General features: G+C 34.7%; 39 protein-coding genes and 1 riboswitch. Of the genes, 37 read left to right on the forward strand and 2 right to left on the reverse strand.

From position 1 onward, the window contains the following. Positions 1–73: 73 nt before the first annotated feature. The gene (locus WMO38_RS13605; RefSeq protein ID WP_349163052.1) at positions 74–1477 is read right to left on the reverse strand and encodes an alanine/glycine:cation symporter family protein; all 1404 of its coding nucleotides are present in this window, start codon (positions 1475–1477) and stop codon (positions 74–76) included. A gap of 128 nt (positions 1478–1605) precedes the next feature. Between WMO38_RS13605 and WMO38_RS13610 the strand changes: the two genes are divergently transcribed. From WMO38_RS13610 to WMO38_RS13685, 16 genes are all read left to right on the forward strand, one after another. Next, entirely contained in the window at positions 1606–2190 is a 585-nt protein-coding gene (locus WMO38_RS13610) for a phosphatase PAP2 family protein (RefSeq protein ID WP_021866529.1), read from the forward strand. 99 nt (positions 2191–2289) lie between these two features. Further along, complete coding sequence (locus tag WMO38_RS13615; protein WP_021866530.1) at positions 2290–2499, forward strand: hypothetical protein; 210 nt, start codon at positions 2290–2292, stop codon at positions 2497–2499. 13 nt (positions 2500–2512) lie between these two features. Further along, positions 2513–3373, forward strand: a complete 861-nt coding sequence (locus WMO38_RS13620) for a putative manganese transporter (protein ID WP_021866531.1) — start codon at positions 2513–2515, stop codon at positions 3371–3373. Between the two features lie 195 nt (positions 3374–3568). After that, positions 3569–4180, forward strand: coding sequence for a DUF4867 family protein (locus WMO38_RS13625; protein ID WP_349163053.1), 612 nt, complete (start codon positions 3569–3571; stop codon positions 4178–4180). Positions 4181–4210: 30 nt separating this feature from the next. Beyond that, positions 4211–5698 (forward strand): L-fucose/L-arabinose isomerase family protein, encoded by a 1488-nt coding sequence (locus WMO38_RS13630; protein WP_349163080.1) that lies wholly within the window; start codon positions 4211–4213, stop codon positions 5696–5698. A gap of 26 nt (positions 5699–5724) precedes the next feature. Continuing rightward, positions 5725–7200: a xylulokinase gene (xylB, locus tag WMO38_RS13635; protein WP_349163054.1), complete on the forward strand. Its 1476-nt coding sequence runs from the start codon at positions 5725–5727 to the stop codon at positions 7198–7200. A 51-nt stretch (positions 7201–7251) separates the two neighbouring features. Continuing rightward, complete coding sequence (gene fsa / locus WMO38_RS13640) at positions 7252–7905, forward strand: fructose-6-phosphate aldolase (protein WP_349163055.1); 654 nt, start codon at positions 7252–7254, stop codon at positions 7903–7905. Between the two features lie 2 nt (positions 7906–7907). Beyond that, a complete protein-coding gene (locus tag WMO38_RS13645) occupies positions 7908–9056 on the forward strand; it encodes an ROK family transcriptional regulator (protein ID WP_186836470.1) in 1149 nt (382 codons plus the stop codon). Positions 9057–9082: 26 nt separating this feature from the next. Then, a complete protein-coding gene (locus WMO38_RS13650) occupies positions 9083–10915 on the forward strand; it encodes a DUF2079 domain-containing protein (RefSeq protein WP_349163056.1) in 1833 nt (610 codons plus the stop codon). 84 nt (positions 10916–10999) lie between these two features. After that, positions 11000–12064, forward strand: a complete 1065-nt coding sequence (gene hisC, locus WMO38_RS13655) for a histidinol-phosphate transaminase (RefSeq protein ID WP_349163057.1) — start codon at positions 11000–11002, stop codon at positions 12062–12064. 2 nt (positions 12065–12066) lie between these two features. Beyond that, the gene (locus WMO38_RS13660; protein ID WP_021866539.1) at positions 12067–12726 is read left to right on the forward strand and encodes an epoxyqueuosine reductase QueH; all 660 of its coding nucleotides are present in this window, start codon (positions 12067–12069) and stop codon (positions 12724–12726) included. Positions 12727–12821: 95 nt separating this feature from the next. Next, complete coding sequence (locus tag WMO38_RS13665) at positions 12822–13484, forward strand: hypothetical protein (protein ID WP_349163058.1); 663 nt, start codon at positions 12822–12824, stop codon at positions 13482–13484. A gap of 17 nt (positions 13485–13501) precedes the next feature. Further along, positions 13502–14176, forward strand: a complete 675-nt coding sequence (locus WMO38_RS13670; RefSeq protein ID WP_349163059.1) for a hypothetical protein — start codon at positions 13502–13504, stop codon at positions 14174–14176. A gap of 85 nt (positions 14177–14261) precedes the next feature. Continuing rightward, a riboswitch (THF riboswitch) is annotated at positions 14262–14358 on the forward strand. 70 nt (positions 14359–14428) lie between these two features. Further along, positions 14429–15433: a folate family ECF transporter S component gene (locus WMO38_RS13675; RefSeq protein ID WP_349163060.1), complete on the forward strand. Its 1005-nt coding sequence runs from the start codon at positions 14429–14431 to the stop codon at positions 15431–15433. A gap of 14 nt (positions 15434–15447) precedes the next feature. Continuing rightward, positions 15448–15987: a phosphodiesterase gene (gene yfcE, locus WMO38_RS13680; protein WP_349163061.1), complete on the forward strand. Its 540-nt coding sequence runs from the start codon at positions 15448–15450 to the stop codon at positions 15985–15987. Positions 15988–16109: 122 nt separating this feature from the next. Next, positions 16110–16514, forward strand: coding sequence for a hypothetical protein (locus tag WMO38_RS13685; protein WP_349163062.1), 405 nt, complete (start codon positions 16110–16112; stop codon positions 16512–16514). Positions 16515–16532: 18 nt separating this feature from the next. Here the strand turns inward: WMO38_RS13685 and WMO38_RS13690 are convergent, their stop codons facing one another. Next, entirely contained in the window at positions 16533–17597 is a 1065-nt protein-coding gene (locus WMO38_RS13690; protein WP_021867203.1) for a glycosyltransferase family 2 protein, read from the reverse strand. Between the two features lie 123 nt (positions 17598–17720). On the opposite strand from WMO38_RS13690, the gene WMO38_RS13695 reads away from it, so the two are divergent. The 21 genes from WMO38_RS13695 (at position 17721) to WMO38_RS13795 (ending at position 43002) form a co-directional block, all read left to right on the forward strand. After that, a complete protein-coding gene (locus WMO38_RS13695) occupies positions 17721–18467 on the forward strand; it encodes a DUF8091 domain-containing protein (RefSeq protein ID WP_186836478.1) in 747 nt (248 codons plus the stop codon). Positions 18468–18483: 16 nt separating this feature from the next. After that, complete coding sequence (locus tag WMO38_RS13700) at positions 18484–19050, forward strand: HdeD family acid-resistance protein (RefSeq protein WP_349163063.1); 567 nt, start codon at positions 18484–18486, stop codon at positions 19048–19050. Between the two features lie 27 nt (positions 19051–19077). Next, the gene (locus WMO38_RS13705) at positions 19078–21552 is read left to right on the forward strand and encodes an ATP-dependent DNA helicase (RefSeq protein WP_349163064.1); all 2475 of its coding nucleotides are present in this window, start codon (positions 19078–19080) and stop codon (positions 21550–21552) included. A 95-nt stretch (positions 21553–21647) separates the two neighbouring features. Then, positions 21648–22610 (forward strand): hypothetical protein, encoded by a 963-nt coding sequence (locus tag WMO38_RS13710; protein ID WP_349163065.1) that lies wholly within the window; start codon positions 21648–21650, stop codon positions 22608–22610. A 15-nt stretch (positions 22611–22625) separates the two neighbouring features. Beyond that, positions 22626–24038, forward strand: a complete 1413-nt coding sequence (locus tag WMO38_RS13715; protein WP_349163066.1) for a flagellar assembly protein A — start codon at positions 22626–22628, stop codon at positions 24036–24038. Between the two features lie 40 nt (positions 24039–24078). Then, positions 24079–25020, forward strand: coding sequence for a M14 family metallopeptidase (locus tag WMO38_RS13720; protein ID WP_021867209.1), 942 nt, complete (start codon positions 24079–24081; stop codon positions 25018–25020). A gap of 3 nt (positions 25021–25023) precedes the next feature. Beyond that, positions 25024–25959, forward strand: a complete 936-nt coding sequence (locus WMO38_RS13725; protein WP_021867210.1) for a M14 family metallopeptidase — start codon at positions 25024–25026, stop codon at positions 25957–25959. A 128-nt stretch (positions 25960–26087) separates the two neighbouring features. Next, positions 26088–29840, forward strand: a complete 3753-nt coding sequence (locus WMO38_RS13730; RefSeq protein ID WP_349163067.1) for a phosphoribosylformylglycinamidine synthase — start codon at positions 26088–26090, stop codon at positions 29838–29840. 74 nt (positions 29841–29914) lie between these two features. Further along, a complete protein-coding gene (locus tag WMO38_RS13735) occupies positions 29915–30766 on the forward strand; it encodes a hypothetical protein (RefSeq protein ID WP_349163068.1) in 852 nt (283 codons plus the stop codon). A gap of 25 nt (positions 30767–30791) precedes the next feature. Continuing rightward, positions 30792–31817 carry an aldo/keto reductase gene (locus tag WMO38_RS13740; RefSeq protein WP_021867213.1) on the forward strand — a complete coding sequence of 342 codons (1026 nt, stop codon included), beginning with the start codon at positions 30792–30794 and terminating at the stop codon, positions 31815–31817. Between the two features lie 293 nt (positions 31818–32110). Next, on the forward strand, positions 32111–32806 hold the full coding sequence (locus WMO38_RS13745) for a LytR/AlgR family response regulator transcription factor (protein ID WP_349163069.1): 696 nt from the start codon (positions 32111–32113) through the stop codon (positions 32804–32806). Positions 32807–32923: 117 nt separating this feature from the next. Continuing rightward, positions 32924–33853, forward strand: coding sequence for a hypothetical protein (locus tag WMO38_RS13750; RefSeq protein WP_349163070.1), 930 nt, complete (start codon positions 32924–32926; stop codon positions 33851–33853). 16 nt (positions 33854–33869) lie between these two features. Next, positions 33870–35108: an ABC transporter permease gene (locus tag WMO38_RS13755; RefSeq protein WP_349163071.1), complete on the forward strand. Its 1239-nt coding sequence runs from the start codon at positions 33870–33872 to the stop codon at positions 35106–35108. Positions 35109–35116: 8 nt separating this feature from the next. Continuing rightward, positions 35117–36214, forward strand: coding sequence for an ABC transporter permease (locus WMO38_RS13760; protein ID WP_349163072.1), 1098 nt, complete (start codon positions 35117–35119; stop codon positions 36212–36214). A gap of 13 nt (positions 36215–36227) precedes the next feature. Then, a complete protein-coding gene (locus WMO38_RS13765) occupies positions 36228–36890 on the forward strand; it encodes an ABC transporter ATP-binding protein (RefSeq protein ID WP_349163073.1) in 663 nt (220 codons plus the stop codon). Further along, positions 36871–37914, forward strand: coding sequence for a hypothetical protein (locus WMO38_RS13770; protein WP_349163074.1), 1044 nt, complete (start codon positions 36871–36873; stop codon positions 37912–37914). The genes WMO38_RS13765 and WMO38_RS13770 overlap by 20 nt, the downstream gene beginning before the upstream one ends. Positions 37915–37964: 50 nt before the next feature. Continuing rightward, on the forward strand, positions 37965–39137 hold the full coding sequence (locus WMO38_RS13775) for a hypothetical protein (RefSeq protein ID WP_349163075.1): 1173 nt from the start codon (positions 37965–37967) through the stop codon (positions 39135–39137). Positions 39138–39151: 14 nt separating this feature from the next. Beyond that, positions 39152–40024 (forward strand): ABC transporter ATP-binding protein, encoded by an 873-nt coding sequence (locus WMO38_RS13780; RefSeq protein WP_349163076.1) that lies wholly within the window; start codon positions 39152–39154, stop codon positions 40022–40024. Between the two features lie 5 nt (positions 40025–40029). After that, positions 40030–41193, forward strand: a complete 1164-nt coding sequence (locus WMO38_RS13785) for a hypothetical protein (RefSeq protein ID WP_349163077.1) — start codon at positions 40030–40032, stop codon at positions 41191–41193. Then, positions 41190–42251: a hypothetical protein gene (locus WMO38_RS13790; protein WP_349163078.1), complete on the forward strand. Its 1062-nt coding sequence runs from the start codon at positions 41190–41192 to the stop codon at positions 42249–42251. Before WMO38_RS13785 ends, WMO38_RS13790 begins: the two co-directional genes overlap by 4 nt. Then, positions 42244–43002: a hypothetical protein gene (locus tag WMO38_RS13795; protein ID WP_349163079.1), complete on the forward strand. Its 759-nt coding sequence runs from the start codon at positions 42244–42246 to the stop codon at positions 43000–43002. The genes WMO38_RS13790 and WMO38_RS13795 overlap by 8 nt, the downstream gene beginning before the upstream one ends. Positions 43003–43184 lie beyond the last annotated feature (182 nt).

A 43184-nucleotide genomic window follows, 5' to 3' on the forward strand; every position in this document is an offset into this window, starting at 1 on the left:
AAGTCCGTGCTTGCACGAGACCTTGGCGACTGCCGCGATAACTTGAGAAACTCGCGGAGCGTGTTTCTCATAGTTATTTTTTCAGATTGTTAAGATATTTATTAGTCTCGGATACAACAACGCCATTTAATGCAATAAGTGCAATAAGGTTAGGTATAGCCATAAGACCATTGAATATATCTGCAATTGTCCATACAGCTGAAACAGTCATAAAAGGACCTATGAAAATACATAAGATATATAACCATTTGTAGGCTTTGATAACATTTTTCTTATCTCCGATAATATATTCGAGACAGCGTTCGCTGTAATAATTCCATCCAAGTATTGTTGTAAATGCAAAGAATACAAGACAGAGCATGAGTATGAATGAAGAGAACTGTGCCGGAAGAGGAAGTCCCATCTGGAACGCTCTTGTTGTAACAGAAACGCCTTCAAGACCGATATTCCATGAACCTGTTATAACAATTGTGAGTCCTGTCATTGTACAGATTACAATTGTGTCAATAAAAGTACCCATCATAGAGATAAGACCCTGCTGTGCAGGTGCATCAGCAACGGCAGCGGCAGCAGCAATAGGAGCACTACCAAGACCTGCTTCGTTAGAAAAGATACCTCTGGCAACACCCATCTGCATAGCCATCATCATAGAGCCTATAGCACCACCGCCGACAGCACGCAGACCAAATGCACTCTGGACAATAGTTGCAAGAGCATTGGGAATTTCCCTGAAATTGTATACAAGAATAGCAAGTGTAACAATAAAATATGTAACAGCCATAAAAGGAACTATAACCTGTGCAACAGATGAAATTCTTTTGAGACCGCCAATGAGTACAAGAGCGGCAAATATTGTAAGAAGTATGCCGGATATAATAAAAGACCATGAATATTCACGTCCAAACAGTGTTACCGTCCATTGGTTATTGGCATCGAAGAAATTATTTACAGCACTTGTAATACCGTTAATCTGTGTAAATGTACCGATACCAAGAAGACCAACGCCAACACCGAAAAATGCAAATAACTTGGCAAGCCATTTCCATTTTTTTCCCATTCCATGTTCAATATAGTAGAAAGGTCCTCCGAGAATATGTCCGTCCTTCTGGATGACACGGTATTTTACAGCAAGAAGACATTCCGAATATTTTGTTGCCGTACCTACAAGGGCGGCAATCCACATCCAGAATAAAGCACCGGGACCGCCTGCAACAAGAGCAGTTGCGACGCCAACAATATTACCTGTACCTATTGTAGCTGATAAAGCTGTGCAAAGTGAAGCAAAACCGGATACTTCGCCATCGCCTGATGCTTCATTTTTTACCATATGCTTAATGGCAAGTCCAAGCTTCGTAATTTGAAGTCCTTTCAGACGGATTGTAAGAAACAAACCAACAGAAATAATAAGAATAATAAGGGGAAGTCCCCAAACGAAACTATCAATCGTTTTAAGGATTGAATTAAAGCTTTCAAACATAAATAAGTCTCTCCGTTCAAAAATGATATTTTCTTAAAACTATAACACAAAAATGTTTTACTTGCAAAAAAAAATATTAGCAGATAAAATGTATAAGGCAGAATAAAAATTAAAGAGGAGTTTTTTAAATGGAATTACAGATTTTACATTGGTTTGAAAGCCTGCACAATCCGTTTCTCAATCCAATTATGTATGGCATAACAATGCTTGGCGAGAAAGGAATATTTCTTATACTGGTAGCACTGGCAGCTCTTACGGTTTTACCTAAAAAATATAGAAAAGTAGGACTTACAATGGCATTTGCACTTATAATATCGCTTATAATGTGCAATGGAGTTATGAAAAATGCATTTGCAAGGGTCAGACCTTTCAATGTAGATACATCATTTGAGAGTTTGTATAATATTTTTGCTACAATTGATGACTGGTCATTCCCTTCAGGTCACACATCAGCAGCTTTTGCGGCAGCACTTGCCATTTTCATGTGGTATAAAAAAGAAGGTGGATTTGCTATTGTTATAGCAGCACTTATAGCAATTTCAAGACTTTACCTTACAGTACACTATCCTACAGATGTTCTTGTCAGCCTTATACTGGGAAGCATTTATGGAATTATTTCATATTACATAGTTAAGTTTATTATGAAAAAATCAGAAAAGATGCGTAAAGTATTTGATGAAGGAGCACCTTATAAAACGTTATTTCAAAAATAATTAATGACAGGTTAAACTTTTTTGCAGATGATTTCGTATATAGCTATAGACAAATAATTAAAGAAATGTCAGATTTATTTTTCTAGGAGGTATTTATCTATGGTGGGAGGAATCGGACCGGTTAATGATGAGCTTATGGAACTTTTATATAACAAAGATAATTCTTATGAGAGTGGGCATGACATGACAAAAAAGCCATGCAGGAGTGGAAATATCAGTGTCATAGACAGTGAATATGTACCATTAAAAATTAAGGGCTCAAAATTTCCGGATATAAAAGGGTTTATTAAGAAATTCCTGAAAAAATAAAATGGAGATTTATATGTTAGATGTAATAATTGATACACTTATTGACAGTGTAAAACTGCTGCCGTTTTTGTTTTTTACATATCTGGCGATGGAATATATAGAGCATAAGACGACAGCAAAAACGAAGCGGATGATAAAGAATTCCGGCAAGGCAGGTCCTTTTGCAGGTGCCATCCTTGGTGCTGTGCCTCAGTGCGGTTTCTCGGCGGCTGCGTCCAATCTTTATGCCGGAAGAGTAATTACTCTTGGAACGCTGATAGCGATATATCTTTCGACATCAGATGAGATGCTGCCGGTGTTTTTATCTGAGAAAGTTCCGGCAAGCACAATACTTACAATTATTTTATGGAAAATAGTTATCGGAATGGCTGCCGGATTTATAATTGATTTTGTAATAAGAAAAGCAAAATCAAGAAATCAGGATGATATAACACAGAAAATCGGTCATGTATGTGACCATGACCATTGTCACTGTGAAAAGAGCATATTTGCGTCTTCATTAAGGCACACTCTTGTTATATTTGGATATATCCTTATTATATCATTTATCCTTAATACGATAATACATTTTGTAGGAGAGGAAACACTTGGCAGCTTTATGCTTGACAAGCCGGTTATCGGACCGATGGTATCAGCACTTGTTGGACTTATACCGAACTGTGCGTCATCTGTTGTTATAACACAGCTTTATATTGAAGGGCTTATGCCTCTTGGAACTGCTATGGCAGGACTGCTTGCCGGTTCGGGTGTCGGCATACTTGTGCTTTTTAAAGAAAATACAGATATAAAAGAAAATATAAAAATACTCGGTCTTTTATATGCTCTTGGTGTAGTATCAGGAATTATAATTGAACTTGTAATAAGACTGATTTAAGATATTACCGGAATAGCGTTTTGTGCGTTATTCCGGTTTTTTATGTTTTTTTGATAAAAATTTATATATTTTTGTTGATAAATGATGCGTGAAGTGATATTATGATAATAACTTTAGAAAACACATTTTATAAAAGTTGTTTTAATAAGCCGGAGCTGAGATTCATATAATAAGCCGGCGGGAATGGAGGCAAGCATGAAAATTCATAGTGTCTGTGACAAAGAATTTGCACAGTACGGAAGAGTTCTTGCAGAACTTGATACAAAAGAACTTATAAGTGCAATGGAAAAGACACCTGTGCCGGATGATGTTATATATGTTCCATCCGACAAAGAATTAGAGTCACTTAACGTGTATGATGTAATGTCAAAAGTGGTTTACGGTGATATGCCTGTTCAGATAGGATATTGTAACGGACATAACCAGAAGCTTAATGCAGTGGAATATCATAGAAGTTCTGAGATAAATGTAGCTGCTACTGATATGATTTTACTTTTGGGAAAACAGCAGGATATAAAGGAAGATTATACATATGATACGGCTGATATTGAGGCGTTTCTAGTACCTGCAGGTATGGCTGTTGAAGTTTATGCGACAACACTTCACTATGCACCATGCGGCGTGAATAATTTAGGTTTCAGGTGTGCTGTGGTTCTTCCGAAGGGAACAAATTACGATGTAAAAAGACAGAAGAATACAGGCGAGGACAGACTGCTTGCAGCAACAAATAAATGGCTTATAGCACACAAAGAAGCACATATAGACGGAGCATTTGAAGGACTTATCGGGGAAAATCCAGAAGTCTGAAAGAAAATATAACAAAGAATAGGAGAATTTATCATGAACAAACCAACAGTTAAAGTGGGAATTGTAGCAGTCAGCAGGGATTGTTTCCCGGAATCACTTTCAGTAACAAGAAGACAGAATCTCGTAAATGCATATAATGCTAAGTATAACGCAGATGAAATTTATGAATGTCCTGTATGTATCGTTGAGAGTGAGATACATATGATGCAGGCACTGGAGGATATCAAAAAAGCAGGATGTAATGCACTTTGTGTATATCTTGGAAACTTTGGTCCTGAGATTTCAGAGACTATGCTTGCACAGTATTTTGACGGTCCTAAGATGTTTGTTGCGGCAGCAGAAGAGACATCTGAGAATGGTGGACTTGTACAGGGCAGAGGAGATGCATACTGTGGTATGTTGAATGCAAGTTATAATTTAAAGCTTCGTAATGTAAAAGCATACATTCCTGAATATCCTGTAGGAACTGCAGAAGAATGTGCAGATATGATTCATGAATTCATACCTGTTGCAAAGGCAGTTTATGCACTTTCAAATCTCAAAATAATAAGCTTCGGACCTCGTCCTACTAATTTCCTTGCATGTAACGCTCCTATCAAGCAGCTTTATAATCTCGGAGTTGAAATTGAGGAAAATTCAGAACTTGACCTTTTTGAAGCATTTAATAAGCATGCGGGAGATGAAAGAATTACTGAAGTCGTAAAGCGCATGGAAAAAGAACTTGGAAACGGCAATAAGAAGCCTGAAATTTTACCTAAGCTTGCACAGTACGAGCTCACACTCCTCGACTGGGTAGAACAGCACAAAGGCTCAAGAAAGTTTGTTGCAATCGCAGGAAAATGCTGGCCTGCATTCCAGACACAGTTTGGTTTCGTTCCATGTTATGTAAATTCAAGACTTACAGCCATGGGAATTCCTGTATCATGTGAAGTTGATATTTACGGAGCGTTGAGTGAATTTATCGGTGCAGTTGTAAGTGATGACATAGTTACACTTCTTGATATTAATAATACAGTTCCTTCAGATATTTATGAGCAGGATATTAAGGGTAAGTTCCCATATACAATCAAAGATACATTTATGGGATTCCACTGCGGAAATACAGCAGCATGCAAACTTTCATTCTGTGAGATGAGAAATCAGATGATTATGGCACGTTCACTTCCTGAAGAAGTTACAAATGGTACACTTGAGGGAGATATTATTCCTGGTGATATCACATTTTTCAGACTTCAGAGCACATCAGATGCCAAGCTTACAGCATATGTGGCACAGGGTGAGGTACTTCCTGTTGCGACACGTTCATTCGGAGCAATCGGTATATTTGCAATTCCACAGATGGGCAGATTCTACAGACACTGGCTTATCGAAAAGAATTTCCCACATCATGGTGCTGTTGCATTCGGTCATTTCGGAAAGCAGCTTTATGAAGTATTTAAGTATCTCGGAGTAGAAGAAATAGGCTTTAACCAGCCGGCGGGAATGCTTTACAAGAGTGAAAATCCATTTGCAAATTAATTCTTGATTATAGATGGGAGACGCATATGTATTATATAGGTGTTGATTTGGGAACATCTGCCGTTAAATTGATTTTAATGGACAAAGAAGGTAATGTAGTTAAGACAGTTTCAAGAGAATATCCGCTTTATTTTCCTAAGCCGGGCTGGTCAGAACAGAATCCGTCAGACTGGTATGAAAATGCGGTTGAGGGAATAAAAGAGCTTACAGACGGAGTTGATGCGGCACAGGTTGCAGGCATCAGCTTCGGTGGACAGATGCATGGACTTGTAATTCTTGATAATGACAATGAAGTAATAAGACCGGCGATACTCTGGAATGATGGCAGAACAACAAAAGAATGTGAGTATCTTAACAATACTATAGGCAAAGATAAAATCGCAGAATATACAGCAAATATCGCATTTGCAGGATTTACAGCACCAAAGATTTTGTGGCTTAGGGAAAACGAGCCTGAAAATTTCAAGAAAATAAGCAAAATAATGCTTCCAAAAGATTATCTTGCATATAAGATGACAGGTGTGCATTGCACAGATGTTTCAGATGCTTCAGGAATGTTGCTCTTTGACGTAAAAAACAGATGCTGGTCCAAGGAAATGCTTGATATATGTGGCATAGATGAAAACTGCATGGCGAAAGTATTCGAGAGCTATGAATGTGTAGGAAATCTTACAAAAGAAGCTGCACAGTGCATGGGACTTACAGAAAATGTCAAAGTGATAGCAGGTGCAGGAGACAATGCGGCGGCAGCAGTCGGAACCGGAACAGTAGGCGACGGCAAATGTAATATTTCACTCGGAACAAGTGGCACAATATTTATTTCAAGTGATAAATTCGGTGTTGATGATAATAATGCCCTTCATTCATTTGACCATGCAGACGGACATTTTCATCTTATGGGCTGTATGCTCAGTGCAGCTTCATGTAATAAATGGTGGATGGATGAAATTATAAAAACAAAAGAGTATTCAGAAGAGCAGAAACCCGTTACAGATGATATGCTTGGAAATAACAGGGTATTTTTCCTGCCATATCTTATGGGAGAGCGTTCACCACACAATAATCCGGCGGCAAGAGCAACATTTACAGGAATGACAATGGATACGGACAGAACTGATATGACACAGGCAGTTCTTGAGGGTGTTGCATTTGCAATACGTGATTCGTTTGAAGTCGCTAAAAGTCTCGGAATAAATGTGACAGAGACAAAAATCTGCGGTGGTGGAGCAAAGAGTCCGCTCTGGCGTAAGATGATAGCTAATATTCTTAATATTAAGGTATCAGTTCCTGTCACAGAGGAAGGTCCGGCACTCGGTGCTGCAATGCTTGCGGCAGTGGGAACAGGTGCTTATAAAAATGTAGAAGAAGCAGCTTCGCATATTGTAAAAATCAAAGAAACAATAGAGCCTGATAAAGAGATTGCGGCAAGATATGAGAAAAAATATCAGCAGTTTAAAAAAATTTATCCGGCACTCAAATCAGTATTTGACGAATTCGATTAATGCATATAAAATATTATCAGATTGTATTTTTAAAAGGAAAGGTGGTTCTTTATGAAGTTTTTTATTGATACTGCAAACGTAGAAGATATTAAAAAAGCAAATGACATGGGAGTTATTTGCGGAGTTACAACAAATCCTTCACTTATTGCAAAAGAGGGAAGAGATTTTAATGAAGTAATCAAAGAAATCACATCAATAGTTGACGGACCAATAAGCGGTGAAGTTAAGGCAACTACTGAAGATGCCCAGGGCATGATTGCAGAAGGCAGACAGATTGCAGCAATACATCCAAACATGGTTGTAAAGATACCTATGACAGTTGAAGGATTAAAGGCTACAAAAGTTCTTTCATCAGAGGGAATAAAAGTAAATGTGACACTTATTTTTTCAGCAAATCAGGCACTTCTTGCAGCAAGAGCAGGTGCTGCATATGTATCACCTTTCCTTGGAAGACTAGATGATATTTCACAGCCGGGCATAGATCTTATACGCGATATTGTAGATATATTTGCCAACTATGATATTTCTACAGAAATAATATGTGCCAGCGTGAGAAATCCTATACATATTACAGATTGTGCACTTGCGGGTGCAGATATAGCAACTGTTCCATATAAGGTAATTGAGCAGATGGTTCATCATCCACTCACAGATGCAGGAATTGAAAAGTTTAAAAAAGATTACGAGGCCGTATTTGGTAAATAATTATGATAACTACTTCTAAGATTACAACAACAGATGTTAAAAGATATAATAAAAACAGAATATTCCAGCTTATATATACTACAGGAAAAATTTCACGTCAGGAGATAGCGGATGTGCTTCAGCTTTCACTTCCGACTGTAAATCAGAATTTAAAGATTCTTTTTGAGAAGAACCTTCTTATATACGAGGGTAATTTTGAGTCTACAGGCGGAAGAAAAGCACAGGTTATATCAATAAACGGTGCAGCAAGATATGTTATAAGTGTCAATCTGTCGGACAAAGGAATCAAAGCAGACATACTTGATTTGAATTGTAATGTAATAGGCAATATGCGTGTTCCTGTTAAATATGAGAAAGGCAGTGCATATGGTGAGATGGTGGCTGATACTGTAACAAGGCTTGTTGAACATACAGGCATTGATAAAGCGGCTATTCTTGGTGTAGGCATTACAGTTCCCGGAATATTTGACATTGAGAATTCAACTGTTGTATATGCACCAACAATGGGAATTAAAAATTATTCCCTTGAAAATATACAGAGGCTTCTCCCTTATGAGTGCCGTGGCATGAATGATGCACGTTCAGGTGCATTTGCTGAGTATTGGTTTGATAAGAAAGATATTAATCCTGAAAAGAGAGAAGGAAAGACATATCTTATGTTAAATACAGGTGTCGGAGGTTCTTATATTGACAGGGAAAATATCCGTTTTGGCAAGCATAACCGTTATGGTGAGTTTGGACATATGACACTTTATCCTGCCGGAAGACCATGTTTTTGTGGAAAAAGAGGATGCTTTGAGAGTTATGTGTCAGCAAGGTGTCTATCAACTGATTTGGGAATTACACTTGATATATTCTTTGACAAACTTGAAAATGGCAATGAAGAGTATAAAAAAATATTTGATAAATATCTTGATGATTTGACAACAGGCATTAATAACCTTTATATTATGAGTGATGGCGATGTTATTGTTGGCGGACCTGTTGCTGTATATCTTGGAAAATACAAAGATATAATAAGTAAAATGCTTATTGACAAATGTTCATTTGATATTGATGGTTCATATCTGAGCTTTGCGAAATGCACACAGCAGCAGGCTGATTCAGGTGCCGCATTAACATTCTTTTCTGATTTTATAAGTCAGATATAATATGTTTATTAATGATGAGGCTTTATATGAAAATTCATGATTTCAGGTTAAATTATTATATAAAACACTGTGCTGTCATCCTTTTGACGGCATGGTGTTTTATTTGTCTTATGGAGATGCCATTTAACATATCGTGTGGAATAAATCCTGTTAGTGATATATCATCTGTTTCCAATATCAGCATTGCCGGGCATTGTGCAATGGTTTTATCATTATTTCTGATACTTTCTGTGTTAATGATTGTTCTTGGAAAAAGGGCAAAAAATATACAGAATGTGCTTCTTTTTATATCAGTTTTTTTATATGCAGTCATAAGTTCCGGAATATATAATAATGTCTATTATGGTCTTTTTGCTGCGTCAGTAACATCAGTTATACTTATGTATTGTTTTAATAATCTGGTAAAAGAACAAGACGTGGCAGGCGGCTTAAAAGATTTAAAAAATTGGCAGTATGTGGCACTGCTATCTGTATTGATGATTTTTACGGCAGGATTTATAGGAACTTATACAGTTATAAGGTATCTGACATATTCAAGTCCTAATTTTGATTTTGGCATATTTTCTCAGATGTTTTATTATATGAAACATACATTTACAATGAAAACAACATGTGAAAGAGATATGCTGATGTCACATATGAAAGTTCACATATCTCCAGCGTGGTTTCTTATACTTCCATTCTATGCAATATTTGAAAGCCCTGTGACAATTCAGGTTATGCAGGCTGTAATACTCGCCATCCCTGTTATACTGCTTGCAAAAATATGTTCAAATCATAATTTTTCAAAAAAAGTGACGATACTTATATGTGCAGCATACTTGTTTTTTCCTGTTATAAGTTCAGGCTGTGGTTATGATGCACACGAAAATATGTTTCTGCCGCTTGCATTATTTATGCTTATACTTGCCTTTGAGACAGATAAAACATGGCTTCTTGTCTTATCAGTCATTTTTACGCTTGGAATAAAAGAGGACGCGGCAGTGTATGTCATATTTATTTCATTATATATGATATTAGCGGACAAAAAATATAAAAAGGGAATTGTATCATTTATCGCAGCGGCACTATATTTTATTTTGGCAGTTACATGGCTTAACCAATATGGTGATGGGACGCTCACATTCAGATATAATAATGTGATACCGGCAGGCGACGGCGATGTGTTTGGAATGATAAGAACATTTATTACAAATCCGGCATATATGATAACACAGATTATGAGTAAAGATAATATAGAATTCATAATATCAGTTGCAGGTGCACTTGCATTTGTGCCGTTTGCGGTAAAAAAATGGCATACACTCATACTGTTTGGACCATTTATATTGTTTAATCTTCTGCCTGATTATGCTTATGCACATAATATAGGATTCCAGTATGTATTTGGAAGCGGATGTATGCTTATATATGCGGCAATCTGCAATATGAATGAATGTGAAGATGCCGTAAAAATAAAAAAGGCATCAGTTATGGCTGTATTTTCAGTTATATTTTTTGCATCGCTTTCATGGAGTAAGATTAATGTTGTAGGCAGAATTGATTCATCTGAAAAGAGAGAGACATACAATATAATAAATGAGGCTCTTGATATGATACCTGATGATGCAAGTGTTGCTGCAAGCACATTTCTTGTGCCACATCTTTCAGAAAGAAAATATCTGTATGAGGTTTATTATACTGACAAAGAGACCGGCTATGTGGCAATAGATTTGCGGGGAATCGGGTCTTCGACTATTTATGCGGATGGAATAGATGTATCACAGCTTGATAGCAAAAGCAGAAAATATATTATGAGTGATGAGTATGAAACTTTATATTATAAAGAATCGTGCATAATAATTCTTAAACATAAATAAAGCGATTGTCATATTATATAAATTTCTGTATAATAATAAATGAATTTATAGCCCCGCAATGTAAGGGACAGATAGGAGCTGAATATGAGAAATTGGGAAAAATATATTAGAAAAGTTGAACCATATGTTCCGGGTGAGCAGCCTAAGGATGTGAATGTAGTAAAGCTTAATACAAACGAGAATCCTTATCCGCCTACACCTAAGGCACTTGAAGCTGTTGCAGCATTTGATATTGACAGATTAAGATTATATCCTGACCCTGAAGCATCGGTTCTTATAGAAGCAATATCAAATAGATACAATATAAACAAAAATCAGATATTTGTCGGAGTTGGTTCTGATGATGTTATATCTATGTGCTTTATGACATTTTTTAATTCTGACAAGCCGGTATTATTTCCGGATATTTCATATTCTTTTTATTCAGTGTGGGCAGATGTTCATAAAGTAAAATATGAGACAGTTGCACTTGATGAGAATTTTAATATTATTCCAGAGACTTTTTATAAAGAAAACGGAGGAATAATATTCCCTAATCCTAATGCACCTACGGCTTTATATATGGAACTTGATAAAGTTGAAGATATAATACGCCATAATCAGGATAGTGTAGTTATTATTGATGAGGCATATATTGATTTTGGTGGAAAGTCAGCTATAGATTTTGTCAATAAATATGATAATGTAATTGTTGTGCAGACATATTCAAAGTCACATTCAATGGCCGGTGTGAGAATAGGATTTGCATTCGGAAGCCCTGAACTTATAAAAGCATTAAATGATGTCAAATTTTCATTTAACTCATATACAATGAATGCATATTCACTTATATGCGGTGTTGCGGCAATGGAAGATGAAGATTACTTTAATGCAGTCGTAAGCAAAATCATTAATACAAGAGAAACAGCAAAAAGTAAGCTTAAAGAGCTTGGATTTTCATTTCCTGATTCAAAGGCAAACTTCATATTTGCAAAACATGAGAGTGTGCCGGCAAAAGTGATTTTTGATAAATTAAAGCAGCGTGGAATTTATGTAAGATATTTCAATAAAGAAAAGATTGACAATTATTTAAGAATATCAATCGGCACAGATGAGCAGATGGAAAAATTATATGCTGCATTAAAAGAAATTATAAAAGAGGAAAAGTAAATATGCCTGTTTCATTTGAAAACAGAAATTTTCAGAAAGAACTTGATAAAAAGCTTGAACTCATAAAAAAAGAAGAGAAAGTCCCGACACTTCTTTTACACAGCTGTTGTGCACCGTGCAGCAGTTATGTAATAGAATATCTTTCTGATTATTTTAATATTACTGTTTTTTATTATAATCCGAATATTTCACAGGATGAGGAATACTGCAAAAGAGTGCATGAACAGCAGCGTTTTATAAAAGAATTTCCGGCAAAATATCCTGTTTCGTTTATAGAGGGTGATTATGAACCACAGAAGTTCTTTGAAAATGTACGAGGCTATGAAAAATGCCGTGAAGGTGGCGAACGATGTTTTATATGTTACCGCATGCGTCTTGAAAAGACAGCACAGCTTGCAAAACAAATGAATTTTGACTATTTTACAACGACGCTTACAATCAGTCCGTTGAAGAAAAGTGTAAAGCTTAATGAGATTGGATATGAACTTGGCAATACATATGGAGTAGAATACCTTTTGTCCGATTTTAAGAAGAAGGAAGGCTACAAACGCTCAATAGAATTATCAAAGGAGTATTCACTTTACAGACAGAATTATTGCGGATGCGTATTCTCAAAAACTGAGAATGAAAACAGTTGCAAAGAAAAAACAAGTGATATATAATTAATATAATAAAGTAATGAAAAACAAGGAGGACAAATCCTCTGCTCCTGTAAGGACAGTCGCATTTTTACTCCGTAAAAACAAGGAGGATTATTATGGCTAAGAAAAGTAAATTCGCAAAAGCAGTTGTGGCACTTGGTGCAATCGGTGTCGCATCAAAGATTGCTTATGATAAGTATAAAAATGTAAAAGCTGATTTTGTTAAGGAAGAGACAGCAAGTGCTGAAGATGATGTTAAAAAGTATAATGCCATTTTTGAAAAGAAGGTTGTCGAAGTAGAAGATGAGGAGTTCATGGGCTGTGAAGTTAAGGCAGTCGGTTCAAAGGCTGTTATCGACCTTGGACTTGCAGTATTTGAAAGGGATGTATATATTAATTTTTCAAGCAATGCAAGTACAGTTACAATTATTCTTCCGGAAGGTGTTAATGTAACGTGTGACGTTGAGAAGAAGCTAAGCGGCGTACGCAATCTTGTTGAGAACAGTGACGAAGATGGTGTGCATACAGTGTATATAATCGGTAAAGCAGTATGCAGTAATGTTGAAATTATTCCTGTTAATTTCTATATCGATGATGACGACTTTGAAGATATTGATGATTCAGAAGATGATTTTGAAGATGAATCTTCTGATGAGGCAGAAAATAAAGAAGATGTTCCTGCACAGGATTCAGATGAGGAAGCTTCGGCTGAGAATGATTCAGATGAGGAAGCTGAGCAGGAAGATGAACTTGAGATTAAAGAAGTTAAAGAGGATTAAAGGCATAACGGGATTTTATGGTAAAATACAAAGATAAAATAATTGCGTATTTTGACAGTTGTCCTGACGGTGTTGTGGCTGCTAATGAACTCTATGAAAAGGAATTTTCTAAGATGTCAGAGGCAGCCTTTTTTAAGGCGTTGGAGAGACTGGCAAAATCAGGAATAATACAGCGTGTTGCAAAAGGCATGTATATGAAAAGTGCCTCATCGAAAGGTGATGACGTGCTGAACCATTTTTTTGGTGAAAATAATGATAACGGAGTGTATATCGGGACACGGCTTTATAATAAATACGGTATTTCAGATGTAACATCAGATGAAATATGGCTATATTCTAACTCTATCAAAAACGAAACTTGTAATATAGATAATATTCATGTGAAAAAAGCAGATATTGAACTTGATTATGAGAACGCCCGTGTTATTGAGGCACTTGAGATTCTTCAGAATTATTATAATATAGAGAATCTTGATAAATATAAATTTGCCCGGTTTGCGAGACAGTTTGCAATCGGATACAATGACGAAAGAACAGTTTATGTTCTTGAACATATGAAATATAAGAAAAGCACGATTGCATTTATGAAAAAAATACTTGATATGTATAAAGTGGAAAATTCACTTCAGAAATATTTAAGTTATGCATCAAGATATAAGGTTCCTCCGGTGCAAAGAATTGCAAAACATTAAAGATATTTATAAATATTTATAAATATTTTTATTTTCTATTTACAACTTAATAAGATAATAATATAATGATTTAGAAATTTAAAAAAGCAGAGTAGAATTGTGTGCGTTAAGTGCCTGGTGAACAGGGAGTTGTCATCAGGACGAAAAGGTTTCTTGCGGTACATGATTCGCATCCCGCTGTTACATATCATGGTCATTTATTTTTATACCTCTTATGTAGAGCGAAACTACTGCAAAGGAGGTATATTTTTTATGCAAAAATTTTTTGGAATTTTTGTGGATTCTGCAAAAGAATTCAAAAATCTGAAGTCAGTCATAATGGCTGCACTTCTTGTGGCACTTCACACTGTATTTGCAATGTTTTTGTCAATACAGGTAACTGATTCATTACGTATTTCAGTATCATTTATCGCAAATGTGGCTGCAGGCTGTCTTTTTGGACCTGTTATGGGTTTTGTCTGCGGTGGAATTGGTGATATAATCCAGTTTATATTAAAACCTACGGGACCATATTTCCCGGGCTGGACGCTGAGTGCGGCACTTGCCGGATTTATTTATGGAGTCTTTTTATATAAGAAATTTCCACAGAAAGCAAAAAAAGCAACAGATGACACAGAAAATTTTAGTCAGCTCGAAAAGCTTTATATGACAGCAAAGATTGTTATCAGTGTCTGTGTATTTGTATTTCTTATGGCAGCACCATATGTTACAGTAAGAGATAAGTCATCAAAGGAGATTATTGTAACAGGAAGTGCATTTGATATTGTAAAACATGGATTTACAGGTCCCGGACGAAATAGTGCACTTGTTGGAATTATTCTTATAGCGGTTTCAGTGGCTATGGTAGTATTTGCTGTATTTAAAATTAATGCTGTAGCTCTTATGGTAACTGTATTTGGCTGCTTTGCATCAGCATTGGCAATCTATACTGACAAAAAAACAACAACGGCAGGCTGGGGATTTTATGTGGCTGTAATCCTGATTATAATTTATATGGGAATATGTATTAAGAATATGGCGGATAAACATGCACTTGATCTTGGATTTCTTGTCCGTGTAACGCTGGTGCTTACATTTGATACTATGCTTGTGAACGTTTTGATTGGAACATACTGGGTATCTGTTATGTATGGAAAAGGTTTTGCATTTTATTTTACAACTCGATTTATAAAAAATATAATTCAGTTGCCAATTAATATAATATTGTCGTATTATGTACTTGGATTTATAAAGACAATCAATGACAGATTGAGATAAGGATGGTAAAAGCTATGAAAAAGATTATGATTGCTTCTGATATACACGGCTCTGCATATTATTGTGAAAAAATGCTTGAATGTTACAAAAATGAGAAAGCAGATATGCTTGTTCTTTTAGGGGACATTCTCTATCATGGTCCGAGAAATGACCTGCCGGAAGATTATGCACCTAAAAAAGTAATCGCAATGCTTAATCCGCTCAAAAATGAAATTATCTGTGTAAGAGGCAACTGTGATACAGAGGTTGACCAGATGGTTCTTGATTTTAATGTGCTTTGTGAACAGGCTCATATTTATGTCAACGACAGACATCTTGTTCTTGCACACGGACACAAGCTTGACGAGAAAAATATTCCGGCATTAAGAGATGGTGATTATCTTGTATGCGGTCATACACATATTCCTGCATGGGAAAAGAGAGGTACATATACATATGTTAATCCGGGTTCTGTATCAATTCCAAAGGAGAACAGTGAACACGGATATATAATTTTGTCAGATAAGTTCTATTGGAAAAATCTTGACGGAGAAGTTTACAAGACAGAAGAATAAAATCATAATCGTTTTATTATAATATTTTATATATATTTAATTGATTTTAATTGGGCATATGGTACAGTATTTAACATAAGAAAAATTTATAGAAAGGCTGTGCAATTTGCATAATTAGGGTTATGGATAAGTTTAAGGATAAGATGATGAGATTTATGCAGGGAAGATATGGTTCAGATCAGCTTGCCAGACTGACGATGTATATTTCATTTGCATGTCTTATTGTTACAATTTTCTGGCACAATACATTTATATATTTTTTGGCACTCGTATTGCTTATATATACATATTTCAGAATGTTATCACGTAACATTTCAAGAAGATATAATGAGAATCAGGTATATCTGAAGTACAGATATAAGGTGATAGCTAAGTTTAACGGATTCAAGGCAAGGATGCGTGACAGAAAGACACACAGGGTATTTAAGTGTCCGGGCTGCTCACAGAAAATCAGAGTTCCGAGAGGCAAAGGCAGGATTAGTATCAAGTGTCCTAAGTGCAGAATTGAATTTATAAAAAGAACATAAAAAAATGCCGGTTGAACATCAAAGTTCTTCCGGCATTTTCCAATTGTCAGCCTGTTTTTCATATTCGCTGGCATTATTGTTATATGTATCGGCAAGTACATCATCGCCATGTGCAACAGCTTCTGAGGCAAGAGTGGTGTAGCATTGTGCAAGCCTTCTTAATGGAATGTCACCGCTTGTTCTTATGTCAAGAACGCTCTCTGTTTCACTGCTGGCATTGATATACCATAAGACAGCCTCAGATATGTCGTTTTTATTGAAAAAATAGTCGCCAATTTCCAGACAGATTTCAGAACATGGCGATACAGCAACATTTTTAAGTGCAATCTTAAAAAAATCATCGCTAAGATTTTTAAGACGGTACATTCTGGCAAGGACGCATGATATTGCTTCAAGACAGTCATTGTCTGTATATTCGTATATGAGTCGTCTGGTAAATATATCATAAAATTCTTCAAAGTCATCATCGCTTCCTGATATGAGCAATTCTTTGCAAAACATTCTAAGAACATAGTTTTCAAGATGTGTTCCATTATCAATTGATTTTTTGAATATTGAAAAATCTCTTTTTGAATGAGATGACTGCGGCATATGCAGAATTTCAATGTCACTGTCAAATATCACGGGCTGCAGGCGCACTGTTTCGTGTATCGGTGAAATCCATGTAAATGTGCGAAGACGTTTATACAATTTTGGACGCAGTTCTTTTTTGGAATTATAGACTGTATTGTGTGAACAGTTGACATATTTCATCTGTACGATATCAATCTCCGGCAGTAGAACTGACTTTAACCGCATAAATAAATTACGGTTGTAATCATCAAGAACTTCGTCGGCATCAGCAGAGAAAATGTAATCGCATGATGCTTTTGAAAATGCAAAATTTCTTGCTTCGGAAAAATCACCTGTCCATTCAAAATCATATATTTTATCGGTGTATCCGGCAGCAATATTTTTTGTGTTATCCGTTGAGCCGGTATCAACAATTATTATTTCATCAAAAAGTCCGCTGTATGAGTCAAGACAGCGTTTAAGAACGGATTCTTCATTTTTGGCTATCATACACATAGATATAGATATCATAGAAACTCCTTATTAATCAAAAATGTATCTGATATGATTATTTTGCATACGAAAAAGATTAAAGTCAATACTTTTCTTGATTTAAGTCTGCGTTGAAAGTATAATAATATAAAGGTAAAAATTATGGAAGAATATATTGAAAATGAACGCTTCAATGCGGCAAAAGAAAAGATTATAGGTAAAAAGCATAATGATAAAGGAATCGGAACGCTTTCAGAAAAGACTGTTCACGGTGTGTTGAAACATTTTTTTGAACCCGATGAGGATTGCCATGAAGTGGCACTTAACGGTTATTTTGCTGATATATACAATGACAGCGGTGTTATAGAGATTCAGACAAGACAACTTAACAAGCTAAGAGAAAAGCTTGCGGTATTTCTTAATTATTATCCTGTCACAGTCGTTTATCCGATGCCGGCTAACAAATGGCTTTCGTGGATAAATCCTGAGACGGGGGAGACCGGAGGACGAAGAAAGTCGCCGAGACATTTTACAATATATGATTCTTTTTTTGAACTTTACAAGATAAAATCATACCTGAAAAACCCTAATCTGACGATAAAGCTTGTTCTTATGGATGTTGAGGAATATAAGCTTCTCAATGGCTGGGATAATTCAAAGAAAAGAGGAGCGTGGCGGTATGACAGAATTCCCGTAGGAATCCGGGAGATTGTTGTGCTTGAACAGCCTGAGGATTATATGCAGTTTGTTCCATATGAACTGGAAGATGGATTTACATCAAAAGATTTTGCAAGAGTGTGCAGAATAAATAAAAGCACGGCAGGTCTTGCACTTAATATCCTTAATTATATGGGAATGGTAAAAAGAACAGGGAAACAGGGAAATTCGTATATTTATGAAGTTGAATAAAAGGAGGATGTTTGAGATGAAGAAAAATGAAGATGGAATAGGAACTTTTTTTAGGAAGATGCAGGGGAGCTATATTGTTATGGCTGTCGCATACGTTGTATTCGGACTCAGTCTGCTTGTTAAGCCTGAGTTATCAACAACAGTTATATGTTATGCAATCGGTGCAGTATGTGTCATTTATGCAGTTGCAAATCTTATCAAATATTTTACAGGCAGCATGAACCGAATGTATATTGAGCCAGATTTTGTTCTTTCGGTTATCATATGTGTATTCGGTATTGTGACAATTGTAAGACCATCAGTAATTATATCAATACTGCCATTTATAGTGGGCATTGTACTTGTGTTCAGTGGGCTTATCAAAGTTCAGGACGGAATTAATCTTAAAAGATTTAATTATGACAGATGGTTTCTTGTATTGGGATTTGCTGTTATATCTGTTATTTTAGGCATTGTCGTACTTCTTAATCCATTTGGAACAGGTCTTCTTTTTACAAGAATTGTCGGACTTTTCTTTACAGTTGACGGTGTACTCAGTATTTCAAGCATTGTCATGCTTAGAAAAAACGGCAAATTTTATTAAAAGTTATTCAGTTGAAAAGGAATTGATATGTATGTTATAAAGGGCAGTGCTCTGCGTATTTCAGTAAGAAATCTTGTGGAGTTTTTATGCCGCGGCGGTGATATAGATGCGGGAAGCGGTTTGGGCACAGATGTTACAGCGATGCAGGAAGGAGCAAGAATCCACAGACTTATCCAGCACAGGATGGGAGCAAAATATCACGCAGAAGTACCTTTAAAGTATAAATGTGATTATGATGAATACAGTATAAGCATTGAGGGCAGGGCTGATGGTATAATCTGTGATATGGATGAAGATGAGGATGGGAATAAGACACCTGTATCTGATGTTATCATAGATGAAATTAAAACAATGCAGACAGATGTGACAAAGATGAAAGAGGCTGTATATGTCCATAAGGCACAGGCAATGTGCTATGCATACATATATGCCACACAGCATAATCTTGAGAAAATTACAGTCCAGATGACATATTGCAATTCGGAAACGGAAGAAATAAAAAGATTTGCAGAAGATTTTTCATATGATGAGATAAATAAGTGGTATGAAAATCTGATGAAACAGTTTAAAAAGTGGACGGATTTTATATTTGAACAGAGACAATTAAGACAGGAATCGATAGGAAATCTGGAGTTCCCTTTTGAATATAGAGAGGGACAAAGAGAACTTGTGGTCAGTGTATACAAGACGATAAACCGTGGAAAGACTTTGTATATACAGGCACCGACAGGGGTCGGGAAAACAATTGCAACAATATTTCCGGCTGTTGCCGCCATGGGACAGAACAAGGCTGATAAAATATTTTATCTTACATCAAAAACGATAACACGCACAGTTGCAGAAAATACATATGTATTGTTAAGAGAAAATGGACTGCATTTCAGGACAGTTACGCTTACAGCAAGAGATAAGATATGTATGGCAGAAAAAAGAGAATGTAATCCGGCAAACTGTGAGTATGCCAAAGGTCATTTTGACCGTGTAAATGATGCGATTTTTGATGCGATATCCAATAATGAAGTTATAGACAGGACATGCATAGAAAAATATGCATTAAAACACAGAGTGTGTCCGTTTGAGATGAGCCTTGATATTTCATACTGGTGTGACGGCATAATCTGTGATTACAATTATGTATTTGACCCGAATGTTGCACTGAAAAGGTATTTTGGTGAAAAAGTAAAAGGTGATTATATATTTCTTGTTGATGAAGCACATAATCTAGTTGACAGAGCCAGGGAAATGTATAGTGCATCAATAGTAAAAGAAGATTTTCTTGAGATAAAAAAACTGCTTAAGACAACGGATGCAGGGTATATAGATAAAAGACTTGTGTCATGGCTTGATAAATGTAATAAAAGTCTTCTTGAAATGAAAAGAGAGTGTGATGATTACAGGGTTTTTGGTGATATATCTTCATTTAAAAGACTGCCGGAATATCTTGAATATCTTTCAATGGGAATATCATCATTTCTCGATAAAAATAAGAAGTTTGAAAAAAAGGATGAACTTCTCGAATTCTTTTTTAAGATAAAACATTTTCTTGCGATGTATGACTGTGCAGATGAAAAATATGTAATATATTGCGAGCATGATGATGAAGGGAATTTTGTGCTGCGTCTGTATTGTGTTGACCCGTCCGGAAATATATCAGACAGGATTTCCATGGGATGCAGTACAATATTTTTTTCGGCAACGCTTCTGCCTGTCAATTATTACAAAGAAATGCTGTCAGGAGAGATTGATGATTATGCTGTATATGCACATTCGCCTTTCAAAGCTGAGAAAAAATGTATAGTTGCTTCAAAAGATGTGAGCAGCCGTTATACAAGACGCAATGATAATGAATACGAAAAAATCTGCCGTTATATATATGAGACTGTCAATGCAAAAAAAGGTAATTATATGGTATTTTTCCCATCATATGGATATATGGAAAATGTAAAGAATATGTTTATGGAAAATTACAGCTGCCGTCCGGCAGAAACAGCTTTTACAGCCGGAGAAGACATCTGTGGGAAAAAGGATTATATAAATATATATATTGCGACACAGAGAAATGGAATGAATGAAGAAGACAGGGAACAGTTTTTAAAACTTTTTGAAGAAGAAAAATTTGATGGGTCTCTTATTGGAATGTGTGTTACAGGAGGTATATTTTCTGAGGGGATTGATTTAAAGAACGACAGTCTTATAGGTGCTGTAATTGTCGGAACAGGGCTTCCTATGATATGCAGGGAGAGAAATATTTTAAGAGATTATTTTGATGCAAATGAAAAAGACGGATATTCATATGCCTATGTTTATCCGGGAATGAACAAGGTACTGCAGGCAGCAGGCCGTGTTATAAGAACAGATGAGGACAGGGGAGTGATAGAACTGCTTGATGACAGGTTTCTTCGTCCTGAATATCAGAAAATGTACCCGAGGGAATGGGAAAATGTTATTTCGGTAAGAAGAGAAAATGTCAGAAAACAGCTTGATATTTTTTGGAAAAACTAAAAAATATAAATATTTATATAAATTTAATAGTGCATTATGATGCATTGTAATGTATAATCATAAGTAAGATATACGGTGAAAGGGATGGTAACTGTATGGATGATAAGTTTAGAGAAAAAGTTAAAAGAGCCATAGAAGACGGCACTTACAAACAGGAACTTGAAAAGATGAACTTTGACAGATTCCAGTCAATAGAGATTCAGAAAGGAATACAGTCCCATGTTGATGTTTTAAAATATGCTTCGCCTGAATTTGATGCGGCACAGATGAAGTCTATAAGACTTGCACTTGAGGATGGAATGGATGTTGAGGCATTCGCAAAGCCTGAATATGATTATATCCAGATGGAAGAGATTAAGAGTGCAATAAAAGACGGAATGGATGTCGCACAGTTATGTAATCCGCTGTTTGATTTTTCAGTTATGCGTGAAATAAGAATGGCAGGAGATTATCAGAAGCGTATATTAAAATTTGCTGATGAAGGCTGTGACAGCGGGGTGCTGAAGCAGATAAGGCTTGCAGCACAAGCGGATGTCAATATTGATTTTTATGTTCAGGAAGGATATGACGAATATCAGCTTAATGAGATAAGGCTTGGCCTTATGCACTGTGTTGATGTTAATAAGTATCTGTATCATGAATATAACGGGGAACAGATGAAGCAGATAAGGCTTGGACTTGAACAAAAAGTGGATGTTTCAAAATACTCAATGACGGGATTTTCATCAACACAGATGGAACAGATAAGGCTGGCATTAAAAGACGGGCTTGATGTTGAGGAATACGGTGACCCATTTGTTGAGGCACTCCAGATAAAAGACTGGCGTGAGGGTAAGGTTCCTGAAGCACCGAGACAGCCGGATGAGAATCAGTCAAAAGAGATTCTTGCTGGACTTGAAAAAGGACTCGATGTAAGCCTGTATGCGGATACAGATTACAGTGCAGAACAGATGAGACAGATAAGGCTTGGTCTTGAGGATAATCTTGATGTCTCGCCTATTCTTGATAAGAATTTAAGTGCAGAGCAGATGTGCAAGATAAGACGGAGTTTAAAGTAAAAGGTGGTGGCAGGTATGGATAATACAAGTAAAGATTCACTTGAACAATTAAATAAAGACATCCTGGTATCTATTGCTGATGACTGTATGACTGCATATATCTGCCTTAAAAATCCGGGAACGGAAATCTGCTATGGTTATGAAGATGTTAAAAAAGCACTGGCAGATGCCGGTGTAAAAATGGGAATCAATGATGAACTTATCCACAGAATTTTATCGGAAAAAAGATATAACAGTATGGAAACAGTGGCAGAAGGAAAACATGTTGAAGACGGTGAAGATGCAAGATATCAATTATTTTTTAATACAGATGTCAGTAACAAGCCGGTAATACGTGAAGATGGTTCGGTCGATTATTATAATCTGAGACTTTATGAACTTGTGAGCGAAGGAGACAAGCTTGCAGAATATATACCTCCTACAAAAGGTGTGTTTGGATATGACGTAAGGGGTAAGCTTCTTGTGCCAAAACCGGGCAAACCTAAGACAAAGTTAAGAGGAAAAGGATTTACCGTATCGGAGGATGGCAATACATATTATTCAGCTATTGACGGAAAAGTTGAATACAGGAATACGGACCTTAATGTTATTGGGGTTTTGCAGATAGAAGGTGATGTTGATCTTAATATAGGTAATGTTGATTTTAACGGTGATGTTGAAATAAGCGGCAATGTTATAAGTGGGGTTTCTGTTACTGCAAAAGGAAATGTTACGGTTGGCGGCTTTGTTGAAGGTGCTGTCATAAAAGCGGATAAAGATATTATTTTAAAGAAAGGCTCTAACGGAAAAGGCGTTGCCAAGATAGAGGCAAAAGGCAATGTCACAGCGAGCTTTCTTGAAAATCTGCGTGTTTACTGTGATGGCAATGTATATTCTAATTCGATTCTTAACTGTGAAATATCAGCAAAAGGAAAGGTTATTGTTTCGGGGAGCAAAGGCGTCATATATGGTGGTGATGTAACAGGAATGCTTGGTGTTGAGTCAGCATCAATCGGTAACTCGTCAAATGTTTCTACGATTGTAAGAATAGGTGCTGCAAAGCAGGTACATAAAGATTATCAGGATACGCTTGTGAAGTTAAAAGAAATTACAGCTGAGATAGATACGCTTGAGATTGTAACACATAAGTATGAAAGGCTGCGTGAAGCCGCACCGGAAAGATTTGACAGGGAAAATTATAATAAAATTATACAGTCAAAGATAATAAAAAATTCGCAGAAAGCCAAACTTCAGGAAGAAAATAAGCAGCTTTTTGACCTCATAAAAGAAGCGACAGTTTCGGGAGTAACAGTTTATAAGACATTATATCCTGGTGTGAGGATTTATGCGGAAAATGTTATATATGATGCCCAGACGGAAAGAAACCATATCCGTCTAAGAAGAGGCGGGGATGCAATGAGAATTATTGAACTGGGCGATGATGAGTAAAGATTAACTGCCGCTTTACGGCAGCAGAATTGGAGTTTATATGATACAGGAAGTGGTTTCAGTAGATTTGCCGGTACATGAAAGGCTTGTTATAAAAAAGAACCGTCTTGAGCCTGAAAATATGACAGGAAAAGAAAAGAGGATTTCTATAGTTACAGGCACTCATGGTGATGAGCTTGACGGGCAGTATATCTGCTATGAGATAATAAAAAAGATACAGATGTATCCGGAAAAACTAAAAGGAATAGTTGATATATATCCGGATGTTAATCCGTTGGGAATTGATATGGGTTCAAGAGGAATTCCGATGTTTGACCTTGATATGAATAGAGTCTTTCCGGGAGATAATAATGGTGCAGTAGCTGAATATACTGCTGCCGGTCTGATTGATGATATTATAGGCAGTGATTTCTGCCTTGATATTCATTCAAGCAATATATTCTTAAAAGAAATGCCACAGCTTAGAATGACAGAGGAAAATAAAGATAAGCTTCTGCCATATGCAAAAAAGCTGAATGCTGATTTTATATGGATATATTCTTCTAAGACAGTTCTTGATGCAACACTTGCATACAGCCTTAATAATATGGGAGTTCCGACACTTGTTGCTGAGATGGGAGTTGGACACAGAATTAATAATGAATACTGTCAGCAGCTTATTGAAGGTATATTTAATCTGATGACAGAGCTTGAAGTATGGGATGATGCACCTGTAAATGTCAGGAATTCTATAGTTTCAACGGAAGGACAGGTGAGTTTCATATCTGCTGCGGGAAGCGGAATATTTGTTTCATCCATTAATTCTATGGGAACGATAGGAATGGGAACACATATAGGAGATATTATAGAACCTATAACTGGAAAAGTAATCCAGCGAATAGAGTCGCCTACTGATGGCATAATATTTTCGTTAAGGGAACACCCGGTTGTTTACAAGGGAGCATTAATTGCCCGTGTATATGGTGGAAGAAAGCAGGAGTAAGATTTGAGAAAAGAAGTTTTATATACATTAAAAGGATTATACAGGGAAGATTTTGAGATAGAAGGATACAGATTCGGGGGCGGAGAGAAATCAGCATGTATAGTGGGTGCAATGCGTGGCAATGAGATGCAGCAGCTCTATATCTGTTCTCTTCTTATTAATGCATTAAAAGAACTTGAGGCACATGGTTCGATTACACATAATCATGAGATTCTTGTGATTCCGTCGGTAAATAAATATTCGATGAATGTAGGAAAAAGATTCTGGGCTATTGACAATATTGATATTAACAGAACATTTCCGGGAGATGCACAGGGCGATACGACAAAACAGATTGCTGCAGCATTGTTTGAGAATGTTAAAGGATACAATTACGGTATTCAGTTTGCAAGCTTTTATATGCCGGGTGATTTTATTCCGCATGTAAGGATGATGGAGACGGGGTATCAGAGTGCAAGTCTTGCAAATCTTTTCGGCTTGCAATATGTTGTTATCAGAAAGCCTAAGCCAATGGATACGGCTACGCTTAATTACAGCTGGCAGATGAACGGAACTAATGCCTTTTCGATATATACCAATGCGACGGACACGATTGATGATAAATCGGCAAGACAGGCAGTATCGTCTGTTCTTAGATTCCTTACAAGAATGGGAATTTTAAAATATAATAATCACAGCGGCTATATAGCAAGCGTGATTAACGAGCATGAGCTTCTTGCTGTAAAGACTTATGACGGTGGTTTTTACAGGAGACTGAAATCACCGGGGGATCCGGTATTCCACGGAGATATAATAGGTGAAGTAATAGATCCGTTTGAGGGTTTTGTGAAGTCGCAGATTGTATCACAGACAGACGGAATTGTATTTTTTGCACATACAGCACCTACAGTTATGGGAAATCAGGTAGTATACAAAATTATACGAAGAATGCATGAATAAAATCTGATATTTCTAACTAATGGTGGGATTGTTAAATACAAATAAATGTGTTAATATAAATTTTATTATTGTATCGGTTATCCGGCAATAAATATTCTAATCATACAAAGGTTAGCAGGAGGATTATGATGAGCGGCGTTAAGAGAGTTTTTGTTGAAAAGAAGAAACCGTATGCTGTTAAAGCAAAGGAACTTTATGATGAGATAACAGATTATCTCGGTATTAAGACTGTTACCGGTGTAAGAGTTCTTATAAGATATGATATTGAAAATCTGTCAGATGACACTTATAAGAAAGCACTTACAACTGTATTTTCAGAACCACCGGTAGATGATGTATATGAGATGCAGTTTGAATCAGGCAATGATGATTATGTATTCTCGGTTGAGTACCTTCCTGGACAGTTTGACCAGAGAGCGGATTCAGCAGAACAGTGTGTAAAGTTTTTTAATGAAAATGAAATACCGGTCATTAAGACAGCTACAACTTATGTAATCAGTGGAACATTGACAGATGAGCAGAAAGAAAAGATTAAAGAACTCTGCATTAACCCTGTTGATTCAAGAGAAGCTGACAGCAAGATACCTGATACACTCGTTACAGAATTCAAGGTTCCTGCTGATGTAATTATTTTTGACGGATTTAAAGATATGGCAGAGGCAGATTTGAAGGAGTTATATGATTCACTTGGCCTTGCCATGACATTTAAAGATTTCATCTTTATACAGGAATATTTTAAGAACGAAGAAAAAAGAGACCCTTCTATGACGGAGATAAGAGTGCTTGATACATATTGGTCAGACCACTGCCGTCATACAACATTTGCGACAGAACTTAAAGATGTTAAGTTCAAAGATGGTTTTTACAGAAAGCCTATGGAAGATACATATAAGAAGTATCTTTCTGACAGAGCAGAGATTTATAAGGGAAGAAAAGATAAGTTTGTATGCCTTATGGATCTTGCCCTTATGGCAATGAAGAAGTTAAAGGCAGAAGGCAAGCTTAACGACCAGGAAGAATCAGATGAAATTAATGCATGCAGTATAGTAGTTCCTGTAACTATAGATGGCAAGGAAGAAGAGTGGCTTGTTAATTTCAAGAATGAAACACATAATCATCCTACAGAAATTGAACCATTTGGTGGTGCTGCAACATGTCTTGGCGGTGCTATAAGAGATCCATTGTCAGGACGTACATATGTATATCAGGCAATGCGTGTAACAGGTGCAGCAGATCCTACAAAGCCTATGTCAGAGACACTTCACGGCAAGCTTCCTCAGAAAAAGCTTGTAACAGGTGCAGCACATGGTTACAGTTCATATGGTAACCAGATTGGTCTTGCAACAGGTTATGTAAAAGAGATTTATCATCCTGACTATGTAGCTAAGAGAATGGAAATCGGTGCAGTTATTGCGGCAGCTCCAAGAAGTGCCGTAAAGAGAGAAAATTCAGATCCGGGTGATATTATAATTCTTCTCGGTGGACGTACAGGACGTGACGGCTGTGGCGGTGCTACAGGTTCATCTAAAGTTCATACAGAAAAGTCTATCGAAACATGTGGAGCAGAGGTACAGAAAGGTAATGCACCTACAGAGCGTAAGATGCAGAGACTTTTCAGAAGACCTGAAGTTACAAAGCTTATTAAGAAATGTAACGATTTTGGTGCAGGTGGCGTTTCGGTTGCAATCGGAGAGCTTGCTGCCGGACTCAGAGTTTCACTTGATAAGGTTCCTAAAAAGTATGAAGGTCTTGATGGAACAGAGCTTGCCATTTCTGAATCACAGGAAAGAATGGCTGTTGTAATTGACCCTAAGGATGTTAGAGCATTTCTTAATTATGCGGCAGAAGAAAACCTTGAGGCAGTTGAAGTTGCAACTGTAACAGAAGAACCAAGACTTGTACTTGAGTGGAGAGGCAAAGAGATAGTTAATATTTCAAGAGCTTTCCTTGATACAAACGGTGCTCATCAGGAGACATCTGTTCTTGTTGATATTCCTTCAAAAGAAGATTCATATCTTAAGTCTTCAAAGATAGAAGATGTAAGAGGCAAGTGGTTAAAAGTTCTTTCTGACCTTAACGAGTGTTCACAGAAAGGTCTTGTTGAAAGATTTGATGGTTCAATCGGAGCCGGTTCTGTATACATGCCATTTGGCGGCAAGTATCAGCTTACAGAGACACAGGCAATGGTAGCAAAGCTTCCTGTACTTAAAGGAAAGTGCGATACAGTTACAATGATGTCTTATGGATTTGACCCTTATCTTTCTAAGTGGAGTCCATATCACGGTGCTATATATGCTGTTACAGATTCAGTTGCAAAGATTGTTGCGGCAGGCGGTGATTTTAACAAGATAAGATTTACTTTCCAGGAATATTTCAGAAGAATGACAGAAGACCCATCACGTTGGAGCCAGCCATTTGCAGCACTTCTCGGTGCTTATGAGGCACAGCTTGGATTTGGACTTCCATCAATCGGCGGTAAAGATAGTATGTCAGGTACATTTGAAGAGATAGATGTTCCGCCAACACTTTGTTCATTTGCTATAGATGTGGCAAAAGAAGGTGACATTATCACACCTGAATTAAAGACTCCGGAAAATGTTCTTGTTAAGTTTGATATAGAACATGATGAATATGATATTCCTGTATTTGAACAGGTTAAGGCACTCTACAACAGTATCCATGAACTTACTGAAAATGGTACAATCGTATCTGCTTATGTATGTGATGCAAATGGTTTTGTTCCTGCACTCTGCAAGATGGCATTCGGTAACAAGCTTGGATTTGCATTAAACAGTGATTTGAAAGAAGAATCATTATTTGCACCTGCATATGGATGTATAGTTGCCGAGGTTGCAAAGGATAAGCTTGATAATATTAAGACAGCTTATACAAAGCTTGGTGAAGTTAAAGAAAAAGCTGCATTTACATATAAGGAAGTTTCAATCAATGTAGAAGAGGCATTAAGTGTATGGGAAGACAAGCTTGAAAAGGTATTCCCTACAAAGGTTTCAAAGGAGACAACTTCTATTGAGACAAAGCTTTTTAATGCTGAAAATGTACATGTATGCAAGAATAAGGTTGCAAAGCCTACAGTATTTATTCCGGTATTCCCGGGTACAAACTGTGAGTATGACAGCACAAAGGCATTTGAAAGAGCTGGAGCAGATGTTATTGTAAAGGTATTTAAAAACCTTGATGCGGCAGGTATCAGAGAGTCTGTTGATGAGTTTGAGAAAGCAATCGCACAGTCACAGATTATTATGTTCCCTGGTGGATTCTCAGCAGGTGATGAGCCTGATGGTTCAGCTAAGTTCTTTGCCACTGCATTCAGAAATGCAAAGATGAAAGAAGCAGTTGAGAAACTTCTCAATGAGCGTGACGGTCTTGCACTTGGTATCTGTAACGGTTTCCAGGCACTTATCAAGCTTGGACTTGTTCCAAACGGAGCAATTACAGGTCAGAATGAGCAGTCACCTACACTTACATTTAATACAATCAACCGTCATATATCTAAGATGGTATATACAAAGGTTGTAAGTAATTTAAGCCCATGGCTTGCAGGTGCTGAGCTTGGCGGTGTTTATTGCAATCCTGCTTCACACGGTGAAGGAAGATTTGTTGCACCTAAGGAATGGCTTGACAAATTATTTGCAAACGGACAGGTTGCAACACAGTATTGTGACATCAACGGCAATATTTCAATGGATGAGGAGTGGAATGTCAATGGTTCATATATGGCTATTGAAGGTATCACAAGTCCTGACGGAAGATGTTTAGGTAAGATGGCACATTCAGAAAGACGCGGTGATGGCGTTGCAATTAACATTTATGGTGAGCAGGATTTGAGAATATTTGAATCAGGCGTAGCATATTTTAAGTAAGATTATTATCCCTGAAAATCTGGTATAATATGCCTGGTTTTCAGGGATTTTGCTTCGCAAAGGAAGGAAGATTTATGAAGGTTTTAAGAGGATTTGTTCTGTGCTTATATTGTCTGATGCTTGCAATTACAGGTGTGTCGTTTCTTATGGGGAGTACATGTAAGGCAGCAATATCGGATATAGTTGTATACAAAAGTGAGGATAAGATAACAGATGCGATTGCGTCAGTATATCCTAATCTCAAAGGCGATGAGCTTGATAAAGTGTTTGATTATCTTGAAAATGACAAAGATTTAAGGAAAATAGCTGATATGTATGTTGATGCTGCAATAAAGGTTGCATCATCCAATAAAAATAAGGATAAGACTCTTGAGGAAATGCTTAGTGAAACGCAGACATCAGAGATGAATAATGCAGTCTCTTCATTTACGGATAATCTTGTAAGTAAGGTTTTTGGAGATGAAGCAAATAATATAAGCGGCATTGCAGCCACATTATATAACGCTGTAAAACAGTCTGTTTCATTGAAAGTTACAGAAGCAGTGTCGTATTATACGGCTGGAGTTGTGGATGGAATGAGCACAAAGCAGCGTATGATTATTAAAATATATGTAATGTTTACATCTGTTGCAGCTCATGTGATATGTATAATCCTTACAGTTATTAACGCACTTTTGATATTTGCGGCATACAAAGAAAAAGCAGGAGTTATAAGAGGTCTGGGACTTGGAACGACAGCAGGAGGCCTTGTATTATTTATTCTGTCTAAAATGTTTGTAAATGTCGGAATGAGGCTCAGTAACAGGATGGTGGGAAGAACAGTTGGTTTTTCAATGAATGGCTGGTATCTGTTCAGTGGCATCTGTGTGGCAGCCGGTGTTGTTATGATTGTTGTGGCACAGGTTATAAAGAAAAATAATAATTAAAAATTACAGGTAGGAGGAAATTAATATGACAGAAGTTGTATTGGGAAGCACAGAAATTAAGGTTAATAAAAACGGTTTCGGGGCATTGCCGATTCAGAGAATAAGCCATGAAGATGCCGGAGAACTTCTTAAAATGGCATATAATGCGGGAATTAATTTTTTTGATACGGCAAGATTTTATACTGACAGTGAAACCAAAATCGGAGAAGCACTTGGAGATGTGCGTGAAAATATTTATATTGCAACAAAGACAGCAGCACAGAATTCTGATGATTTCTGGAAAGATTTAAATACAAGTCTTAATAATTTAAAAACGGATTATATTGATATTTATCAGTTCCACAATCCGTCATTTTGTCCTAAGCCGGGAGACGGAACAGGACTTTATGAGGCTATGCTTGAAGCAAAGGCACAGGGGAAAATCCGACATATAGGAATTACAAACCACAGGCTTAATGTTGCAAATGAAGCTATAGAATCAGGCTTATATGAGACATTGCAATTTCCGTTTAATTATCTTGCAACAGAAAAAGAACATGAGCTGGTAGAAGTCTGTCGCAGTAAAAATATGGGATTTATTGCTATGAAAGCACTTTCGGGAGGGCTTATAACCAATTCAAAAGCGGCATACGCATATCAGGCAGAATATGATAATGTTCTTCCTATATGGGGTGTACAGAGAAAGTCAGAACTTGAGGAATTTATAAGTTATATAGATAATCCGCCTGTTATGGACGATGAGATTCGTGCGGTTATAGAAAAAGATAAGAAAGAGCTTGCCGGTAATTTCTGCCGGGGCTGCGGATACTGTGTTCCGACATGTCCGGCTCACATTGAAATTAACAACTGTGCAAGAATGTCACTTCTTCTTCGCCGTTCACCATCAGAGCTTCAGCTTACAGAAGCGGTTCAGGCAAAGATGAAAAAAATAGAAGACTGTATACATTGTGGACAATGTTCGGCACACTGTCCTTACGGTCTTGATACACCAACACTTCTTGAAGAAAATTACAAGGATTATAAAGAGGTTCTTGCCGGAAAGAAGATTTGAATGTAGCTGAAATATAGAAAATATGAGTATTCATGACGCGGAAATTTCCGCGTCTTTTTTTGTATTGCAGTGATGAGAAAAAGCAGAAACATTATGATGCTATTATATGATTTAAAATATCTATGATATATAATAAATATCATAAGAAGTTTATAAATGTAAAATTATATACCTTTGGTTGCAAATGCAGTACCGTTCGTTACAAGGCTATTGCACATAAAAATTATATGTGATATGGTACAAATATGGAGGGGGATTTTAAAATATATTTTATGAAATATAAGGGGGTACATATGAATATAGCGATATGCGATATTGATAAAGAATTTGCGTCAATTATTAAATTAAAGATAGAGGAGAAACTTGGTAGTGTTGATGTGGATATTTATACAGACAGTAAATTGCTTATGCAATCAGACAAAGTATATGATTGCGTGTTTCTGTACATGGATATGCCGGATATAAATGGTATTGATATGGCAAGATGCATAAGAGAAAAATATACATTTACAAAGATGATATTTATATTATCAAAACTGGATGCAGTAGTTGAAGTTATGAAATATAATCCGTATCGATTCATAAGAAAAGAACACTTGGAGGAAGATATTAAAGAGGTAATTGCAGTTTTAAAAGAAAAAAGTGAAGAGGAACTGCAATATATTAATTTTAAGATTCTGGGAGAGAGAAAACCGCTAAGATTTAATATAAAAGATATAGTGATGTTTGAAGTATTTCGTCACGAATTGAAAATAAAACTGGAAGATAAAGAGGTTCGTATAAAAGCTACATTAGAAATTCTTGAAAAAACTTTGGAGGCGAAAGGTTTTATCAGGGTACATAAAAGTTACATTGTAAATTATCTTTGGATAGAAGATATAATCAGAAATGAGGTTATATTAAATAACGGGCAAAGAGTTCCTTTAAGCAGGCAGAAAAAACAAACGGTTATTCAGAGATTAAACAGTTTACGGTCAAACAAAAATTAATGTTTGCATTTGGGGCAAAAAAAGTGCAGTTGGGGCAAGTTGTATTGACATAAATACAATGGCATATATAATGAAATTATAAGTAATGTTTGAGTGTAGAATTGAGGGAGGGTTTTTATGAAGAGAAAAATATTATTGGTATTTTCAATATTGTTATTATTTTTGATTTCATGTGGTCAAGATAAAAATAAGGATGTTGATGAACAATTAACGGAGCCTGAATATGAGACGACAAGTGTTGAAGCAAAGGAAATAAAAGAAGGCATTAAAGTTATTGATGGTTGGAAAGTTATTGAATCGGAGGCAAACGGTAAAAAAGTATATGTATATGCACCTTACATAGAAAATAAATTAAAAGGCGTATCATATTGGGAAGACAGCATAGATGTGGATTTTAATATTAATAAGATAATAAATGCCGATATGCCGAATGGGTGTATTGCAACTGAACAAAAAGTCTGGAGTGATAATGTGAATTGTTCATTTCAGCCAAATCTTGGATTGAATGAGTATGATTCGACAAGAGTAAATCCCAAAAATGAATTGCGATATATAAGACCTGTTAAACAATATTATAAAGTGTTAAGTGACAACAATACAGATTTGAACCAGATAACAGAATATACTGCACCGAAAGTAGATGTTCAGGCTGTATCTTTTGCATTATATGAAGATTTTTTGAGTGAAGTTCCCGGCTTGATAGTAAAAGTGTATGGTGTTCCCGTATCAAAGTGGAATTCTGAAGTTGGTGATACCAAGATGTTTTCATATAATCAGATGAGTGAATTTGACAAAAAGATTGAATCGGGGAATTTAACAGGGTGTGATGAGCTGTTATCAAAAAAGATTTCCAAAACAGGAGTTTATTATATAGATTATACGGAAATTCCTGACAATGATAATTATGCACAATATTATCTTGTATATGAATTTGACAAATCAATAGAATGTATATTTAAAATAAGTTCTTTTATGACATATACAATAAATGACAGTGATTCTTATAATACATGGAAGAAGGAAAATATTGAGCGGTTACTGAATTAAAAGCGGGGTGATGTGATTGCATGTAAATAATATTATAAGACTTGTATACAGGAGTATTACAAAGAAACTGTTTGTGACGGTAATGCTTTTTTGTATTAATTTTATTTCTTTTTATATGGTTGATATAGTTGCAACTTCATATTTTGGTACAAAATATGCAATAAATGAAACGACAAAAATGTTTTCCAGTGATATAAATAATATTAATTATGTATGTGCAGGAGGAACTGATGCAACATATGAGGATGGCAGGAAATTAACCGAGTATGTGGAAAAGCTTGATGAAGTTGAGAAAAGCGGATATTTTTCGGAAGGAGTGGCACAAGGTTTAGATAATGATTTGAGAATTCCTGTTGTTATTGCAGACACAAAAATACAACAAATCGGTAATTTAAAATTGAGCAATAAATTAAAAGAGGCAATGCAGAATGTGCCGCAGGGTTATCAGTGCATGCTGCTTGGATATAATTATAAAAATAAAGTTAATATAGGTGATATATTTAGTGCATCTATATATAAAAATGATAAATGTATTGTTGTAGGATTTCTGCAAAAAGATGCAATGTGGCCTAAGAGAGGAAGATTATTTGATGTTTCGACAGGTGAAGATATATATACTCTTGAAAATTCAGGAATTATAATTACAGATAATTATGAATTATATGATACATCAAAAGTTGCAGATACATCATATGAATATTACTTTTTGGTAAGCGATTATAATAAGGACATTGTATATGATAAAATAAAAGCATTTGCTTCAGAAAATTCAATAACTGCATTAATTGTAAATATTGGGGAAAACATACAAAATAAAATAGAAGAAAACGGATTGTCAAATAATAAAAATATAACGGCTACGGTAATGTTTGTAATTCTTGCGACATTGTCAATGAGTGTGTCTTGTGTTGTCCATTGTATGCTTGATAAAAAAAGTTACGGAACAATGGTTGTATGTGGAATGAAAAAGAAAGAAATTATAAAAATGACTGTATTTTATAACGGATTTTTATTTATTTCATCATCGGTTGCATCATGGCTTTTAAGACAAAAACAAATTTTCGGAAAAATCAATCCGGCAGATTCTCAGCTTGTAACAGGTGTTTTTCGCCTAAATAATATTGCGGGACACATGTATTTTGTGCCGATTCTTATATTGGTTATGATTATATTTATGACGCTAATAACATCTGTAATGCCTGCAATAATAATCAGTAGAATGACACCTGTTGATATGATTTTTGAAAGAGATTAGGTGGCAGTATGAGAAAAATTTTCAGGAAAATATTTCGTTATAAACTTACTTCGATTTTTTTTATTATAGGACAACTTATTATTTATATTACAATTTTTGGGGCATTAGCTGTTTACAACAGGGCATATGATAAAGAAAAAGACCGTATAAATGCTGTTTATAAAAATAGAATAGAACTTGAGATTAATATGTCTAAAAAAGTGGATTTTATGTCTTTTTTTGCTGACAGCACCAATACAGGAAATGCTGTGATTTCGGGGAAATTAGCATTGGGAATACAGGAACTTGGAACTTCTGTACGTTCTGAAATAATAATTATGTCGAATGAGCAAATGAATTATAAGCTGGAATCAGGAAGGCTTCCGGGAGAAAATGCGAAAAACGGAAGGCTTGAAGTTGCTGTAGGAAGAAATAAAGCAAAATTTGCAACAGTGGAGAACGGTAAAAAGTATCTTGTAATTGAAGGTGACAGGTATGAAATATCAGGGATATTGGGCAGTGACAAATCTGATTATTGGGATAATAAGGTCGTTTTGAATATTGCCTGCCTCGGAGATAAGACACTAAACAGTCTTATGAAAAAGATGTCATATACAGTGGAACTTGGAAGTAACAGCTATGAACTTGATGATACATATAAGACGGTTTACGGAAATATAAAAAGCATAGATCAGGATAGTGTAATAAAAGCAAAAAAACTTATTTCAAATGGTGAGAGTACGTTGGAAAAGTCAATGGCAAAAGAAAACATGCAAGTGAATGTAATAACATATATTTTTTGTGTTTTAAATAGTATGATTATATCGGAATTCTGGATAATACAGAGAAGAAAAGAATTTGCTATAAAGAAAGCACTCGGAATGAAAAATTCAAAAATAATTATGGAAATGTTTATTAATATTACAGAGTTAAGCGGTATTTCTTTGATTATGTTTTTGTTATTGAATATTTTATCGAAAGTATTTGTAGGCTCGGCTTTTATAGATATTAAAATTTCATTTATAACGGTTTTGACAGTAATAGCTGCAATTATTGTAACTGTCGTGGCATCGCTTATATATCCTGTGTATAAGATTTTTCATATGAATCCCGCACAGCAGATTTAAACATGGAGGATTTATGATTAGACTTGAAAATGTTATTAAAATATATGGTGAAGATTACGAAAAGAAAATAGCATTGAATAATATATGTCTGGAGATAAAAGATGGTGAATTTGTTGCTGTTACAGGTCCGTCCGGTTCGGGAAAATCAACACTTCTTAATATAATCGGTTGTATGGATATACCAACAAAAGGCAGATATTATCTTGACGATACGGATATTACGTTAAAAACAAAGAGTCAGATAGAGGATATAAGAAAGGAAAAAATAGGCTTTGTATTTCAACATTTTGCATTGATGGATTATTATACGGCATATGAAAATATAGAATTGCCTTTAATAATAAAAAATATAAAGAGAAGTGAAAGAAAAAGGTTAGTTAATGAACAACTGAAATTACTTGGAATAGAGGAAGTAAAGGACCATATTCCCTCGAAAATGTCTGGAGGTCAAAGACAGAGAGTTGCGATTGCCAGAGCGTTGGTGTCGGGTTGTAATATTCTTCTTGCCGATGAGCCGACAGGTGCGTTGGATCAGGCAACAGGAAGAGAAGTAATGGAACTTTTAAAAGAAATTAATAAAAGAGGAACTACGGTAATAATTGTAACGCACGATATTAATATAGCAAATCAGACGGAAAGAATTATTGAAATATGCGATGGGAAAATTAAAAGATAAATATGGGGGAATAGTTGTGGAGCAAAAAATTATAGTCATATATTTGATTTTGATTGTTTGTTTAATTTCAGGCTGTGGTCCGAAAGTTGGAAATGAAAACGGAAAAGGCGAATCTGATAATAATTCGGAAATTGAAATGTCGGATAATAGAAAGAGTACAGATTTTAATATTAGTTATGGGATTGAAGAGGTTAAGCAAAATGATTTTATATTGGAATATAACGGTGAACCTGTAAGTTTACATAGTTTTGTGAATTGCAGTATGGATATTAAAATTGGAATATATTTGTTTGCAGACGGAAGAATACAAAGCTATGAGGATTGTTCAACAAAAGAAGAAGGAATTAATCATATATATGATGTAAAAGCCGGCGAAAAAAAAATAAACGAGATAAAATTTGTTCCGGATATAGGTAATGAAGGGGATGATTTGTCATTAAGATTTTTATTTGTGATAAATCCTGATACAGTTCCTGATAAAGAAAGCTTTGTATATGCTCATGATACAAATATGAATCAGGTATATCCGATTAATATACATATGAATGTAGAGAGTAAAAATAAAGGTGGTACAGAAAAAAATATTGTATTATGTAAAGAAATGACACAAGAAGAGTATGATTCTAAAGTTTATGATAAATACGGAAAATACAGGAATACGTTGGATACAGCAGATTTTGTAATGAAAAATAATAACGATGAGGAAATACAAAATTACATAAAAACAGATAATGGAGTGTTGAATTTTGTAATTGAAGGTTGTGGAGGTAATAACGATTATTATAATATAACGGCATATATAAATGGGGTAGTATTGGAAAAAGATATATTTAATGCTATTTTTCAAATTCAGAGAGGAAGATACATAACAAAAAAAGCATTTGATGTTGACCTGACTAAATTAGATAAGAATAAATATAAATTAGGTGAATATAACAGCTTATTCTTTGTAGCAGTTCCGGAATCTGGAAATAAAAAGAATTTAAGTCAGAGAATAAGGGTGTGTACGTTCGGATATAAGTAAGCATCTAAATAGTATGACTATTTTATATAACAACAGATGTGGGGGTATTTATGAAAAAAGTAATTGCAGGTATATGTTTATTTATGATTTTACTAGTGGGATGTGGTGGAAAAAATAATAATCAGGTGTCAAATGAGGAAAGAAATGCAAATATTCCAGAGGTTATAAAAAATAGTTATACACAAATTGATAATAATATATATGATATATCAAAACTATTTGCTGTAGAAAACAATAATATAATAAGATATAAGGTCTTTTTTGACGCAGGAATGATTGTAATAGAGAATAAAAACAGTGGCTATGAGATATATCCGATTAATTTTGAAGGGGCTGAATTTAGTCAGGAAAATGTGTGTAAAATTGGAAGAGTAAACAGTATATGGCAGTGTGATAAGGGTATTGCAACGGATGTACTTATTGAATCAAGAGATTATTATGATAATACATATGAGAGAAGTGTTTACGAGTTGCAGGAAGACGGCAGTATTAAAAAAAGTGTACTTGGAACATATGATGTAAATGAAAAAAAGAATATATCAAATACCAATAATTATGAAAGCAAATATTTGTATTATTATTTATGCGATGATGAAAAACAAATAAGAAAATATAATATAGAAACAGGTCAAGATGAAATTATTGCAGAAATGAATACGTTAAATATAAGTGTTATAAATAATATTGTACATGGTGAAAGCGGTTATTCGTTTAATGGGAATGGTTTAGCTGAAAATACCGGGAAAGGACAACAGACTCATGGATTGTATGGACAGATTGACAATCAAGGTAATGTAAAAGAAATAATATTTGATTATAATTCAAGTGAGGTATTTACATATAATGGTGGATTAATTATAAAAAATGTGATAAATCCGTTAGAAAATCCTATAACGGTAAATGAAGTCAGAAGTTTATGTTCGGTTAATTTGGAAAATGAAGTCTTGAATATGGAAGATAATAAATGGATTATGAAATATACGTCTGTTGTTTCTGAAAATGGTAAATATATTCTGTTTAGTGATTTGAATAATATTAAAGACAAAGATACAACAACATTTATTATTTATGATATAAAGGAAAATAAGTTTATATACAAAAAAGATATACAAAAACATAAAAATGCTGTAATACAGAATATAAATATATCAGAAAAATACAATGGATTTATATATTCATATTTTGAAGAAGGAATCAGAAAAGCATATTTTTATAAATTTTAAAAGAGGGAATGGGATTGGCAGAATTAATTTTAAAAAATGTGGATTTTTCATATGGAAAAACTAAGGTTTTACAGGATATAAATATTGTACTTGAGAATGGTGTGACAGCTTTATTGGGACCCAACGGAGCTGGGAAAACAACACTTATTAATATAATAATGGCATTATATAAACCCGATAGAGGAGAGGTTATATATGATAATCATAATGTTAGAAAATTAAAAGAATCATATTATGACTATATAGGTTATTTACCGCAGATGCCACAATTTTATAAAAATTTTACTGCGGCTCAGTTTCTTGAATATATGGGAACTTTAAAAGGAATTGAAAAAAAAGAACTAAAAAATAAAATCAATGAGCTGCTTATACTTGTAAATTTAAGAGAAGAAAAAAATAAAAAGATTGGTGCATTTTCAGGCGGCATGAGGCAGAGGCTCGGTATAGCACAGGCATTGCTTAATGACCCACATATTCTTATATTGGATGAACCAACTGCGGGACTTGACCCTAATGAAAGAATAAGATTCCGAAATATAATATCACAGATTGGTAGTTCAAAAATAGTGATATTAGCAACACATATAGTTTCAGATGTGGAATGTATTGCTTCAAAGGCAATATTTATAAAAGACAGGCATGCTGTATTAATTAATAAGCTTTCTGAATTACCGGGAAAAATGCAGACAAATGTTTGGATTACACAGGTTGAAGATGAAAGTAAAATAGAAGAGTATATAGTAAGATATATGGTGTCAAACATACGAATGGTGGAAGATAATAAAAAATATGAACTGAAAATTATATCAGATGAAAAACCTGACGACAACGCAGTTAGGTCGTTGCCGGGACTTGAAGATGCTTTTTTATACTATTATGGAGAGTAGCTTAAATGAAATTTGAAGTTAAAAAACTTGTATGCAAAAGAATAGTATATGTAATTGTAGTATTGTCAATGCTTATAAACGGAATATATTGTTTTAATAGTGCTGACAAAATAAACAGTAAAAAGTATAAAAATGCGTCGGAATGTCAAAAAAATATATATAAAAAAATAGAAGGAAAGATAACACAGGATAAAGCTGATTTTATAAGCACAGAATATGAAAGATTAAAAAAAACAATAGAAAGCGGTGATTATTCAAAAGAATATGATGAGACTACATATTCGGGATATATATTTCTTGATTATAATATATTTAAAGAGATATATGATGAATTTAAATACAATGTAGAATATAAAACAGAGGCAGAAAATATATGTAAAAAAGCGAATGAATGTGAAAAAATATATGAAATAAAAAATAATAAATATTTTGTTGAGTATTATAAAAATTATTCTGTCATATTTTCAAACAGGTATATAGATGAATTTTATGATACAAGAGGTTGGGATATATATTTTAAATACAGCTTTTCAAATTTAATAATAATCATGCTGATTATATTTATCAATTGTGGAATATTTTGTAATGAACGAGAAGAAAAAATGGCAGTTCTTATTATAAGTACATCAAAGGGCAAAACGCATCTTATAAGGAATAAAATTATTGCCGGTGTAATAGTTTCATTAATAATTGCGTGTTTTTTTTATATTGAAGATTTTATTATTTTTATGACCGTGACAAATTTACATGGTTTTGATAATTTAATATATTCTGTAAGAACTTTTAAAATGTGTCCTTTAAATGTAAGTATGTTACAGTTTTGTATTTATATATTTATATGTAAAATTACAGGGATTATTGTGATTTCATCATTAGTTGCTCTTGCGTCTTCAATGTCAGATACAAACTTTGTTTCAAGCGTATTGACGGTTATATTTATTATTGTATTAGTGATTTTCAACAATATTAAAATCAAAACAGATATATTGTGTCTGATAACGCCACAGCTATATCTTAAAGAATATGATATTGTGAAAATTTTTAATAAACCAATATTGAAAACAAATTATAATATGATATTTGCATTATTGATTGTTATAGCTGTATATACAGCAGTGTGGTGGCTGGAGGCTGAATTGGGAAAAGTCATGAAGAAGGAACGTATATGATTAGATGTATTAGTTATGAGTTATATAAGTTTATGGTACAGAAAAAAGGCATAGTGCTTTTTATGGTTTATTTTATTTTTAAAATAATAAGCGTTGTTACAAGTCCCGGAGTTCAGCACAATAAAGAAAATATCAGGCAAAAAATGTATATGGATATATATTACAGCAGGTGGGGAGGAAAATTAGACAGTCAAAAAAACAGTGAAATAGAAAATATGCTGGTTCAAATACAAAATGCACAGAATAAATATGATGATATGATGTCAAAGAAAGTGAATGGAGAACTATTACAGGAAGAATACATGGAAATTACAAAAGAAACATTTCCATTAATTCAGCAAAGCACAATATTTGAACAGTTTTATAAAAGCTACAGTTATTGTAAAAATGAGTCAAATGGAGGCTGGCTTATAAAAGCTAATGCCTGGCAGATATTATTTGGATTGCAAAAAATAGATTATGTATTGGCAATAATAGCAATATTGGCGGGAACAATGATTTTTTCATCGGAATTCGGTTATCGCGGACTTGAAGAAATTATAAAAACTACACATTATGGAAAAAATTATATTTTGTTATCTAAAATTGTATGTCTGATAATAGTATCGTTTTTAGTTGAAATGATTTCAGTAGTTGCTGAGTTTACCGGAGTGGCGGTGTTTTTTGATTTTACATTTGCAAATGCTCCTATAAGGAGTGTTCCTTCTATGAAAAATTTTAAATATGATTTAACGATAGTGGGAGCATTTGTGATTTTATTTTTGGTTCGGTTATTTGCTTTGTTTTATCTGGAAATAATAGCAGCTTTTTTAACAGAACTTACAAAAAAATCATATCTTGGATTTGTATTGACATTTTTTAGTATATTGTTATTGGATTTTATATTTGGAAAATCCAATGATGTATATAAAATGCCGTATCCTGTATCTATGATGCAGACAAAAGGGTTTATGTTGACATCAGAACATATTTATGTATTGATGACAGCTTTTTTAATATGTATATGTCTTATTGTAATTATGGTTATTCATTATATGAGGGAAATAAATTATGAATAAATCAAAGAAAATAAAAATATCTATAATGGCGGTTTTATTGATTGTTACTTTTTTTACAGGTACATTTATTAGAATCAAATCCTGTGAATTGCATATAAGACAGGTATATTGGAGTACGTCGGATATTAGTGAAGCGGTAGAGACAAAGGATTATATTATTACTAAAAACAAAAATTATTATGTTAATCAAAAAGAAAATGATTTGAAATATAAACTAATACCGGAAATAGATGAAGGTAATAAGTCAGTTACTAATCTTGTTGGAAGTAGTGAATCAAATATTGTTTATTTTTTGGAAAGCAAAGATAATGTCAATTATATAGTAGAGAAATCACTTGATATATATGAGGAAAAAATTATATATAAATCTAAAAATTATGATGAATCAGTCAAATTATTCGGAATAGATATAATTCATAATTATGATAATGTAATAACAAAAACAGATAATTATATTATGGGTTTTCTGATAATGAATAATAAAATAGTAATAAGAAAACAGGGGTTAGTAACCATATATGATGGTATAACAGAAAAAACCATAATTTCCGAGAAAGTAAATGCTATCTCAAATTTTGATGATTGCATATTTTATACAAATGGAATAGGTGAATTGTATTATATGAATGTCAATGATTATAAGACATATAAAGCTGATGATATATATGCAAAAAAGATAAGGGGAATAGAAGGGGGAGTAATGTATGAGGATATATTTACAAATAAATGGATGAAATATAGTTTATATTAAAAGTATTACATTTGGGGCAAAAAAAGTGCATTTGGGGCAAATTGTATTGACATAAATACAATGCCATATATAATGAAATTATAAGTAATGTTTGAGTGTAGAATAATAAAGGAGGGGTTCTATGAAAAAATTAGTATCATTTGTTATTGTTACAGGTATTCTGATGAGTCTTACAGGCTGTG

It is taken from the genome of Lachnospira hominis (ex Hitch et al. 2025), assembly GCF_040096395.1.
Classification (GTDB): domain Bacteria; phylum Bacillota; class Clostridia; order Lachnospirales; family Lachnospiraceae; genus Lachnospira; species Lachnospira hominis.

Bases quoted from the DNA above. Each gene is read 5' to 3' on its own strand.
- WMO38_RS13745 (WP_349163069.1), top strand. From the start codon at position 32,111: ATGAATATAGCGATATGCGATATTGATAAAGAATTTGCGTCAATTATT.
- xylB (WP_349163054.1), top strand. From the start codon at position 5,725: ATGTATTATATAGGTGTTGATTTGGGAACATCTGCCGTTAAATTGATT.
- WMO38_RS13775 (WP_349163075.1), top strand. From the start codon at position 37,965: ATGAAAAAAGTAATTGCAGGTATATGTTTATTTATGATTTTACTAGTG.
- WMO38_RS13685 (WP_349163062.1), top strand. From the start codon at position 16,110: ATGGATAAGTTTAAGGATAAGATGATGAGATTTATGCAGGGAAGATAT.
- WMO38_RS13705 (WP_349163064.1), top strand. From the start codon at position 19,078: ATGTATGTTATAAAGGGCAGTGCTCTGCGTATTTCAGTAAGAAATCTT.
- WMO38_RS13715 (WP_349163066.1), top strand. From the start codon at position 22,626: ATGGATAATACAAGTAAAGATTCACTTGAACAATTAAATAAAGACATC.
- WMO38_RS13790 (WP_349163078.1), top strand. From the start codon at position 41,190: ATGATTAGATGTATTAGTTATGAGTTATATAAGTTTATGGTACAGAAA.
- WMO38_RS13670 (WP_349163059.1), top strand. From the start codon at position 13,502: ATGGTAAAATACAAAGATAAAATAATTGCGTATTTTGACAGTTGTCCT.
- WMO38_RS13660 (WP_021866539.1), top strand. From the start codon at position 12,067: ATGCCTGTTTCATTTGAAAACAGAAATTTTCAGAAAGAACTTGATAAA.
- WMO38_RS13700 (WP_349163063.1), top strand. From the start codon at position 18,484: ATGAAGAAAAATGAAGATGGAATAGGAACTTTTTTTAGGAAGATGCAG.
- WMO38_RS13730 (WP_349163067.1), top strand. From the start codon at position 26,088: ATGAGCGGCGTTAAGAGAGTTTTTGTTGAAAAGAAGAAACCGTATGCT.
- WMO38_RS13720 (WP_021867209.1), top strand. From the start codon at position 24,079: ATGATACAGGAAGTGGTTTCAGTAGATTTGCCGGTACATGAAAGGCTT.
- WMO38_RS13690 (WP_021867203.1), bottom strand. From the start codon at position 17,597: ATGATATCTATATCTATGTGTATGATAGCCAAAAATGAAGAATCCGTT.
- WMO38_RS13695 (WP_186836478.1), top strand. From the start codon at position 17,721: ATGGAAGAATATATTGAAAATGAACGCTTCAATGCGGCAAAAGAAAAG.
- WMO38_RS13605 (WP_349163052.1), bottom strand. From the start codon at position 1,477: ATGTTTGAAAGCTTTAATTCAATCCTTAAAACGATTGATAGTTTCGTT.
- WMO38_RS13675 (WP_349163060.1), top strand. From the start codon at position 14,429: ATGCAAAAATTTTTTGGAATTTTTGTGGATTCTGCAAAAGAATTCAAA.
- WMO38_RS13785 (WP_349163077.1), top strand. From the start codon at position 40,030: ATGAAATTTGAAGTTAAAAAACTTGTATGCAAAAGAATAGTATATGTA.
- WMO38_RS13625 (WP_349163053.1), top strand. From the start codon at position 3,569: ATGAAAATTCATAGTGTCTGTGACAAAGAATTTGCACAGTACGGAAGA.
- WMO38_RS13760 (WP_349163072.1), top strand. From the start codon at position 35,117: ATGAGAAAAATTTTCAGGAAAATATTTCGTTATAAACTTACTTCGATT.
- WMO38_RS13620 (WP_021866531.1), top strand. From the start codon at position 2,513: ATGTTAGATGTAATAATTGATACACTTATTGACAGTGTAAAACTGCTG.
- WMO38_RS13770 (WP_349163074.1), top strand. From the start codon at position 36,871: ATGGGAAAATTAAAAGATAAATATGGGGGAATAGTTGTGGAGCAAAAA.
- WMO38_RS13740 (WP_021867213.1), top strand. From the start codon at position 30,792: ATGACAGAAGTTGTATTGGGAAGCACAGAAATTAAGGTTAATAAAAAC.
- WMO38_RS13735 (WP_349163068.1), top strand. From the start codon at position 29,915: ATGAAGGTTTTAAGAGGATTTGTTCTGTGCTTATATTGTCTGATGCTT.
- WMO38_RS13665 (WP_349163058.1), top strand. From the start codon at position 12,822: ATGGCTAAGAAAAGTAAATTCGCAAAAGCAGTTGTGGCACTTGGTGCA.
- WMO38_RS13750 (WP_349163070.1), top strand. From the start codon at position 32,924: ATGAAGAGAAAAATATTATTGGTATTTTCAATATTGTTATTATTTTTG.
- fsa (WP_349163055.1), top strand. From the start codon at position 7,252: ATGAAGTTTTTTATTGATACTGCAAACGTAGAAGATATTAAAAAAGCA.
- hisC (WP_349163057.1), top strand. From the start codon at position 11,000: ATGAGAAATTGGGAAAAATATATTAGAAAAGTTGAACCATATGTTCCG.
- WMO38_RS13610 (WP_021866529.1), top strand. From the start codon at position 1,606: ATGGAATTACAGATTTTACATTGGTTTGAAAGCCTGCACAATCCGTTT.
- WMO38_RS13765 (WP_349163073.1), top strand. From the start codon at position 36,228: ATGATTAGACTTGAAAATGTTATTAAAATATATGGTGAAGATTACGAA.
- WMO38_RS13645 (WP_186836470.1), top strand. From the start codon at position 7,908: ATGATAACTACTTCTAAGATTACAACAACAGATGTTAAAAGATATAAT.
- WMO38_RS13615 (WP_021866530.1), top strand. From the start codon at position 2,290: ATGGTGGGAGGAATCGGACCGGTTAATGATGAGCTTATGGAACTTTTA.
- WMO38_RS13710 (WP_349163065.1), top strand. From the start codon at position 21,648: ATGGATGATAAGTTTAGAGAAAAAGTTAAAAGAGCCATAGAAGACGGC.
- yfcE (WP_349163061.1), top strand. From the start codon at position 15,448: ATGAAAAAGATTATGATTGCTTCTGATATACACGGCTCTGCATATTAT.
- WMO38_RS13795 (WP_349163079.1), top strand. From the start codon at position 42,244: ATGAATAAATCAAAGAAAATAAAAATATCTATAATGGCGGTTTTATTG.
- WMO38_RS13650 (WP_349163056.1), top strand. From the start codon at position 9,083: ATGAAAATTCATGATTTCAGGTTAAATTATTATATAAAACACTGTGCT.